Annotated in this window: 45 protein-coding genes, 5 tRNA genes, 6 rRNA genes, 1 other RNA gene and 1 other annotated feature (1 of these 58 running past the window's edge); of the genes, 6 read left to right on the top strand and 51 right to left on the bottom strand. The window is 40.1% G+C overall.

Features of this window, described 5'->3' with window-relative positions; genetic code table 11:
- From glmU to metG, 13 genes are all read right to left on the bottom strand, one after another.
- On the bottom strand, positions 1–1,062 hold the 5' portion of the coding sequence (glmU, locus tag FSZ17_RS00290; protein WP_057776777.1) for a bifunctional UDP-N-acetylglucosamine diphosphorylase/glucosamine-1-phosphate N-acetyltransferase GlmU. 312 nt of this gene lie to the left of the window's left edge; 1,062 of the gene's 1,374 nt are visible here — the first part of the coding sequence; its start codon is at positions 1,060–1,062; its stop codon lies beyond the left edge, outside the window.
- 243 nt (positions 1,063–1,305) lie between these two features.
- A complete protein-coding gene (gene spoVG / locus FSZ17_RS00285) occupies positions 1,306–1,596 on the bottom strand; it encodes a septation regulator SpoVG (RefSeq protein ID WP_057776776.1) in 291 nt (96 codons plus the stop codon).
- Between the two features lie 337 nt (positions 1,597–1,933).
- Complete coding sequence (gene ridA / locus FSZ17_RS00280; protein ID WP_057776775.1) at positions 1,934–2,308, bottom strand: 2-iminobutanoate/2-iminopropanoate deaminase; 375 nt, start codon at positions 2,306–2,308, stop codon at positions 1,934–1,936.
- A 23-nt stretch (positions 2,309–2,331) separates the two neighbouring features.
- Positions 2,332–3,150, bottom strand: coding sequence for a pur operon repressor (gene purR, locus FSZ17_RS00275; RefSeq protein WP_057776774.1), 819 nt, complete (start codon positions 3,148–3,150; stop codon positions 2,332–2,334).
- Between the two features lie 58 nt (positions 3,151–3,208).
- Positions 3,209–4,078: a 4-(cytidine 5'-diphospho)-2-C-methyl-D-erythritol kinase gene (gene ispE / locus FSZ17_RS00270; RefSeq protein ID WP_057776773.1), complete on the bottom strand. Its 870-nt coding sequence runs from the start codon at positions 4,076–4,078 to the stop codon at positions 3,209–3,211.
- Positions 4,079–4,384: 306 nt separating this feature from the next.
- A complete protein-coding gene (locus FSZ17_RS00265) occupies positions 4,385–4,540 on the bottom strand; it encodes a small, acid-soluble spore protein, alpha/beta type (RefSeq protein ID WP_057776772.1) in 156 nt (51 codons plus the stop codon).
- Between the two features lie 410 nt (positions 4,541–4,950).
- Entirely contained in the window at positions 4,951–5,214 is a 264-nt protein-coding gene (veg, locus tag FSZ17_RS00255) for a biofilm formation stimulator Veg (protein ID WP_057776771.1), read from the bottom strand.
- Positions 5,215–5,441: 227 nt separating this feature from the next.
- A complete protein-coding gene (gene yabG, locus FSZ17_RS00250; RefSeq protein WP_407643436.1) occupies positions 5,442–6,311 on the bottom strand; it encodes a sporulation peptidase YabG in 870 nt (289 codons plus the stop codon).
- Positions 6,312–6,501: 190 nt separating this feature from the next.
- Complete coding sequence (gene rsmA, locus FSZ17_RS00245; protein ID WP_057776769.1) at positions 6,502–7,380, bottom strand: 16S rRNA (adenine(1518)-N(6)/adenine(1519)-N(6))-dimethyltransferase RsmA; 879 nt, start codon at positions 7,378–7,380, stop codon at positions 6,502–6,504.
- A gap of 1 nt (position 7,381) precedes the next feature.
- On the bottom strand, positions 7,382–7,933 hold the full coding sequence (gene rnmV, locus FSZ17_RS00240; RefSeq protein ID WP_057776768.1) for a ribonuclease M5: 552 nt from the start codon (positions 7,931–7,933) through the stop codon (positions 7,382–7,384).
- Positions 7,934–8,147: 214 nt separating this feature from the next.
- Positions 8,148–9,332 carry a G5 and 3D domain-containing protein gene (locus FSZ17_RS00235; RefSeq protein WP_057776767.1) on the bottom strand — a complete coding sequence of 395 codons (1,185 nt, stop codon included), beginning with the start codon at positions 9,330–9,332 and terminating at the stop codon, positions 8,148–8,150.
- 264 nt (positions 9,333–9,596) lie between these two features.
- Positions 9,597–10,364 carry a TatD family hydrolase gene (locus FSZ17_RS00230; RefSeq protein WP_057776766.1) on the bottom strand — a complete coding sequence of 256 codons (768 nt, stop codon included), beginning with the start codon at positions 10,362–10,364 and terminating at the stop codon, positions 9,597–9,599.
- A gap of 466 nt (positions 10,365–10,830) precedes the next feature.
- A complete protein-coding gene (gene metG / locus FSZ17_RS00225; RefSeq protein WP_057776765.1) occupies positions 10,831–12,792 on the bottom strand; it encodes a methionine--tRNA ligase in 1,962 nt (653 codons plus the stop codon).
- 693 nt (positions 12,793–13,485) lie between these two features.
- On the opposite strand from metG, the gene FSZ17_RS00220 reads away from it, so the two are divergent.
- Positions 13,486–13,770, top strand: a complete 285-nt coding sequence (locus FSZ17_RS00220; RefSeq protein WP_057776763.1) for a transition state genes transcriptional regulator AbrB — start codon at positions 13,486–13,488, stop codon at positions 13,768–13,770.
- A gap of 52 nt (positions 13,771–13,822) precedes the next feature.
- Here FSZ17_RS00220 and rsmI read toward each other — a convergent pair whose 3' ends face one another.
- The 9 genes from rsmI to FSZ17_RS00175 form a co-directional block, all read right to left on the bottom strand.
- Positions 13,823–14,707: a 16S rRNA (cytidine(1402)-2'-O)-methyltransferase gene (gene rsmI, locus FSZ17_RS00215; protein WP_057776762.1), complete on the bottom strand. Its 885-nt coding sequence runs from the start codon at positions 14,705–14,707 to the stop codon at positions 13,823–13,825.
- A 13-nt stretch (positions 14,708–14,720) separates the two neighbouring features.
- Positions 14,721–14,993, bottom strand: coding sequence for a GIY-YIG nuclease family protein (locus FSZ17_RS00210; RefSeq protein WP_057776761.1), 273 nt, complete (start codon positions 14,991–14,993; stop codon positions 14,721–14,723).
- Complete coding sequence (locus FSZ17_RS00205) at positions 14,983–15,723, bottom strand: tRNA1(Val) (adenine(37)-N6)-methyltransferase (RefSeq protein WP_057776760.1); 741 nt, start codon at positions 15,721–15,723, stop codon at positions 14,983–14,985. Before FSZ17_RS00205 ends, FSZ17_RS00210 begins: the two co-directional genes overlap by 11 nt.
- 203 nt (positions 15,724–15,926) lie before the next feature.
- Positions 15,927–16,301 (bottom strand): DNA replication initiation control protein YabA, encoded by a 375-nt coding sequence (gene yabA / locus FSZ17_RS00200; RefSeq protein WP_057776759.1) that lies wholly within the window; start codon positions 16,299–16,301, stop codon positions 15,927–15,929.
- A gap of 13 nt (positions 16,302–16,314) precedes the next feature.
- Positions 16,315–17,142 (bottom strand): PSP1 domain-containing protein, encoded by an 828-nt coding sequence (locus tag FSZ17_RS00195; RefSeq protein WP_057776758.1) that lies wholly within the window; start codon positions 17,140–17,142, stop codon positions 16,315–16,317.
- Positions 17,135–18,142, bottom strand: a complete 1,008-nt coding sequence (holB, locus tag FSZ17_RS00190) for a DNA polymerase III subunit delta' (protein WP_057776757.1) — start codon at positions 18,140–18,142, stop codon at positions 17,135–17,137. The genes FSZ17_RS00195 and holB overlap by 8 nt, the downstream gene beginning before the upstream one ends.
- A gap of 57 nt (positions 18,143–18,199) precedes the next feature.
- A complete protein-coding gene (locus tag FSZ17_RS00185; RefSeq protein ID WP_057776809.1) occupies positions 18,200–18,529 on the bottom strand; it encodes a cyclic di-AMP receptor DarA in 330 nt (109 codons plus the stop codon).
- 241 nt (positions 18,530–18,770) lie between these two features.
- Positions 18,771–19,409, bottom strand: a complete 639-nt coding sequence (tmk, locus tag FSZ17_RS00180; RefSeq protein ID WP_057776756.1) for a dTMP kinase — start codon at positions 19,407–19,409, stop codon at positions 18,771–18,773.
- A gap of 38 nt (positions 19,410–19,447) precedes the next feature.
- A complete protein-coding gene (locus tag FSZ17_RS00175; protein WP_057776755.1) occupies positions 19,448–20,887 on the bottom strand; it encodes an aminotransferase class I/II-fold pyridoxal phosphate-dependent enzyme in 1,440 nt (479 codons plus the stop codon).
- 277 nt (positions 20,888–21,164) lie between these two features.
- On the opposite strand from FSZ17_RS00175, the gene FSZ17_RS00170 reads away from it, so the two are divergent.
- The gene (locus tag FSZ17_RS00170; protein WP_057776754.1) at positions 21,165–21,368 is read left to right on the top strand and encodes a sigma factor G inhibitor Gin; all 204 of its coding nucleotides are present in this window, start codon (positions 21,165–21,167) and stop codon (positions 21,366–21,368) included.
- 414 nt (positions 21,369–21,782) lie between these two features.
- Here FSZ17_RS00170 and rrf (FSZ17_RS00165) read toward each other — a convergent pair.
- The 12 genes from rrf (FSZ17_RS00165) to tadA form a co-directional block, all read right to left on the bottom strand.
- Positions 21,783–21,899: ribosomal RNA gene (rrf, locus tag FSZ17_RS00165) — 5S ribosomal RNA — on the bottom strand.
- A gap of 67 nt (positions 21,900–21,966) precedes the next feature.
- Positions 21,967–24,901: ribosomal RNA gene (locus FSZ17_RS00160) — 23S ribosomal RNA — on the bottom strand.
- Between the two features lie 167 nt (positions 24,902–25,068).
- A tRNA-Ala gene (locus FSZ17_RS00155) sits at positions 25,069–25,144 on the bottom strand.
- Between the two features lie 11 nt (positions 25,145–25,155).
- Positions 25,156–25,232: transfer RNA gene (locus FSZ17_RS00150), tRNA-Ile, on the bottom strand.
- 147 nt (positions 25,233–25,379) lie between these two features.
- Positions 25,380–26,930: ribosomal RNA gene (locus tag FSZ17_RS00145) — 16S ribosomal RNA — on the bottom strand.
- Together the 16S, 23S and 5S rRNA genes with 2 tRNA genes alongside form the textbook arrangement of a ribosomal RNA operon.
- 286 nt (positions 26,931–27,216) lie before the next feature.
- A complete protein-coding gene (locus tag FSZ17_RS00140; protein ID WP_057776994.1) occupies positions 27,217–27,480 on the bottom strand; it encodes a pro-sigmaK processing inhibitor BofA family protein in 264 nt (87 codons plus the stop codon).
- A 90-nt stretch (positions 27,481–27,570) separates the two neighbouring features.
- Positions 27,571–27,789 (bottom strand): YaaL family protein, encoded by a 219-nt coding sequence (locus FSZ17_RS00135; RefSeq protein ID WP_057776993.1) that lies wholly within the window; start codon positions 27,787–27,789, stop codon positions 27,571–27,573.
- Between the two features lie 84 nt (positions 27,790–27,873).
- On the bottom strand, positions 27,874–28,470 hold the full coding sequence (gene recR / locus FSZ17_RS00130; RefSeq protein ID WP_057776992.1) for a recombination mediator RecR: 597 nt from the start codon (positions 28,468–28,470) through the stop codon (positions 27,874–27,876).
- 507 nt (positions 28,471–28,977) lie between these two features.
- Positions 28,978–29,301 (bottom strand): YbaB/EbfC family nucleoid-associated protein, encoded by a 324-nt coding sequence (locus FSZ17_RS00125; protein WP_185150654.1) that lies wholly within the window; start codon positions 29,299–29,301, stop codon positions 28,978–28,980.
- A gap of 23 nt (positions 29,302–29,324) precedes the next feature.
- A complete protein-coding gene (gene dnaX / locus FSZ17_RS00120; protein ID WP_057776949.1) occupies positions 29,325–31,019 on the bottom strand; it encodes a DNA polymerase III subunit gamma/tau in 1,695 nt (564 codons plus the stop codon).
- Positions 31,020–31,147: 128 nt separating this feature from the next.
- An RNA gene (gene ffs / locus FSZ17_RS00115) (signal recognition particle sRNA large type) lies at positions 31,148–31,412 on the bottom strand.
- Between the two features lie 78 nt (positions 31,413–31,490).
- Positions 31,491–32,033: a tRNA adenosine(34) deaminase TadA gene (gene tadA, locus FSZ17_RS00110; RefSeq protein WP_407643419.1), complete on the bottom strand. Its 543-nt coding sequence runs from the start codon at positions 32,031–32,033 to the stop codon at positions 31,491–31,493.
- A gap of 348 nt (positions 32,034–32,381) precedes the next feature.
- Here tadA and FSZ17_RS00105 point away from each other — a divergent pair, with 348 nt between their 5' ends.
- From FSZ17_RS00105 to FSZ17_RS00095, 3 genes are all read left to right on the top strand, one after another.
- The gene (locus tag FSZ17_RS00105) at positions 32,382–33,668 is read left to right on the top strand and encodes a LysM peptidoglycan-binding domain-containing protein (RefSeq protein WP_057776947.1); all 1,287 of its coding nucleotides are present in this window, start codon (positions 32,382–32,384) and stop codon (positions 33,666–33,668) included.
- A gap of 212 nt (positions 33,669–33,880) precedes the next feature.
- The gene (locus FSZ17_RS00100; protein ID WP_057776946.1) at positions 33,881–34,522 is read left to right on the top strand and encodes a deoxynucleoside kinase; all 642 of its coding nucleotides are present in this window, start codon (positions 33,881–33,883) and stop codon (positions 34,520–34,522) included.
- The gene (locus FSZ17_RS00095) at positions 34,519–35,187 is read left to right on the top strand and encodes a deoxynucleoside kinase (RefSeq protein WP_057776945.1); all 669 of its coding nucleotides are present in this window, start codon (positions 34,519–34,521) and stop codon (positions 35,185–35,187) included. The genes FSZ17_RS00100 and FSZ17_RS00095 overlap by 4 nt, the downstream gene beginning before the upstream one ends.
- Positions 35,188–35,293: 106 nt before the next feature.
- Here the strand turns inward: FSZ17_RS00095 and FSZ17_RS00090 are convergent.
- From FSZ17_RS00090 to guaB, 4 genes are all read right to left on the bottom strand, one after another.
- A tRNA-Ser gene (locus FSZ17_RS00090) sits at positions 35,294–35,386 on the bottom strand.
- A 111-nt stretch (positions 35,387–35,497) separates the two neighbouring features.
- Positions 35,498–36,778 carry a serine--tRNA ligase gene (serS, locus tag FSZ17_RS00085; protein WP_057776944.1) on the bottom strand — a complete coding sequence of 427 codons (1,281 nt, stop codon included), beginning with the start codon at positions 36,776–36,778 and terminating at the stop codon, positions 35,498–35,500.
- Positions 36,779–36,835: 57 nt separating this feature from the next.
- Positions 36,836–37,064 (bottom strand) — a binding site (T-box leader).
- A 114-nt stretch (positions 37,065–37,178) separates the two neighbouring features.
- Positions 37,179–38,489 (bottom strand): D-alanyl-D-alanine carboxypeptidase family protein, encoded by a 1,311-nt coding sequence (locus tag FSZ17_RS00080; RefSeq protein ID WP_185150691.1) that lies wholly within the window; start codon positions 38,487–38,489, stop codon positions 37,179–37,181.
- Between the two features lie 239 nt (positions 38,490–38,728).
- On the bottom strand, positions 38,729–40,192 hold the full coding sequence (gene guaB / locus FSZ17_RS00075) for an IMP dehydrogenase (protein WP_057776942.1): 1,464 nt from the start codon (positions 40,190–40,192) through the stop codon (positions 38,729–38,731).
- A 112-nt stretch (positions 40,193–40,304) separates the two neighbouring features.
- On the opposite strand from guaB, the gene FSZ17_RS00070 reads away from it, so the two are divergent.
- On the top strand, positions 40,305–41,261 hold the full coding sequence (locus FSZ17_RS00070) for a YaaC family protein (RefSeq protein ID WP_185150653.1): 957 nt from the start codon (positions 40,305–40,307) through the stop codon (positions 41,259–41,261).
- 327 nt (positions 41,262–41,588) lie between these two features.
- On the opposite strand, the gene rrf (FSZ17_RS00065) is transcribed toward FSZ17_RS00070, so the two are convergent.
- The 13 genes from rrf (FSZ17_RS00065) to dnaA form a co-directional block, all read right to left on the bottom strand.
- A 5S ribosomal RNA gene (rrf, locus tag FSZ17_RS00065) occupies positions 41,589–41,705 on the bottom strand.
- 67 nt (positions 41,706–41,772) lie between these two features.
- Positions 41,773–44,707: ribosomal RNA gene (locus tag FSZ17_RS00060) — 23S ribosomal RNA — on the bottom strand.
- A gap of 167 nt (positions 44,708–44,874) precedes the next feature.
- Positions 44,875–44,950: transfer RNA gene (locus FSZ17_RS00055), tRNA-Ala, on the bottom strand.
- 11 nt (positions 44,951–44,961) lie between these two features.
- Positions 44,962–45,038 (bottom strand) — tRNA-Ile (locus FSZ17_RS00050).
- Between the two features lie 147 nt (positions 45,039–45,185).
- Positions 45,186–46,736, bottom strand: a 16S ribosomal RNA gene (locus FSZ17_RS00045).
- Between the two features lie 335 nt (positions 46,737–47,071).
- On the bottom strand, positions 47,072–48,163 hold the full coding sequence (locus FSZ17_RS00040) for an HD-GYP domain-containing protein (RefSeq protein WP_057772365.1): 1,092 nt from the start codon (positions 48,161–48,163) through the stop codon (positions 47,072–47,074).
- Between the two features lie 91 nt (positions 48,164–48,254).
- Positions 48,255–50,780 (bottom strand): DNA gyrase subunit A, encoded by a 2,526-nt coding sequence (gene gyrA / locus FSZ17_RS00035; protein WP_057772367.1) that lies wholly within the window; start codon positions 50,778–50,780, stop codon positions 48,255–48,257.
- A 373-nt stretch (positions 50,781–51,153) separates the two neighbouring features.
- Positions 51,154–53,076 (bottom strand): DNA topoisomerase (ATP-hydrolyzing) subunit B, encoded by a 1,923-nt coding sequence (gyrB, locus tag FSZ17_RS00030; protein WP_057772369.1) that lies wholly within the window; start codon positions 53,074–53,076, stop codon positions 51,154–51,156.
- Positions 53,077–53,179: 103 nt separating this feature from the next.
- The gene (gene remB, locus FSZ17_RS00025; RefSeq protein WP_057772372.1) at positions 53,180–53,428 is read right to left on the bottom strand and encodes an extracellular matrix regulator RemB; all 249 of its coding nucleotides are present in this window, start codon (positions 53,426–53,428) and stop codon (positions 53,180–53,182) included.
- Positions 53,429–53,437: 9 nt separating this feature from the next.
- Positions 53,438–54,556 carry a DNA replication/repair protein RecF gene (recF, locus tag FSZ17_RS00020; RefSeq protein ID WP_057772374.1) on the bottom strand — a complete coding sequence of 373 codons (1,119 nt, stop codon included), beginning with the start codon at positions 54,554–54,556 and terminating at the stop codon, positions 53,438–53,440.
- A gap of 38 nt (positions 54,557–54,594) precedes the next feature.
- Positions 54,595–54,804 (bottom strand): S4 domain-containing protein YaaA, encoded by a 210-nt coding sequence (gene yaaA, locus FSZ17_RS00015; protein WP_057772376.1) that lies wholly within the window; start codon positions 54,802–54,804, stop codon positions 54,595–54,597.
- A 207-nt stretch (positions 54,805–55,011) separates the two neighbouring features.
- Positions 55,012–56,148, bottom strand: a complete 1,137-nt coding sequence (gene dnaN / locus FSZ17_RS00010) for a DNA polymerase III subunit beta (RefSeq protein WP_057772378.1) — start codon at positions 56,146–56,148, stop codon at positions 55,012–55,014.
- A 176-nt stretch (positions 56,149–56,324) separates the two neighbouring features.
- Complete coding sequence (gene dnaA, locus FSZ17_RS00005; RefSeq protein ID WP_057772380.1) at positions 56,325–57,671, bottom strand: chromosomal replication initiator protein DnaA; 1,347 nt, start codon at positions 57,669–57,671, stop codon at positions 56,325–56,327.

The following is a 57,671-nucleotide window of genomic DNA, read 5'->3' as shown; positions in this document are numbered from 1 at the left end:
AACAGATTTTTTCACTTCAACAAAGTTTCCAATTTTCACATTTCCGTGAATTTCTGATTTAGGACGAATATGCGCAAATGGTCCAATCTGAACATCTGATCCAATCTGACTATCAAAGGCAGCCGATTGGCGGATGACCGTTTGATCCCCTATAATACAATTAGAGATTTCACTTTGAGGGCCAATGATGCAATTGGAGCCAATCGTTGTTTTTCCGGAAATCATTGTTCCTGGATATAGGATTGTGTCCATTCCAATCTCAACTTCTGCACCGATATACGTATTGGATGGGTCAATAATCGTAACCCCGTTCCGCATATGCTGCTCATTGATTCTCTTTCTCATAATTCTTTCTGCTTCTGAAAGAGCGATACGGTCATTGATACCAAGTGTCTCGTCAAATTCAGCCGTCTGATATGCTGAAATTGTTGCCCCTTCATTCTTTAAAATTTCAATTACGTCAGGCAGATAGTATTCGCCCTGAACATTATCATTGCTAACTTTGTTTAATGCTTCGAATAATGCTTTATTATCGAAACAATAAGTTCCCGAATTAATTTCTTGAATCTTTCGTTCGTCTTCTGTAGCGTCCTTATGTTCCACTATTTTCCCTACATGTCCGCTTTCATTTCGAACGATGCGTCCATAGCCAGCAGGGTTGTCTGCAAATACAGTAAGAATTGTTGCCTTAGCAGCCGTTTCCTCGTGATGTTTAAAAAGCGCTTCCATTGTTTCATGCTTAATAAGTGGCGTATCTCCACAAACAACAATTGTCACGCCTTCTTTTCCATCAAGCATTTCTTTTGCCTGCATAACAGCATGAGCAGTACCTAACTGTTCTTTCTGTAGGGCATACTCAATTTTATCACCAAGCTGATCTCGAACAAGCTCTGCCCCATGACCAATGATCGTAACAATTTTCTCTATATTAAGCTGTGAAACTTGATCAACTACATGTTGAACCATCGGCTTCCCGCACACAGGATGAAGGACTTTATAAAGTTTAGACTTCATTCTTGTCCCTTGGCCCGCGGCTAAAATCACTGCATAACGATTATTCATTGACAGGCCTCCAATATTACCTTTTTATCCATTTTAAAATATATCTTATTAACGCGCTTATTTCAAGGAATGATGACAAAGTACATATATTTAACATACAGAAATTTTTTGAAATTTGGAGATTTATTGTAGGAGAAAGGGGTTTGAATATGATGAATGAAAAAAAAGAATCTAATAGATTCCTTTCGTATTATTAGCTAAAAAAGAGCCTTACTTAGGAAGTAGGCCCTTGATGTTTATTATTTAGGAAGCTCCGGCTTCTTCAAATTCAACTTCTAATTCGCCTAGTCGGTGGTATTCTGATAATACAGCCTCCTGGATCTTGCTCCTTGTCCCTGAGTTAATAGGGTGAGCGATATCTCTAAATTCTCCATCCGGAGTGCGTTTACTAGGCATTGCTACAAATAGACCATTATTACCATCAATGACTCGAATATCGTGAACAACGAATTCGTGATCCAATGTAATGGATGCAATAGCCCTCATACGACCATCTGTATTAACACGGCGTAATCTTACGTCAGTTACTTCCATTCTGTTCACCACCTTTGCTAGAAGATACAATCCTAAGATAATAATTCAACATTACTTCCATTTTTCCTTCTAAAAATGGAAAAAATTTTTAGAATTTTTTTGGTAATAGAATAAGTTCTGTAAACCCTCATTCATTATTACTAGACTTAATTAGAAATATACAAAAAAATAAAAAATATCATTTCCTGAATTCTCGCAATAGACTGTACAAAAGCTCGGTTTTGATAATTCTATTTTTTGTTGATTGAAGCGGAAATCAACATGGGAGTTTAGTATTGCCTGGCAATAAAAAAACAAGCCCGATTTTCCTCGAGCTTGTTGATCATGACCAATATTTTTATTTTACAAGAGCAACTACTTCAATTTCCACTAAGGCATCCTTCGGCAAACGCGCTACCTCTACACATGAACGTGCAGGCTTATGTGTATGAAAATACTCGCCATACACCTCATTAATGATCGCGAAATCCTCCATGCTTTGAATAAATACAGTTGCCTTTACAACGGTGTCTAAAGATGCACCAGCTTCCTCCAAGACAGCTTGAAGATTTTTAAATACTTGATGTGTCTGGGCCATTACATCCCCTTCTACCATTACACCTTCAGCAGTCAAAGGTATTTGACCTGAGCTATAAAAAAGATTATTAACTATGATCCCTTGTGAATAAGGACCTATTGCAGCTGGTGCTTTTGTCGTTTGTACCGTTTTCAACTTATTTCCCCCTAAGAAGTATATTATTTATTAAAATAATTCCCTTCACTTACCTTAATTTTCTTCTCTTTTTCATCCACATCTGAAAGTCTTACAAGAGAGAGGTACTCATCGACGAGACGTTCCTCTGTCTTTTCAGCTTCTACTAAAACAGCAATTCCTGCAACATGGGCTTTAAACTCCTCAAGCAAGCTGACCATTCCATTAACCGTTCCTCCCGCTTTCATGAAATCATCAACGATTAGCACCTTTGACCCTTCAGCAAGACTTCTTTTTGATAGAAGCATCGTTTGAATTCTTTTCGTTGAGCCGGAAACATAGTTAATGCTGACGGTCGAGCCCTCTGTCACTTTACTATCTCTTCTGACGATCACAACGGGAACATTTAAATAACTTGCAACAGCATAAGCTAAGGAAATCCCTTTTGTTGCTACGGTCATTACTACATCAATTTGCGTTTCTGCAAAAGCTGAAGCAAATAAACGGCCGACGCGTTTCACGATAGAAGGATCCCCTAATATATCGGTCATAAATAAATACCCACCGGGAAGTAATCGATCAGGACTGGCCATTTGTTCACATAGCTCTGTTATAAACGGTTTTGCTTCTTCATCTGTCACTTTAATTTGAAATTTTACCCCGCCTGCAGCACCTGGCACCGTTTGTAATGTACCGATCCCTCGCTGTTCAAAGGTTTCCTTAATAATTGCCAAATCCTCACTAATAGATGATTTAGCTGATTTATATCTCTCTGAGAAAAAGGTTAAAGAAACTAATTGTCTTGGATGCTCTAGTAAATAATTCGTCATGTCAATTAAGCGTTCACTTCGACGAAATTTCATCATAGGACCCCCAGTAAATCCGAATATTTTATCGTTAATATATCATTATTATCCGGATTTAATCAAGCCTATGTCTTTCACCAAGCATTCTAACCGCAAAAACTTGATCACAAAAGCCTCTCAAGCCATTATAAATCCGCTGCATTCTAGAGTCGTGACGGACAAGTCCAAAAACAGTTGGCCCACTGCCGCTCATTAGAACAGCGTCTGCTCCAAATCTTTTGATTTGCTCTTTAATTTGAGCAACTTCAGGATGCAAATGAAAGGTAACCTCTTCAAGAACATTTCCGACATTCCTACAAACCTGATCATAATTACCATCTTCTATGGCGTTGATCATATCCCTCGTCTGGGGATGATTGATACCATTTAATTGAAGTCTTCGATAGACATCTGCTGTTGAAACACCAATAAATGGCTTGGCTAAAATGACCCAGCAGGTCGGTGCAGCAGGAAGCTCCTTAATAATCTCCCCTCTTCCTGTCGCAAGTGCCGTCCCTCCGTATACACAGAATGAGACGTCAGAACCAATCTCTGCACCAATAATCGCTAGTTCATCTATCGTTAATCCAAGATTCCATAGTTTATTTAGCCCTCTTAATACAGCAGCCGCATCACTGCTTCCACCTGCAAGGCCAGCAGCAACTGGAATGGTCTTCTCAATTGTTATGGCTACTCCTTTCTTTACGTGAAACCGCTCTTTTAAAAGAAGCGCAGCCTGATAAGCCAGATTCCGCTGATCATCCGGTACAAAACGGTTATGTGAAATAATTTTTATTTCTTCTTGTTCTAATAATGTTAATTCTAGGCGATCTGCTAAATCAATGGTTGTCATAATCATTTCAACTTCATGATAACCATCCTCACGTTTATGTAAAACATCCAAGGATAAATTGATCTTTGCCGGCGCCTTCACCAAAAGCTTCAACATTTCCACCTACTTTGCCAAATTCGGGCGTCTCCATTTTTTGTCCTATTTTACCACAAATCAGCAAAAGTAAGACCTTTTGATCTGACTTTCTTTCATAAAAGTTATCGATTTGTCATAATTTAATCAAAAAAACTTAACACCCATTCTATTTTTCGGCAAATCGCTAAGTTTTTCTATGTCTCGGCTATGTTAGCATATATACACAAAAATGCCGGAGCTTAAGCCCCGGCATGCCGCAATGAGTCCATTTCGTTATTAATCACAAATCCTTCATTCATTTAAAACGGATAAGTCTCTTGAGGTTTATCGGTAATTCTTCATGCTTTGCTGTGCAATTTCAACTGCGCGTTTCACCATATTACCAGCGTCCCTAGCTTTAATGCCGCCCCATCCTTCTTTTTGGACAACATCATAAAAACCAAGCTCCTTTGCTAGTTCCTCTTTAAAGCCTTCTGACATTATCCTTCTTCTACCTATGATTAACATCTCCTTTCACACTGCGGTAATAATAGTATGAAACACTTAATGTATAATCATTAGGGCTTTTTAAAGAATAGGTTTGTTTATAGCTTTTGTTTGAAATTTCCTGAAAGCAGAAACTTCGGTATTCACTTTTTATGTAAGACCATGTTAAGCTTCTCTGTTGATTTCCGCTGCAGGCACTCGCTTTCCGCGGGCGGTCCTGAAGCCTCCTCGTCGCTATCGCTCCTGCGGGGTCTCCCTTTGACTCGCTTCTCCCGCAGGAGTCTCGTGCCCTCCGCTCCAATCAACAACAAAATAGCAGTATCAACACTGAGCTTTAACACAGCCATATAAAAAGAAAACAGCGGCAAACATTTGTTTGCCGCTAACAAGCAAAAAAAAATATATTAATTTAAAGCAACTCGTCCTGTTGTATCTTCATAGAATGTAATTTGAACCGTTTCAGTTAGAACATCAGCATAACTGTAAGATACGCGTTCAAACGCATTTTCATCCTGATCTAACTCAATAACAAATACAGAAGGGTACGTTTCTGCTAAAACACCTGAACGCTCAATCGTCTTCCTTCGTCCACCATTCGCCTTGAGTAAAAGTCTTTTACCAAGGTTTGAATCAAGAGCCTTTTTGATATCCAATAATGTTTTTGCCATTCGTTCCACCTCACTATGTTAAGTATATCACACTGACACAGTGGAGTCAAATAAAAATATAAATTATAACAGTCTTTAAAAAAGATTGTCAACATATTTTCGTCCACAATTTCTTCTAATTTTCTACATTTTTAGGTTATCCATAATCATAGTAAAATATGTACGTGGAATCGAAAGGTTTATGACACAAAAAAATAAAACCGTTTGAAAGTACGAACGGTTTTTCATTAAGACTCACTATTATGCTCACTATTATAAGGCATTCCAGTTCTTAGAACTCCTTTTGTTTCAATTCCTCCTATCCCTTTTTCCCCGGTTAATGTATTTCTTAATACATCCCATACATTAATTCGCTCCATAAATGGTGTGAAACTAATTTTTGATACGATATAAACTGGATCTAACGCATGGATATTCACTCTATATGGTGAACTTGCAAAATTTGCGCCTGCCTGAATAATCGATTCAAAATGGGATTGGCATGCTCCTGCAAAAATAACGAGTTGATCTAAATGAGGAACCTTCCTTCTCGCCTCATTAACTGTTTGTACAAATTGTCTCGAATGCCGATAAGCATTTAAATCTGACTTCTTACCCTTGGCCTTTGAATAAGAATCATGTCCGGTTATTACTAAAATATCTGGACGATAGTAATCAAGGAGATGGCCAATCTTAAGTGGCATTTCCTTTTCCTTGCAATGTATGCCTGTTACAGGAACACCTATTTTTTCATATAACGCTAAGCATTTTTCCAAATAGGTTGGGTCTCCGTCTAAATGAAGGACCCTTCCAGGTATTTGAAAATAGTTAAACGCTTTGCTATAACCATCTGTTGCCCCATACTCCTGTTTCTGCTTTAATAGCTCTACATCCTGCCGAAACAATTCTAAAGATTGTTCCTCCAACGAATGAAATTGATTTGCTAACTTTTCTCTAGTTGATGGACTGATAGCAATTAAATCTTCGAGTGGAGCATCAGCGATCAGCCGAATGTCCTCTCCATACAAAATGGCATATTTCCTCCCATCTTGTTCCCGAATGTCAATGACACGAAACATAATATCACATTGGTAGGAAGCTCTCCCGACAATATCCATAATGCTTATGCTCAACAGTTGTCACTCCAATTTGCCCAAACATGAAATTTATGATTTTTCACCCTAAAAAAATGATTCTTCATAAATTATGCATTAGAGAATAAACATGTGATTGAAAAGCCGCTATTGTGATTAAGTGAAAAAGGAGAAATCATGATAAATAGAAATAAAGACCCGTGATGTCGGGTCTTTATTTAAAGATTGGATATAGGGATTCACTTAAACGGGCAAATTCCTCTATGGATAAGGTTTCCCCTCTTCTACCTGGTTCAATTTCTGCTTGCTCTAAGGCAGCCAGGATCACTTCCTTCTTTTGCTTTCCTTCAGGCAGATGACTAGTCAAGTTATTAAGTAAAGTTTTGCGCCTTTGTGCAAAGCTTGCTCTTATTACTTGGAAAAAGAATGGCTCATCTTTTACTGAGACTGCTGGTTCCTTTCGCTTCGTTAATCGGATAACAGCCGAATCAACATTCGGTTGAGGAATAAAAACCGTTTTAGGAACAACCATAACCGTTTCAGCCTCAGTATAATATTGAATGGCAATGGATAAGGATCCGTAATCTTTCGTCCCTGGCTTGGCAGAGATGCGATCAGCGACTTCCTTTTGAAGCATACAAACGATCCCTCTAATAGGCAGCTTTTCCTCTAGCAGCTTCATAATTATCGGCGTTGTAACGTAGTATGGCAGATTAGCCACCACCATAATATCGTCAATTCCTTGTAATTCCTTTTCAACCATCCCCAGCACATCAGCCTTTAATACATCTTCATGAATAACAGTGGTGTTTGGGTATGGCGCTAAAGTTTCTTGTAAAATTGGCAATAATCGCTGATCAATTTCAAATGCTACTACTTTTTTGCTTCGTCTCGCCAGCTGCTCTGTTAATGCGCCGATCCCTGGACCAATTTCAATCGCGGCTGATTCTTCGGTAAGTTCCGCATGATCGACAATCCTTTTGAGGATATTTGTATCAATTAAAAAGTTTTGTCCTAAGCTTTTTTTAAAGGAGAACCCATACTTTTCTAGAATGGCACGAGTTCTTACTGGGGTAGCAATATCTTTTTGCATATTATTCCTCCTGACGTATCACTTGGATGGCAGCAGCAAATTCTTCTTTACTAATTTGAAACATCATTAAGCTTTTATGAAGCTGTTTTCCATTTGTAAAGCCAATTTTAAGCAGTTTTCCAAGCTTCTCTCTTCGCTCTCTTGCACCAGACCCGCCGATTAGACCAGCCGCAATTAAATCCTCTTGTGTAATGGTCTCAACAATCTCTTCATGCATCATATGAGCATTGCTAAGGGCCTTGCGAATCACTTCTGGGGATGCATGCTCGACTCCGACGCCTTTGCCGTATTTATGAATAGCATCAACCTTTTCAATGAATGCATGCTTGCAGCCAGGTACCTTTTCTTTAATCGTATTGCGTATTTTCTGACCTGGATAATCTGGATCCGTTAGAACAATAACACCTCGCGTCATTTGAGCGCGCTTTATTTTTTCTATCGTTTCTTCGTAAATGGCTGAACCGTTTGTCTCAATTGTATCTGCATCTAATGCATTTTTAATTGCAGTCGTATCATCCTTGCCTTCAACTACAATAATTTCTCTAATTTTCATATATCCCCCTTAGAGCTTGGAAGTTAGAAAAGTTATTCTTTTTAATTCAGTTAAAAATATAAATAAAATATTTGATAAAAACCTGAAACATTTCTGTAATGTAACTCGTCTATATAGATGAGTCATAAATAATGATTTTAATTATATATGAAAAACGAAAAGAAATAAAAAAAATAATGCAGAGGATAATAAATGTCCCCTGCACTTTAAGAAATTAATTTAGGATTTTTATTTTGACAGTCTTTCGTCCCCAGCGATAGGCATCTGCTTTCGATGAAAAAAATACATCAATTTTATTTCCTTTAATAGATCCGCCTGTGTCAGCAGCAATAGCATACCCGTAGCCCTCTACATAGACTTTTGTGCCTAATGGAATGACACTCGGGTCTACCGCTATCACTTTAACATCAGGATTTGAACGCAGATTAATTCCCGTTGCTGTTCTCCCTGAACAGCCGTTACAGTTTGCCGTATAGGCAGTTGAATCCACATATATCTCCTGGCCGCTCTCGCTGCCTCGGGAAGCAACTTGCTGTACAGCTAATGGTTTTGTTCCTACTGCAACAACCTTATCCTGTTTTTCTTTTGACTTTTTCTCGCTAATTAATTTCCTTGAAATTTCTTTGCCATTCTCTAAAACGACTTCATATTCCTTCGTTAGAAGGCCTTCCTTACCTTGATTAATGACTTTTTGAGATCCTTTGGCAAGGCTTGAGTCCTTTTTCGTAACAACAGCAAATTGAATTGGTTCTTCCACTACATCGGTGACTTTTTCTACTCGAATGATTTGGATGTTGTCATTTTCTTTGACAATCTCTTCCGCTTTAGGCTCAGTACGATCTAATTCATTTAGTGTAATGCCCTGCTGTGTTAAAAAGTCACCGACCGTAGTCGAAGTTGACCATACTTTCTTCTCTTTCCCACCATCTGATAATGTGAGCGGAAATGCTTTATTTACAGTGATTTCAAGATTGTTTTTTATTTTTTTTTCGAGATTTGGTTGAACTTTATCATGTTCAGTTATAGCAATCTCTTGTTCTTGTAAAAGCTCCTGTACTGTATTCGATAGTGTCCAAATCGTTTTCTTCTCGTTGTCTTTCACAATATGAACCTGTTTAGCCGGCTTCCAAACTACTTCTAAGTTGTTTTTCACCTTAGTGTCTACCGAAGGAAACACATAGTCCTCTGAGTGCAAAGATATATCTAAATCATCAAAAAGTTCTTCAACTGTTCCTGCATGCGTTTTAATGACTTCTTCCTGACCGTCTAACGTAATTGCTACCGTTTTCTTTGTTGTTTCAAAAATTAAGAAGCCAATAGAAGCTGCAAAAACTATGAAACTAGCAGAGATTACGGCCAATTTCTTTTTACTCAAAGACTTGGATAACAGGTTTTTCATGTTTTGAAATACGATGAAAAACGCCTCCTTTTCTCTCGGAGTGATTATATAGACTATCTTGCAGGTTTGTCAACTCTCTTTCACTTTTCCCTTTCTAAAAACCATCTCCTTCCTAAACATATTTACTATTATGCAAAACCTTCAAAAAAAATGAAAGAGAGACTTATCGACATGGTTATCCTATGAGAGGACAAGGAAATGTAGAACTTTTTAGAATTAGAAAATAAAAGGACATGCACACCCTTAAATCGACAAAAAACATTATCAGTTTATGCCGAATAATTTTTTTGCATTGGACGTCGTTGCTTCTGCAACTTCTTCTAAAGTGACACCCTTTATTTCAGCTATTTGCTCCGCGACGAGCTTAACATAGCTTGGCTCATTTCGTTTTCCACGATAAGGATGTGGGGCTAAATAAGGGCAATCTGTCTCAATTAACAGCTTTTCCAACGGAATGACCTCTGCTACTTCCTTCGGTTTTCTCGCATTTTTAAAGGTTACTGGCCCTCCTAAGGAAATATAAAAATTCATCTCCACACATTCCTTAGCAATTTCTGGACTGCCGCTAAAGCAATGCATGATGCCTCCTACTTCCTCTGCTCCCTCTTCTTTCAAAATCTCTACGATATCGGCTGTTGCGTCCCGATTATGAATAATAATAGGCAGCTTTACTTTTTTAGCAAGCTGGATTTGCTTTCGAAATACTTGCTTTTGAATATCCTTTGGAGACTTGTCCCAATAATAATCAAGCCCCATCTCACCAAGAGCAACGACCTTTGGATGCTGTGAAAGCTCCTCAATCCACTTGAGATCAGCATCTGTCATATCAATAGCATCAACAGGGTGCCAGCCAACACTCGCATATATAAAATCATATTGTTCCACTAATTCCATCGCTTTTTCAATGGTTGGACGATCAAATCCAACAACGACAATACGTGAAACTCCTTCTCCTAAAGCTCTGTCAATAACCTCTCTTACATCATCATTATATTGCTCGGCATTTAAATGTGCGTGTGTGTCGAAAAACATAAAAAAATCTCCTTTTAACAAAAATTATTTTTTGATTACATATTTTTCATTAAAATAACAATTAAGTCAAAATTCAAGATATTTTGTCAATATAACATTAGAATGAATACCTAATTATTTGAATATATTAAAAGGATGCTTAAATTCCCTATATAACATTGATATTATGGTTTTATTTCTTTGTCATTATTATTTTAAAAAAGAAAAACATAGAAATGTCTGACGTCAAATGTTACACGTGAAACATTTCTATGTTATCAACTTTTATCGCAGATTAACGGGCAGTAAGACCCCCACTTCAAGGTTGCGAGAGAATCAAAGAAACTAAGTGGGGGATCAACTGCCCGTAATGGCCCGATTGGTTCAACTAACCATCAGTGGGGGATGAAAGAAAACCCCCACTGATGGAAGTTTCACTTTATCCCTGATTAACAGACTTTAAAGTTCCCATTGATAGAAGTTTACTTTATTTCACTCTTGCTCCCAATGGAAGAGCTTCTGCAATGGTTGCTAATGAAAGCTCGCCGTCTTTACTACCTGCTAGGATCATGCCCTCAGAAAGCTCACCGCGCAATTTAACTGGCTTTAAATTTGTGACACATACAACTTTACGTCCAACAAGGTCCTCTGGCTTGTAAAATTGTGCTATCCCGGATACAACTTGTCGTTTTTCATAACCAAGATCTAGCTGCAGTTTAAGGAGCTTATCAGCCTTTTTTACAGGTTCTGCCTGAATAACCTCTGCTACTCGTAAATCAACCTTCATGAAATCATCAATCGTAATTTCCTCACTGTCAGGCTTTACTTCCACTTCCACTTTCACTTCTTCTACTTGTGGAGCAGATCCTTGCATCTTTGTTTTGATAAACTCTACTTCTTCATTTAAATCAAGACGAGGGAAAATTGGTTCACCTTTTGCTATTTTTGTATCTTTAGGAATCAAACCAAATTCTTCTAAGCTTTCCCAAGAAGTTAGGCCTTCTTCATCTACATTCAATTGTGTAAATATTTCTTTTGGTGTACGTGTTAAGAAAGGCTGTAGAAGGACGGCGATTCTTCTAAGCGATTCCGCTAAATGTGCCATAACACTTTCAAGTTCAGCTGTCTTAGCCTCATCCTTCGCTAAAGACCAAGGCTGTGTTTCATCAATATATTTATTTGTTTTGCTTACTAATTGCCAAATAGCAGTGAGTGCAACTGAAAATTCCATTTTCTCCATTGCTTCTTCATATTTCGTTACTGCTTCCTTGTTTGCAAGAAGTAATGATTGATCGAATTCACCAACAGAGCCATTATAGACTGGAATAATACCTGCAAAATACTTGTCTACCATTGCTAATGTCCGATTTAGTAAGTTTCCTAAATCATTTGCTAAATCAAAATTAATTCTCTCTACAAAACCTTCTGGTGTGAATACGCCGTCTGAACCAAATGGAACCTCACGTAATAGGTAATATCTAAGTGCATCTAGGCCGTATCGATCAATTAATGTCACAGGATCAACAACATTTCCTTTTGATTTGGACATTTTTCCATCCTTCATCAATAGCCAACCGTGAGCAAATACTTTTTTAGGAAGCGGTAAATCTAAAGCCATAAGCATAATTGGCCAATAAATAGTGTGGAATCGAACGATTTCTTTTCCTACTAAATGTACATTAGCTGGCCAATAGTTTAAGTATTTCGAGTCATCGTCAGTCCCGTATCCAAGAGCCGTAATATAGTTTGCTAAAGCATCAATCCAAACATAGATTACATGCTTTGGATTCTCTGGAATCTTAATTCCCCAATCAAATGTCGTCCTAGAAACAGCTAGATCTTCCAAACCTGGCTTGATAAAATTATTAATCATTTCATTTTTTCGTGATTCTGGCTGAATAAATGAAGGATTCTCTTCGTAATATTGCAGCAATCGATCAGCGTATTTACTCACTTTGAAGAAATAAGATTCTTCTTTCACTTTGTTCACAGATCTTCCGCAGTCCGGGCAATTTCCTTCTACTAACTGACGCTCAGTAAAATAGGATTCACACGGTGTACAATACCATCCTTCATATTCACCGAGGTAGATATCACCTTGCTCCAATAATTGAGAGAAGATTTTTTGGGCAACCTGCTTATGTCTATCCTGAGTCGTACGTATAAAATCATCGTAAGAAATATCAAGCTTTTTCCATAGCTCTTGAATTCCAGCAACAATTTCATCTACATATTCTTGAGGAGTAACGCCCTTCTCTTCCGCTTTCTCCTGAATCTTTTGGCCATGCTCATCCGTGCCAGTTAGATACATCACATCGAAACCACGCAAACGCTTATAACGGGCCATTGCATCTCCCGCTACTGTCGTATAGGCATGGCCTATATGTAAATTTCCACTAGGATAATAAATCGGTGTTGTCAAATAAAAGGTTTTTAATTTTTCCTCCATGAGAATTCCCTCCCTAACTTCCTTGTACGTCAATCAGTCATATAACGAATACCTTCATTATATATAAAAAGTCCCGGCCGATCGAGGGACGAGAACATACTGTAATACGCGGCAATATTGAACTTTCTATATTAATAAGGACAAAAATAATAAGATGATACTTTCATTCATCATATCCTCTTATACCATCAAAATATACCTAAAAATTAGTATTTGTGCAACAAATAAGAAAAGCGCAAACGCCTTCGGAACAATTAAAGTACAGAATGTTCCTGCGATGATTATTCTAAGGAGCTTTCCTTATGGAGCTAGACATTTCTCTAATTCAAAAAAAGTAATATTTTTTATTACTACAATCTGGACAAATACTCAATTCCTTCTTCGAATATTATTATATGGTTTTGATGGAAAAAAGGGAATTTTGTCGAAAAATATTGATGAAAGCTACTTAAACTTATTCTTCCTTAAAAAGTAATTTTCCATTAATTAGATTTTTTAAAAATTAAAATCTTATTAAACCGCTATATATCAACTTTCATAGCGAAAGTAAAAAATTTCTATTTAAATTAAAAATAAAGTAATTGACGTATTTGGGAAACGCTGGTATTATGTAATTAATAAAGTTTTTGTCGAATATTGACGAATTAAAAAAGATAGAAAAATATTTTTTGAGGTTTGGGAGGAAAAAATAATATGAAATCTACTGGTATTGTTCGTAAGGTTGATGAGCTTGGTCGTGTGGTTATTCCTATTGAATTAAGACGTACACTAGACATTGCAGAAAAAGATGCGCTTGAAATTTATGTGGATGATGATCGTATTATCCTTAAAAAGTACAAGCCTAATATGACTTGTCTTGTAACTGGTGAAGTTTCTGACGATAACATCCAATTAGCAAACGGAAAATTAATTGTTAGCCGTGAAGGTGCAGAATCTTTATTACAAGAAATTCAATCTCGATTTGAACTTGTAAAATAATAATGCAAAAGCTTCTCAGTTTACTGAGAAGCTTTTTTTATCACTATGTTTTTTATTCCTGCTCTTGTACATGAAAAGCGTGGTATACTTCTCTTTTATTCATGCTTCTGTCGCTTGCTGTTTGCTTAATTGCATCCTTACTTGTCATTCCATTCACATCCATATAGTGCTCTACATGTGCTTTGATCGTTAAATCCATCCACCAAGATTCTTCCTCATCCTGTAAATTTTCAGATGACCCTTCAATAATGAGGCAAAATTCACCTCTTATTTCTTCATTTGTTGCCCAATTTAATGCTTCTTGTACCGTCCCGTGAATGAATTCTTCGTATTTTTTTGTTAATTCACGACATAGGACGATTTTTCTATTACCCAATTGTTCATCTATAAGAGTAAGTGTTTCTTTTAAACGATGTGGAGCTTCGTATATGATGATCGTTGCAGACATTTTAGCCAGTTCTTGAAGCTCTTTCTTTTTTGTCTTCTTATGACGGTCTAAAAAACCAAAAAAATAAAAGGGCTGCGGATTAAGACCTGATGCAATTAATGCTGTTAAAGCTGCATTTGCACCTGGCAGTGGCACAACCGTTAATTTTTCCTCTACAGCAGCAGTAACAAGCTCATACCCAGGATCAGAAATAGTCGGCATTCCCGCATCGCTTACAAGAGCAATTTTTGCCCCGTTAGCTAATTTTTCAAGGATTTTCTGTCCACTTACGACTTTATTGTGTTCATGATAGCTAATAATAGGGGTTTCAATTTCAAAATAATGACAAAGCTTTTTCGTATTTCTCGTATCCTCTGCAGCTATATAATCTGCCTCTTTCATCATTCTTATAGCTCGAAAGCTCATATCCTCAAGATTCCCAATGGGAGTAGGGACTAAATACAAAATTCCTTTTCCTTCTTCATTTTCAAAACTTTTTTGCTGCCACATATGTATCACCCGTCTAACTTTCAAAGTCATTTTTTATATTAATTCTTAAATATTCTTCTTTCTTCCTTCGGGGCCATTGCTTAAATTCATATTCTGCCTTTAAGGCATCACTTTTATTATCATACACTTTTGAAAAAACCAGCTCTACTGGTCCTCTGCCCCTTGTATATTTAGCACCCTTGCCCTCATTATGAAGCTTCACGCGCCTCTCTAGATTATTCGTATAACCCGCATACAAACTGTCATCTTTACAATGAAGAACATAAAAGTAATGATTATTTTCCATATAAAATATCCTTTATTTCAGAGGTATATTCATTGTCATCATTATAGACGATTAGAGGTGGCATTATTTTTAAATCTGGACTGCCATTTTTAGTCGCTTCAATAAGCAGTGTATTGGCCTCTTTGCCCTGTTTTGGATAAACAAATTGAACTTTTTTCGGTTCTAGGTTATATTTACGCATTAATGTTACGATATCTAGAAATCTTCCCGGCCGATGAACAAATGCTACCTTTCCGCCTTGTCTGACAAGCTGGCTTGAGGCTTTAATCGCATCCTCTAGTGTACAAAGGATTTCATGGCGGGCGATAGCTAAATGTTCGTTCTCATTTATCTCCTCAGAAGATGGCGTAGGAAAATAAGGTGGATTACATGTAACAACATCGAATTTCCCATACCCAAGCTCTTTCGGCATATCTTTAATATCACCATGTATCATATGTAATCGATGTTCCAATTGATTGTATTCAATACTTCTCTGAGCCATATCGAAAAGCCGCTCTTGAATTTCAACACCTGTTATCGTTCCTTTTGTTCTTACACTTAGAAATAACGGTATCACTCCGTTACCACTGCAAAGATCAATCAGATTACCCTTTTGAATCGGCACATACACAAACCTTGCCAGTAAAACAGCATCCAGTGAAAAGGAGAACACAGTAGGGCTCTGAATAATGCGCAAATTTTCTGCGAGTAAATAATCTAATCGTTCATCTCCTTTTAAAAAGTCCATCTTCTATCCTCCATATATAAAGTTTCATTAGCTAAGAAAAACTTGGCGTTCGCCAAGTCCTTTTTGGCGAATGGCTTAGTTTTTCTTATACGATCTTATTAGCAGATATTTAATCGAAAACACACTTTACTTTAGTACGTTAATAAACTTAAACGTTCCTATTAGCTAAAAAATAGCCTTCCTTTATCGGGAAGGCCATCATATTATTTCTTATTAAGAAAAGATAAGCAAAAAAGGCAGTCTCCTTCTTTTCGGGGGCTTCCAAAATGGAGGTTACATATATGAAAGCCCTCTTGGTATAGACGGGCAAGATTATCATAGCCTTCTCCAATATCGACCGCTTTATCATCAGTTGAACCCACTGGATCACTTGGTGCTTGATCTTTCTTTCTAGCCGTTTCTTCTTTATCAATTGTTAATTCTAAACGGCGTCTTAAATGTTCATTTTCCAGCTTTAAAGAGTTATTCTCTTCTAGTATTTCTGCCAAATGCTGCTTTAACTCACCAAGCTGCGTATATAACTGACCAATTTGAATTTCCATATTACTTACTGAGTCAAAGATTTCTTTTTTATCCACGTATTCCACCTCATTAATCTGTGGATTGAACTGTTACAGCACCTTGTTTCGATAATTCATCTATTGTATATTCCAGGACGCGTTCAGCTGCTGTGACATCCACTTGCAGCACCCGCTCTAAAATATTTAATCCTACTACTTTCCCTGGTCCTTCAGGTGTTTGAATCCATTCTCCAAGGTCCGGAAGCTGAGCTTTTGCTTCTTCATATTCATCATTTTCATATTTTAAACAGCACATTAAACGACCACATAAACCCGAAATTTTTGTTGGGTTTAAGGAAAGATTCTGATCTTTTGCCATCTTAATAGATACTGGATCAAAATCGCCTAAAAAAGTAGAGCAGCAAAGCATTCTACCGCAAGGACCAATACCTCCTAGCATTTTCGCTTCATCTCTTACACCAATTTGCCGAAGTTCAATTCTAGTACGGAATATGGCTGCAAGATCTTTTACGAGCTCTCGAAAATCTACTCTTCCATCGGCAGTGAAGTAAAAGATCACTTTATTTCGATCAAATGTATATTCGACATCAACTAGTTTCATATCTAATTGATGAGTAATAACCTTTTCATTGCAAACCTCATAGGCTTCCTTTGCTGCTTGTTTGTTTTCCTCAACAATCATTCGATCCTTAGGATCTGCAATTCGGAGAACCTTTTTTAAGGGGAGGACGACATCATGTTCTTCCACTTTCTTTGGTGCAACCACAGCCTTGCCATACTCTACACCACGAACCGTTTCAACAATGACAAAGTCACCTTTTTCGATTGCTAGTCCACCAGGATCAAAATAATATATTTTGCCCGCCTTCTTAAAGCGGACTCCTACTACATCATACAAACAAAGACCCCTCCTGCAATTTCAACACAAGCTGTTCCATTAACAGCTGCGGATTCATATTTGCATGCAATTTTCTCTTTGCTTCCAAAACAGCCGTCATCTGCTCAGATATCATTCGACTTGTAGATTGTAAAGCAAACTGCTCTAAACGATCCTTTTCGTTTAGATAGACGACCTGCTCTTCTTTACCAAGCTGTATATATAATAAATCCTTAAAAATAAGAAGTAAAAGGTCTAACCCAAGATCAATTTGTTCTTTCTCTTTAAAGTGTTTAAACCAATCATCCTGCAGAGAAACCATTGCTTCCAATGGCGATTTTTTAAGTACTTCATACAATTTTAACACTATTTTTTGCGCTTGTACAAACCAATCATTCTGACTATATTCAATTGCCTCATCAATGTTATTGGTAAGTTGGGCAATTAATGGTGCTATCTGTGGTTCGACATTGTGGGATATTAGCTTTTCGATCATCTTTTCAGCCGATAAGGACTGAAATGAGATCGTTTGGCAACGAGAAAGAATTGTAGGGAGTATTTGCTGTGCCTGTTCTGTCATCAAAATAGCAATTGTCTCGGGATGTGGTTCTTCAAGGAATTTTAGCAAACTGTTCGCTGCATTCACAGTCATTCGATCCGCATGGACAATCATATATAGCTTTTTTTTCGATTCAACTCCCGTTTTGGAGAACTCCTCCTGAAGTGATTGAATTTGGGCTTTTTTGATTGACAGCCCATCTGGTTCGACAAGATGAACATCTGGATGATTTCCGTTATTAATTCTCTTGCAATTTACACATGTTTCACAAGGGATGTAACCTTGTTTAGGTGATTGGCAAAAAACACTTTTTGCTAAAAGAAAGCTTGCATCGCGTTTCCCTGTCCCCTTCATCCCTTCGAACAAATAAGCGTGAGCTAGCCTATTCTTCATCATACTATTTTTAAACATTTTTAAAACGATAGGCTGTATGTCTTCTAGTTCTTCCCACGTTTTTGCCACAATCATCACCACTTACGTAACTTTATTATGATATGAATTCACATTGAAGTCATTTTTTTAAAATTGAAGGAAATTTTCAATTGGCAATACAAACACTGTTGCACCACCAACCTCAACCTCAACTGGATAAGGAACATAGGAGTCCGCATTTCCACCCATTGGAGAGATAGGGGCAACTAGCTGGTCTCTTGACTTGCAATTATCCTTTATTATTTGCAATGCTCTATCCACACGAATATCTTCTGTTCCAATCATGAAGGTTGTGTTTCCTGATTTCAGAAAGCCACCTGTACTTGCTAGCTTGGTTGCACGGAAGTTATTGTCCACCAATGCATTCATTAATTTATTGCTGTCTTGGTCTTGAATAACCGCTAAAATAAGTTTCATTCTCTCAGCCCCTTTCATTTTTTCCACTTTCTTTCCTATATCCATTATATCAATTATTTTATGAACAAACATATATAAATCGTTGTTGTTAGCTGAAATTCGTTTTCATGGATTGGGTGCAAAAAGGGGTTGTCCCCTAAGGGTCTGGCATCCACTAATATCTAGAATCCCGCTCAATTATCGATACTAGATTTTTTTCGTGGTGGTGCCTGACACCTATGCTTGGGACAGCCCCTCATGTTTAATCTTCCTGATCAATCATTTTTTTCAGTAAGCTTTTCGCATCTTTATATACCGTTTCAATAGGCTTTGAAGCATCTATTTTAAATATACGTTCAGGATGCTCCTTCATTAATTGATAATAGCCTTCACGTACTTTATGATGGAATTCTAAGTCTTCTAAATCAAGACGATTTACTTCCCGCTCCTTATGCCGATTTATCCTTTCAAGGCCAATCTTAGGATCAATATCAAAATAAAAAGTAAGCTTTGGCATCATACCTTCTATAGCAAATTGATTAATCGAGAACACATCATCGATACCTAATCCCCTTGCATACCCTTGATAAGCTAGAGAGCTATCAATAAAGCGATCACATAAAACGATATATCCTTGCTCAATAGCAGGAAGGACTTTTTCAACAAGATGCTGCCTTCTTGCCGCTGCATATAAAAGAGCTTCTGTCCTAGGATCCATTTTCGTGTTCTTCTTATCAAGAATAACATTTCTTATTTGCTCAGCAATATCGATTCCGCCAGGTTCTCTCGTTAACAAGACTTGATAGCCTTCTGCCTGTAAAGCTTCTCCTAGCATGCCAATGATCGTCGTTTTCCCTGCTCCTTCCGGACCTTCCACCGTAATAAAGATTCCTTTTTCCATCGTAAACCTCCAAGATGCTTCAATAATAATATATTTATTTAATTGGGAAATATGTCTATCTTTCCGGACTTTATGCCCTCTGCCCCTTGAACTCTAGCTCCAGTTTCAAAGAGTAATCTAATATTGTCTATATGTTCCTTGCTAATTTTTTCCCCAGGAAATAATAAAGGAATACCTGGAGGATAGGGGATAACAAACTGTGCACATACCTTTCCTATTGCCTCCTCCATTGGAACAGATACGCTAGTAAGATCGGCTCTCTGCTTCGCATTCAACACCAGCTTCGAGATACTTGACTTGATAAAAGCAGCTTTTGCCTTTTTCGGCTGCTTATGAATTGTAACCGATTGAAGGGCTGCTTCAAAGCGATCGACCATATCCTCAATGGAGTATTCCATATCTGATTTCAATAAAGGAAAAATAAGCAAAACATTATAAGGATCAGCCATCTCCGTAAAAACGCCAACGCTTTCAAGTCTACTCTGCAGCTCATACCCACTTAAAGAAGAGGTGGATTGAAGGGTTATTTTCAAAGGATCGCCTTCTCCATTTTGAAATGACAACACTTTAATACCCTTTAATTTTTGTAATCTCTTTTTAAAATCATAAATATTAAATAACAGAGCCTCTGCATCAACATTCGAAAATCCAGCTAAATAGCTTCTAGCTATATCCAATGAAGCCATAATTGGATAGGATGGGCTGCTTGATTGCAAAATTTCAAGATTGCTGCGAATTTCCTTTTCTGAAAGAAGATTGCTATTAAAATGAAGATATGACCCCATCGTCATCGCAGGAAGCGTTTTATGTGCCGATTGGACAACGATATCAGCTTTTAATGAAACAGCGGACTGTGGGAAAATAGCACTTCCTATAAAATGAGCACCATGTGCCTCATCAATTAAAACTGGTATTCCTTTGGAATGAGAAAATTGAATAATCTCCTCTAGATCATTAATCATCCCATAGTAATTTGGATATGTTAGAATGATTGCCTTTGAATAAGGGAATGCTTTAATCGCCTTTTTAACAGTATTTACTGATACTCCTCCTGCGACACCCCATTCCTCATCATACGTAGGCTCTAAAAAAACAGGATTCGCCTTTACAAGGTTGATACCATTTAATATCGATTTATGACAATTTCTCTGAACAAGAACTGTATCATCTTCCCTGATAGCTGCCATGATCATGGCTAAATTTCCGACAGTCGACCCGTTGACTAAGAAAAAACTCTTTTTTGTTCCATATAATTGGGAAAGAAGCTGTTCTGCTTCCAAGATCGCTCCCTCAGGAGAATGTAGGTCATCTAACCCGTTCAGCTCTGTTGCATCAAGCTTTAACAATTTATTATAAAAATACTTTGCTTCCTTTGGAAAAAGGCTGCCATATTTATGTCCTGGAACATGGAAGGACACAGGTTTATTTTCTATATGTCTTATTAGAGCTTCAAATAACGGTGTTCGAGTCTGATCCAATTTATATCACCAAAATCCATTTGTTTTACTGTCTTATCTATTTTACCAAATAGGAGATTAAAGCGATACTTCCACCTTAGACATTTGAAGTCGGAATCTTAGTAATTATAAAGTTCAAAACGCCCGTTAATCTGGATAAAGAATTCAATAAGACATACAACCAAACAAGAACTATCTCATACAATAGTAATTAAGTAATCCTTATACAGGTTAATTTTCAAAAAATTGTATACAATAATATAATTTCGGGCAGAATTAGTGTATGGAGGTGGAGTGATTGAGTTCGCTATTAGCAAAGAAACATATAGGGGAAGAGTGTGTCATTTGCGAGCAAACAAAAATAAAAGGGATACATCTATACACTTCTTTTATCTGTACAGATTGTGAAAATGATTTAATTTCTACAGACACGAGCAATCCAAAATATAAATTTTATTTAAAGCAGCTAAAAAAGATAACAAACCCAGAAATATTTTCTTAAACGCCCTCCAATTTGGGGCTTTTTATTTTGGCATCGAACCTAGCTTTTTTAGTTTCCAATTGTTCTTCGAACATAAATAAAAAAGAACAGCCTCATTTGGCTGTTCTTCATTTTGCTTGGCGACGTCCTACTCTCACAAGGGGACAGCCCCTAACTACCATTGGCGCTGAGAAGCTTAACTTCCGTGTTCAGCCTCAGCTTTGAATAAGCGGCGGATCTCTGCGTCAGCTGCACTCGTTCTGTCCTCATGTGCATCGCACATTCCGGGCGTCACTCCCTTGCTTCCTTGATCTCCTTGCTTCTTCAAACCCTCGGGGTTTGCTTTCTAAATTTCTTCTCATTTTTATACAAATTTTTAAATGTTCTTCGAACATAAATAAAAAAGAACAGCCTCATTTAGCTGTTCTTCGTTTTGCTTGGCGACGTCCTACTCTCACAAGGGGACAGCCCCTAACTACCATTGGCGCTGAGAAGCTTAACTTCCGTGTTCGGGATGGGAACGGGTGTGACCTTCTCGCTATCGCCACCAAACTGTATAAAATTGAGGTTTTGTTCCCTCAAAACTAGATAATGTTGAAGAAGAATTCGAGTAATCAATTTGGTTAAGTCCTCGACCGATTAGTATTTGTCAGCTCCACGTGTCACCACGCTTCCACCTCAAACCTATCAACCTGATCATCTTTCAGGGGTCTTACTAGCTTGACGCTATGGGAAATCTCATCTCGAGGGGGGCTTCATGCTTAGATGCTTTCAGCACTTATCCCTTCCGCACATAGCTACCCAGCGATGCTCTTGGCAGAACAACTGGTACACCAGCGGTGCGTCCATCCCGGTCCTCTCGTACTAAGGACAGCTCCTCTCAAATTTCCTGCGCCCACGACGGATAGGGACCGAACTGTCTCACGACGTTCTGAACCCAGCTCGCGTACCGCTTTAATGGGCGAACAGCCCAACCCTTGGGACCGACTACAGCCCCAGGATGCGATGAGCCGACATCGAGGTGCCAAACCTCCCCGTCGATGTGGACTCTTGGGGGAGATAAGCCTGTTATCCCCGGGGTAGCTTTTATCCGTTGAGCGATGGCCCTTCCATGCGGAACCACCGGATCACTAAGCCCGACTTTCGTCCCTGCTCGACTTGTAGGTCTCGCAGTCAAGCTCCCTTATGCCTTTACACTCTTCGAATGATTTCCAACCATTCTGAGGGAACCTTTGGGCGCCTCCGTTACTTTTTAGGAGGCGACCGCCCCAGTCAAACTGCCCACCTGACACTGTCTCCCACCCCGATCAGGGGTGCGGGTTAGAATTTCAATACAGCCAGGGTAGTATCCCACCGATGCCTCCACCGAAGCTAGCGCTCCGGCTTCCAAGGCTCCTACCTATCCTGTACAAGCTGTACCGAAATTCAATATCAGGCTACAGTAAAGCTCCACGGGGTCTTTCCGTCCTGTCGCGGGTAACCTGCATCTTCACAGGTACTATAATTTCACCGAGTCTCTCGTTGAGACAGTGCCCAGATCGTTACGCCTTTCGTGCGGGTCGGAACTTACCCGACAAGGAATTTCGCTACCTTAGGACCGTTATAGTTACGGCCGCCGTTTACTGGGGCTTCAATTCAGAGCTTCGCTTGCGCTAACCCCTCCTCTTAACCTTCCAGCACCGGGCAGGCGTCAGCCCCTATACTTCGCCTTACGGCTTCGCAGAGACCTGTGTTTTTGCTAAACAGTCGCCTGGGCCTATTCACTGCGGCTCATCCGGGCTATTCACCCAAATGAGCACCCCTTCTCCCGAAGTTACGGGGTGATTTTGCCGAGTTCCTTAACGAGAGTTCTCTCGCTCACCTTAGGATTCTCTCCTCGCCTACCTGTGTCGGTTTGCGGTACGGGCACCTTTTCCCTCGCTAGAGGCTTTTCTTGGCAGTGTGGATTCAGGAACTTCGGTACTTTATTTCCCTCGCCGTCACAGCTCAGCCTTTATGCAAGCGGGATTTGCCTCGCTTGCAGCCTAACTGCTTGGACGCGCTATTCCAGCAGCGCGCTTACCCTATCCTCCTGCGTCCCCCCATTGCTCAAACGGTAAAGAGGTGGTACAGGAATATCAACCTGTTGTCCATCGCCTACGCTTTTCAGCCTCGGCTTAGGTCCCGACTAACCCTGAGCGGACGAGCCTTCCTCAGGAAACCTTAGGCATTCGGTGGATGGGATTCTCACCCATCTTTCGCTACTCATACCGGCATTCTCACTTCTAAGCGCTCCACCAGTCCTTACGGTCTAGCTTCAACGCCCTTAGAACGCTCTCCTACCACTGACATCGTAGATGTCAATCCACAGCTTCGGTGATACGTTTAGCCCCGGTACATTTTCGGCGCAGAGTCACTCGACCAGTGAGCTATTACGCACTCTTTAAATGGTGGCTGCTTCTAAGCCAACATCCTGGTTGTCTAAGCAACTCCACATCCTTTTCCACTTAACGTATACTTTGGGACCTTAGCTGGTGGTCTGGGCTGTTTCCCTCTTGACTACGGATCTTATCACTCGCAGTCTGACTCCCATGGATAAGTCTTTGGCATTCGGAGTTTGTCTGAATTCGGTAACCCGATGAGGGCCCCTAGTCCAAACAGTGCTCTACCTCCAAGACTCTTACTACATGAGGCTAGCCCTAAAGCTATTTCGGAGAGAACCAGCTATCTCCAAGTTCGATTGGAATTTCTCCGCTACCCACACCTCATCCCCGCACTTTTCAACGTGCGTGGGTTCGGTCCTCCATCCAGTGTTACCTGGACTTCAACCTGGACATGGGTAGGTCACCTGGTTTCGGGTCTACGACCACATACTCATTCGCCCTATTCAGACTCGCTTTCGCTGCGGCTCCGTCTCTTCAACTTAACCTCGCATGTAATCGTAACTCGCCGGTTCATTCTACAAAAGGCACGCCATCACCCGTTAATGGGCTCTGACTACTTGTAGGCACACGGTTTCAGGATCTCTTTCACTCCCCTTCCGGGGTGCTTTTCACCTTTCCCTCACGGTACTGGTTCACTATCGGTCACTAGGGAGTATTTAGCCTTGGGAGATGGTCCTCCCTGCTTCCGACGGGATTTCACGTGTCCCGCCGTACTCAGGATCCACTCTGGAGGGAACGAAGTTTCAACTACAGGGCTTTTACCTTCTATGGCCGGCCTTTCCAGACCTGTTCATTTACCTCGTTCCTTTGTAACTCCGTGTAGAGTGTCCTACAACCCCAAGAGGCAAGCCTCTTGGTTTGGGCTAATCCCGTTTCGCTCGCCGCTACTCAGGGAATCGCGTTTGCTTTCTCTTCCTCCGGGTACTTAGATGTTTCAGTTCCCCGGGTCTGCCTTCAATACCCTATGTATTCAGGTAAAGATCCTATCCCATTACGGATAGGGGGTTCCCCCATTCGGAAATCTCCGGATCAAAGCTTACTTACAGCTCCCCGAAGCATATCGGTGTTAGTCCCGTCCTTCATCGGCTCCTAGTGCCTAGGCATTCACCGTGCGCCCTTTCTAACTTAACCTACTTCGGTCAACGATTAACGTTGTCCTCATGGTTTGTACTCTTACTTTATTTCTAAATTAAGAGAGAAAACTAAAATGGCGATTACTCGGTTATTCTTCTTCATTTCATTATCTAGTTTTCAAGGAACAATTTGAGCGAAAAAAATAACGAATAGTAGATTCGTTATGGTGGAGCCTAGCGGGATCGAACCGCTGACCTCCTGCGTGCAAGGCAGGCGCTCTCCCAGCTGAGCTAAGGCCCCGTTATTTGAAATGGTGGGCCTAAATGGACTCGAACCATCGACCTCACGCTTATCAGGCGTGCGCTCTAACCAGCTGAGCTATAGGCCCATATAACGGATTTGATAAACAAAAAGCGTTGCTTCTCGTTTCTCAAATGATTATTTTATTTTCATAGAGAAAGCATTATTCTCTCAAAACTGAACGAACAAGAAACGTCTTATTTAAGAAGTATGAAATACTTCTATATATCCTTAGAAAGGAGGTGATCCAGCCGCACCTTCCGATACGGCTACCTTGTTACGACTTCACCCCAATCATCTGTCCCACCTTAGGCGGCTGGCTCCTTACGGTTACCCCACCGACTTCGGGTGTTACAAACTCTCGTGGTGTGACGGGCGGTGTGTACAAGGCCCGGGAACGTATTCACCGCGGCATGCTGATCCGCGATTACTAGCGATTCCGGCTTCATGCAGGCGAGTTGCAGCCTGCAATCCGAACTGAGAATGGTTTTATGGGATTCGCTTAACCTCGCGGTCTCGCAGCCCTTTGTACCATCCATTGTAGCACGTGTGTAGCCCAGGTCATAAGGGGCATGATGATTTGACGTCATCCCCACCTTCCTCCGGTTTGTCACCGGCAGTCACCTTAGAGTGCCCAACTGAATGCTGGCAACTAAGATCAAGGGTTGCGCTCGTTGCGGGACTTAACCCAACATCTCACGACACGAGCTGACGACAACCATGCACCACCTGTCACTCTGTCCCCCGAAGGGGAACGCCCTATCTCTAGGGTTGGCAGAGGATGTCAAGACCTGGTAAGGTTCTTCGCGTTGCTTCGAATTAAACCACATGCTCCACCGCTTGTGCGGGCCCCCGTCAATTCCTTTGAGTTTCAGCCTTGCGGCCGTACTCCCCAGGCGGAGTGCTTAATGCGTTAGCTGCAGCACTAAGGGGCGGAAACCCCCTAACACTTAGCACTCATCGTTTACGGCGTGGACTACCAGGGTATCTAATCCTGTTCGCTCCCCACGCTTTCGCGCCTCAGTGTCAGTTACAGACCAGAAAGTCGCCTTCGCCACTGGTGTTCCTCCACATCTCTACGCATTTCACCGCTACACGTGGAATTCCACTTTCCTCTTCTGCACTCAAGTTCCCCAGTTTCCAATGACCCTCCACGGTTGAGCCGTGGGCTTTCACATCAGACTTAAGGAACCACCTGCGCGCGCTTTACGCCCAATAATTCCGGACAACGCTTGCCACCTACGTATTACCGCGGCTGCTGGCACGTAGTTAGCCGTGGCTTTCTGGTTAGGTACCGTCAAGGTACCGCCCTATTCGAACGGTACTTGTTCTTCCCTAACAACAGAGTTTTACGATCCGAAAACCTTCATCACTCACGCGGCGTTGCTCCGTCAGACTTTCGTCCATTGCGGAAGATTCCCTACTGCTGCCTCCCGTAGGAGTCTGGGCCGTGTCTCAGTCCCAGTGTGGCCGATCACCCTCTCAGGTCGGCTACGCATCGTTGCCTTGGTGAGCCGTTACCTCACCAACTAGCTAATGCGCCGCGGGCCCATCTGTAAGTGATAGCCGAAGCCATCTTTCAGCTTTCCTACATGTGTAGAAAAGAATTATCCGGTATTAGCTCCGGTTTCCCGAAGTTATCCCAGTCTTACAGGCAGGTTGCCCACGTGTTACTCACCCGTCCGCCGCTAACTTGCGAGAGCAAGCTCTCACAAGTCCGCTCGACTTGCATGTATTAGGCACGCCGCCAGCGTTCGTCCTGAGCCAGGATCAAACTCTCCAATAAAGAGTAAGATTAGCTCTTAAAAATGTCTTATAAAAAGACTTTGAATTTACGTTGACGTTTTTGTTCGTTCAGTTTTCAAAGAACAATGTTTTTCATATTTATCGCTCATAGGCGACTTTATTAATATATCATTTTCACAACACCTTGTCAACAACTTTTTTTATTTCAAATGAAGGTTGTTAAAAAGTTAATGTGACGACTTTTAATATATTACCACCATATAAATAGAGTGTCAATAACTTTTTAAATAAAAAATAGCTGCTGTAATAAGCAGCTATTTTGAAACTTATATAATCCAAGTTTGTATGGCCACTAATGAAAACAAACCAGGTATTCCTAAAAAGCCCGATATTGAAGCAGTAGCCAAATTAATGGGCACATGTATACCAAATTGGTTTCCAAAGGCATTTAAAAAGAATAAAAAAAGTGCGCCAATAAGTAATTTAATCACACCTTGTCCAATAAATCTTACTGGTTTCACTGGTGCACCAAGAAATAAAAGCAATAAAATACAACCTCCTAAAATGGAGATCACCACAATAGGCTCCAATAAGAAAAATCCTCCTCTCAGTAAACTTGTACTATCAATTTATGAAATTGAAGCACAAAAAATACCATGAGAGAAGGACTGCTGCTTAAATTATTTTCTTATAGAAATGTTTCTATTTTTAACTTCTTTAAATAGAAAAAAATATTTTGCTTCACTAATTTTTGCTTGGCTCATAATTTCAGCAGATGGATCAAAGCTTTTTTCAATGAGTAATTTTTGATTCATCCAGATGTCCCTTAGCTCATTAGCTTTTCCAAAGAGCTTATCGTCAAATTCTTTACGAAGCCAACCCTTTCTACGAAATAACATTTTCATTTCCCCCAGTAAGAAATGCACAAGCACCTGCAGAACAATCAAAGGACAATTGTTCCCTTTTTAACTAATCGTTGAATATCAAACTTCTCTTCTTCCCTCAAGAGCTTTTGACAGCGTTACCTCATCAGCATATTCAAGATCTCCTCCAACTGGAAGCCCATGTGCAATTCGAGTAGCACGTATTCCAGATGGCTTTAAAAGTCTAGAAATATACATAGCTGTTGCTTCTCCCTCAATATTAGGATTTGTTGCAAGGATGACCTCCTGCACTGTATCATCCTGAAGCCTTTTTAATAGTGAAGGAATATTAATATCCTCTGGCCCAATCCCATCCATCGGTGATATGGCCCCTTGAAGAACATGATAGAGGCCATGATATTCTTTCATTTTTTCCATTGCAATTACATCTTTAGGATCTTGAACAACACAGATTACAGAGCGATCTCTTCTTTGATCCTCGCAAATATAACAAGGATCTTGATCTGTGATATGGCCACAAACAGAGCAATAAGTTAAATTTCTTTTTGCATTGACTAAGGCCTTTGCGAAGTCAAGTACCGTATCTTCTTTCATACTTAATATAAAAAAAGCCAGACGAGCGGCCGTTTTAGGGCCGATACCTGGCAATTTCATAAAGCTGTCAATCAGCTTAGATATCGGTTCAGGATAGTGCATTATTTATTCCTCCTTTTAATAAAAGCGGAAGCGCCTTGATCAGGGGCGACAAGCATAAGACAAGCCAGCGGGAAGGTTGTTCTTTTACCTTCTTGTTGGATTGACTTATGACCTCGAGCCCCTAGGCGCTGGAGCTAGACAATAAGAAAAGCGGAAGCGCCTTGATCAGGGGCGACAAGCATAAGACAAGCCAGCGGGAAGGTTGTTCTTTTACCTTCTTGTTGGATTGACTTATGACCTCGAGCCCCTAGGCGCTGGAGCTAGACAATAAGAAAAGCGGAAGCGCCTCGATCAGGTGCGACAAGCAAAAGGCAAGCCAGCGAGAAGGTTGTTCTTTTATCTTCTTGATGGTTTGGCTAATGACCTCGAGGTCGACAAAAACGCGACGTCCTCCCAAAAGCTCCCTTTTGGTCGTGCGATGTGTCGCTGACGAAGCTTTCCTTGTCCTGTCGCATTGTCTACACTAGTACGTCCTGTACGTCAAAGCAAGACAGATGGAGTGTTGTCTTAGAACATTCCAGGCAGGTTCATTCCTTTTGTAAATTGCCCCATTGTATTGTTTGTTAATTCATCTGCTTTTTTCATTGCATCATTGGTTGCTGTCAGCACTAGATCTTGAAGCATTTCAATATCGTCTGGATCTACAACCTCTTCCTTTATGTTTACTTCTAGTACTTCTTTATGGCCAGAAACAATCACTGTAACCATTCCACCGCCAGCAGTACCTTCGATTCTTTCTTCACCTAGCTTTTCTTGTGCTTCAGCCATTTTCTTTTGCATTTTTTGCATTTGTTTCATCATATTTTGCATATTTCCCATTCCACGCATCATTTTATAAACCTCCACATTAGTAATTATTCTATGATTTCTACTAACTCTTCACCAAATATTTTCTTAGCCTCGGCAATTAATGGTTCTTCTTCATTTTGACGAACTTCATCCCCAGCTTCATCATCCCGCTGAGTGTGTAAAAAATCTTCCCTAATTTTTTGCCATTGTTCATCAGGGATTCCAACCATTTGTATCCGTTTTCCAAAAAGCTCAAACATCGTATTCGATAATGTATCTAAAAACCTTGCATTATCCATCGCCATTTGGCAGTGAATTTCATATTTGAATTTAATGATAAAAGCATTTTCGGAAGCTGCAACTGGCTCCGCTTCATTCAACAAAGCGGCTTGTGACCGCATTTGATTATGAACAAGCCTATTAAGCATTTCACTCCATTTGCTTTTAATAGCCATTAAATCATTCTTGGTTGCTTGCTTTAATATTTCATTAACTTTTCCTACAGGAGCTTGAAAGCCTTTCCGAGAACTTCTTTGAGGCTTCTTTTGAACTGCTGGCTGAGCTTCATCTTGAAGAGGTATACCTTGCCGCTTCAAGTCGCTTATTTCCTGCTCAAGGTGCTGAATTTTCTGCAGCAGAGGCTGAAGATCTCCTGAGAATTCTTGTGCTTTACTTTTTTGAAGCTGACATAGCTTTACAATGGCAACCTCAAGGAAAATTCTAGGGTGGTTCGTCCAGCGCATTTCTTGCTGCGCTTTATTCAAAACTTCGATTAATTCATATAGCTCTTCTGGATTCATTTCATTTGCGAGAGATTGGAATTCATCATCGAGCATCACTCTTTCCAACGATTCCTCTAACCGAGGAGCCGCTTTAATGAGCAGCATGTCACGATAGTACAGAATGAAATCCTCTACAAACCTTGAAGGATCTTTCCCCTGAGCGAGTAATTCCTCTAAAAATCCTAGACCTGAAGCTGCATCTCTTTCCATCACAGCATTTGCTAGTTTATTAAGGTACCCTTGTGAAACAGCTCCTGTAACAGTTAAAGCATCTTCAATCGTCACACTATCCTGGCTGAATGAAATCGCTTGATCGAGTAGACTCAGGGCATCACGCATTCCACCCTCTGCCGCTCGTGCAATAATTTGCAATGCTTGTTCATCACATTCGACGCCAGTCTCTTCCACAATGAGCTTCATTCTGCCCACAATCGCTTGAGCCGTAATACGTTTGAAATCAAAGCGCTGACATCTTGAAATAATCGTAAGAGGAATCTTATGAGGCTCTGTTGTCGCTAAAATAAAGATAACATGCTTTGGCGGTTCTTCAAGAGTTTTTAACAGAGCATTGAAAGCGCCAATGGAAAGCATATGCACTTCATCGACAATATAGACCTTGTATTTTACGGCGTTTGGAGCATACTTCACCTTATCGCGAATATCTCTTATTTCTTCTACACCGTTGTTAGAGGCCGCATCAATTTCAATGACATCAGGAATTGAGCCATCTGTAATCCCTCTGCATGACGGACACTCATTACATGGCTCACTAATCGGTGCTCTTTCACAGTTAACCGCTTTTGCCAAAATCTTCGCAGCACTTGTTTTACCAGTTCCCCTAGGGCCTGAAAATAAATAAGCATGCGATATTTTTTGTTGAAGCAGGGCGTTTTGCAATGTTTTCGTTACATGCTCTTGTCCAACAACATCAATAAAGCTTTGTGGCCGCCAAACACGATATAAAGCTTGATAACTCATTGACACGCCCCCCTTCCTATGTATTCTCTTTGACTATTATACCGTATATAAAATAACTTTTACAAAAGTTAATCAAATAAAAAACTCATCCCAATCTGAGATGAGTTTCATTTATCATAGTTAAACTGCCGTGCACCTTCCTTCGACTGACGCCCATAAGCGTTACTTAAGCAGTTAGCTCGGCCCAGGCAACCCTGCGGCACATGAGATTGTCCACTTAATGCTGCTTCCTTCCGGACCTGACATGGTTCATGGATTCCCATTGCGCAGGACCCGGACGTCAACACCACTTACTTAAGGCAGACCCTACAGGACACCAGCCTCAGGAAGGGATTCAGCCTCGCTAGAGCGGATTACGAGTACAGGGCACCGCTACCTCCCCGCCTAGCACGGCAAAGTTGAAACCATATTTAATTGCGCCATATGTGACGCATTTATAAGTATACTAACATTCCGATTAAAAATCAATTCCTATTCACTGTCAATTCCTGCATTTGTATCCAATTGCAGCTGTCTCCTCTTTTTCTCTTCCTTTTTCCGCTCGCGTAAACTTTTAAAGAAAGCAGATAGAAGGTCCCCACACTCTTTTTCAAGGACTCCTGACACAACATCACTCTGATGATTAAAGCGTTCATCTTGAAGAAGGTTCATAAACGTACCAGCACAGCCGCCCTTTGGATCCTTCGCACCATAAACGACTGTTTTAATCCGAGAAAGCATGATTGCTCCCGCACACATCGGGCATGGCTCAAGTGTGACGTATAGAACAGCATCCTCTAGTCTCCACGTCCCAAGCTTCTTACAAGCTTGATCAATCGCAAGCAATTCCGCATGAGCAATAGCATTTTGGTTTGATTCCCTTAAATTATGTGCTTTTGCAATGATCTCTCCATTATGGACAATAATAGCCCCAATCGGGACTTCCTTTATCTGTTCAGCCTTTTTTGCTTCTTTTATAGCTTCAAGCATAAATATTTCATCTATATGATCGTTCTGCAAAACCATTTTATTCATTCCTTTAATTTTTTCCTTAATTAATTATATCATTACTTCTATTTTTCCTTCATAAAATGGTTGTAGTGTTCATATTACATGGCTGATGATACGGACAGTATGTTCTATGTTTTGTCGAAGATTAACGGGCAGTAAGACCCCCACTTCAAGTTTGCGAGAGAATCAAAGAAACCTAAGTGGGGGAATCAACTCCCCGCAAAAGCCCGACGACGGACAGGATTTCCTAGTCAGGCGAAACACAGGACGTGGCGTTTTGAGCGTGATTGGTTCAACTAACCATCAGTGGGGGATGAAAGAACCCCCCACTAATGGAAGTTTCACTTTATATTGTATGAAGGAGGGAGTAATTTGCAAATTCATGTTGTACAAGAAAATCAAACATTAACAAGTATTGCACGAACTTACGGAACAACTGCCAAAGACATTGCAGAAGCAAATGAAATTCCTAATCCGAACAATTTAGTGGTCGGACAGACAATGGTTATTCCTATTATTGGACAATTTTACTGGGTGCAGAGTGGTGATAGCTTATATTCCATTTCAAGGAAATTCAGTATTTCCTTTCAGGAGCTAGCAGCGGTTAATGGAATTTCTGTTAATACCCCGCTTCAAATTGGATTTCGACTCTATATTCCACCTCGGCCCAAGCCAAAAGCAGAATTTAATGCTTATGTAGAACCTAGAGGAACATCCGTTGCACCAAATCTAGAAGCAAGCGCACGGGAAGCAGCACCTTATTTAACTTACTTAGCCCCATTCAGCTTTCAAGCACTTCGTGACGGATCACTAAAAGAACCATTATTAAATAATTTCCCAGCCATAGCCAGAGCTAATCAAAATGTTTTGATGATGGTCATTACAAATCAAGAGAACGATCAATTTAATGACGAGCTTGGCCGTATTCTTCTAAATAATATTCCCATACAAGATAAATTTTTAAATAACATTGTCACAACGGCAAAAAAATATGGATTTAAAGATATTCATTTCGATTTCGAATTTTTGCGCCCAGAGGATCGTGAAGCTTATAACCGGTTTTTAAGGAAAGCAAAGGCAAGATTTCAACAAGAGGGTTGGCTGCTTTCTACAGCTCTTGCACCTAAAACAAGTGCAACTCAAAAAGGCAAATGGTATGAGGCACATGACTATAAAGCACATGGAGAAATTGCGGATTTCGTCGTTATCATGACATATGAATGGGGATATAGCGGAGGTCCAGCCATGGCAGTTTCCCCTATTGGTCCAGTTAGAAGAGTTTTAGAATATGCCATAACCGAGATCCCGTCATCAAAAATTTTAATGGGGCAGAATCTATATGGATATGACTGGACATTGCCCTTTGTTCCAGGGTCGGTTGCAAAAGCAGTCAGCCCACAGCAAGCCATTCAACTTGCTGCAGCACATAATGTCCCTATCCAGTATGATTCAAGATCCCAAGCGCCATTCTTTAACTATACTGATAACGAAGGAAAAAAACATGAAGTCTGGTTTGAAGATGCTAGGTCCATTCAAGCTAAATTCAATTTAATTAAAGAATTAAAACTAAGAGGAATGAGTTATTGGAAGCTCGGACTCTCCTTCCCACAAAACTGGTTATTAATTACCGAAAATTTTGAGGTAGTAAAAAGAGCCTGATTAGAAAAGTGATACTTTCATATTCAATTAAAACAGCTGCTAACGTCTGCAGCTGTTTTTTTGTCTTTACCCATATAAAATTCCATATCCCTTCCACTCTCATAGTATGTTAAAATAATTTTTGTGCCCATTAAGAACGGCGATTTACAAGATTAATCTTATTTAATAGGAGATTTAGAATAGAAAAGCAAGATGGAGTAGGAGGGCAATTGATGAAAGTAGCACCTTTTATTACGGTTGAGGGGCCAATTGGCGTAGGAAAAACATCGCTGGCAAAAGCAATTTCCGACCATTATCAATTTACTTTGCTTAAAGAAATAGTAGATGAAAATCCATTTCTAGGTAAGTTCTATGAAAACATAGAGGAATGGAGCTTTCAAACAGAAATGTTTTTCCTCTGCAACCGTTACAAGCAGTTAGTTGATATACATAACCATTATTTGAAAAATAATGAACCTGTCACGGCTGACTATCATATTTTTAAAAATTTAATTTTTGCAGGGCGTTCCTTAAATAAAACCGAATACGATAAGTATTTAAAAATATATGAGATTTTAACGGCTGATATGCCGAAACCCAATATGGTTATTTATTTACATGCCAGCCTTGAGACACTGCTAAAGCGCATTAAGCTTAGAGGACGGGAAATTGAAAAAAATATTAGCCCTCTCTACTTGGAGCAGCTTTCGTTGGATTATGAAAGCGCCATTAGCGAATTCGAAGCCCAACATCCAGAAGTGCCAGTTCTTCGATTCAATGGTGATAACTTAGATTTTGTAAAAAACAAGGATGATCTAAACTATATATTTGACACTTTAAACCAATCATTTAAAAAAGGGAGCATACAATCATGAGTTTACGTAACAAATATGGGATTCCTTCGAATGCTGTCATTACTGTAGCTGGTACAGTAGGAGTCGGAAAATCTACCATGACGAATGCCCTTGCTAAGGCACTTCATTTCCGCACATCTTTTGAAAAAGTCGATTCTAATCCATACTTGGATAAATTTTATGCAGACTTCGATCGCTGGAGCTTTCATTTACAAATTTACTTTCTAGCTGAACGCTTTAAGGAGCAGAAACGTATTTTTGAATATGGAGGCGGTTTCATTCAAGATCGCTCGATTTACGAAGATACTGGAATTTTTGCCAAGATGCATTATGAAAAAGGCACAATGTCAAAGGTAGACTATGAAACATACACAAGTCTTTTTGAAGCGATGGTCATGACACCTTATTTCCCACACCCGGACCTTCTCATCTATATTGAAGGCTCCCTTGATGATATTTTATCGCGTATCCAAGAAAGAGGACGCCCAATGGAACAACAGACACCCATTTCCTATTGGGAGGAAATGCATAAGCGCTATGAAAATTGGATTAATACGTTTAATGCATGCCCTGTTCTTCGTTTAAATATTAATGATTATGACATTATCGAGGATGAAAATTCAATTGAGCCAATCCTTGAACGCATTTCTATATTTCTCAAACAAACGCAATTGTTAAAAAAATAGTCGCCCATTCGGCGACTATTTTTACATTATCCTATACAATAAAAAAATCGTTACAGCTGTAACGATTTCATCTCCAATTTATGCGCATGTTAGATGTCAATTATAATGGAGGAGGAAAGGGGATTCGAACCCCTGCGCGGTTTGACCCGCCTGTCGGTTTTCAAGACCGATCCCTTCAGCCGGACTTGGGTATTCCTCCGTATCGACAAGAAATAATATATCACTTATTTCAGATGAAGTCAACATGTATATAAGATTTTTTTCTGAGCGGTTTTGACACCGCTCAGAAAAGACTATCTTCCTTTGTAACCTATTCAGGTTTAATGACATCTCGGTTTCCCATATAAGGGCGTAATACCTCAGGAATGATAACACTACCATCTTCCTGTTGATAATTTTCTAATATAGCTGCTACCGTACGGCCAATCGCGAGTCCAGATCCATTTAATGTATGAACATGCTCTGGCTTTCCTTTCGGCTCACGACGGAAGCGAATATTTGCACGTCTTGCTTGGAAGCTTTCAAAATTACTGCAAGAAGAAATTTCTCTATATGTGCCATAGCTTGGAATCCATACCTCAATATCATACTTTTTCGCAGCTGTGAAACCAAGATCCCCTGTACACATGCTCATTACTCGATATGGAAGTCCTAATAGCTGTAATACCTTCTCAGCATTCTTTGTTAATTTTTCTAATTCATCATAAGAATCTTCAGGTTTAACAAATTTCACCAACTCAACTTTATTAAATTGGTGCTGGCGAATAAGTCCGCGAGTATCGCGGCCAGCAGAACCTGCTTCTGACCGGAAGCACGCACTAAAGGCAGCATAGTTAATCGGGAGATTCTCTCCAGTGAGAATTTCATCTCGATGCATATTCGTTACTGGTACTTCCGCAGTTGGAATTAAGAAGTAATCCTCGTTTCCTATAAGGAAAGCATCTTCTTCAAATTTAGGAAGCTGCCCTGTTCCTGTCATACTAGCACGATTGACAAGATACGGCGGTAGGACTTCTTTATAGCCATGTTCATCTGTATGAAGATCGAGCATGAAGTTGAATAATGCACGTTCTAAGCGAGCGCCTAAGCCTTTATAGAAAACAAAACGGCTTCCTGTCACTTTTCCAGCTCTTTCAAAATCAAGAATTTTCAGCTGGTCAGCAACATCCCAATGTGGTTTAGGTTCGAATTCAAACTCGCGAATTTCGCCCCATTTCCAAGCTTCAATATTATCATCTTCAGTTTCCCCAACCGGAACACTTTCATGTGGAATATTCGGAATGCTGAGTAATAATTGATCCAATACTTCTTCTACACTTCGGAGTTCATCATCAAGTGTCTTGATTTGATCTCCGACTTCTCTCATCTCAACAATTAGATGATCCGCATCCTGTTTATCACGCTTTAATGCCGCCACTTGCTGAGATACTTCATTCCGTTTACTCTTCAGCTGCTCCGCCTGAACAATTAACTCTCGACGTTTCGTATCTAGATCTTCAAATTTCCCTAGATCGGTTAAATCCTCTCCCCTATGCTTAAGCTTCTCTTTCACTTCTTGAAAATTAGCCCTTAAATACTTAATGTCCAACATTTGATATTCCCTCCTTGTTTTAATAGGCGTAAAAACACAAAAAACTCCCGTCCCTATAAAAGGGACGAGAGTTACCCGCGTTGCCACCCTAGTTGAAGACAATGAATTGTCCTCCACCTTCATTCATAACGGTTTTAACCGAAAGTATTTACTGACCTAGAGGTTGTTCAAGGCTTTCCATACTTTGCTCGAGGATGGATTCACAAGCTTCATCCGCCAATTCTCACCAGCCATTGGCTCTCTTAAGAACGAATTTCCTGCTACTAGTTCCTCTCATTGCTTTTTATTATAGAAAATTTTTGTAATTCATAATGTACTACAATTTTAAACCATTTGCAACTGAATTATACAAATTTAATGATAAAAAAAGAATTCCTGTCAAGACAGGAATCGCTTTTTTTTAAGAAAACCACCCTTGAACGGTTGAGGAAATTCCTCCCCAAACATTTCCGAAGAAGCTTCCAATTCCACGCATCATAAGCACAAACCAGTTCGCTTTTTCAACATCGTCAGCAGCAACAACATCTACTGTAATATTACTTTTTCCATCTTCAGATAAAAATTCCAAATCCTTATCATTCGGAGATTCAATTGTTAACGTACCAACTTTTTCACCTTTTTTAATTGGTGCAGTCAATTCGCCTTTTTCATTTAATTTCTTTTTATCAAGTACTAGCTTCGGTTTATAATTTTCTTTTTCTCCGCTTTTTAAGACCATCGTGATTGGATCTTTTGTATGAATCTTTACCTTATCTTCTTTACCTTTCGTTACTGGTAAAGTCTTTTTGCCCTTTACTTCATAATTCGCTGGTACAATCTCTTCTTTACTAAAATTGCTAAAGGCATAATTGAGCATTTTCTTTGTCTCATCAAAACGCGATTTGTAAGACCCTTTTCCACTATCATCCTTAGCATTCATAACCACCGTAATATAACGGGTGCCATTTCTCTCTGCAGTACCTGTAAAGCAATACCCCGCAAAATCTGTCGTTCCTGTTTTTAGCCCATCTACACCTTCAAAACCATAGACTAGGCCTGGAAGCATCCAGTTCCAGTTCTCCATATTAATAGCATCTTCAGTACCTTCTCTGAAGGTCATCTTTGGAATACTAGTTGTTTCTAATACTTCTGGAAATCTATTAATTAGAGCTGATGCCAGCTTAGCTGTTGCACGTGCTGACATAACATTTTCTTCTTCTTCAGTTCCAGTATGGAAATTTCCTTTTAAATCTTTATTATTTAAGCCGGTTGAATTAACAAATTTATAATCCTCTAAACCAAGCTCTTCCGCTTTTTCATTCATCATTTTCACAAAGTTTTTTTCTGACCCAGCAATCGTTTCAGCAATAGCAATGGTCGCAGCATTGGCTGAATAAATCGTCATTGCCTGATACAATTCACGAATATTATATTTACCATCTCTACGCAATGGAACATTTGATAAATTCGTATCATGAGAAATCTTCCAGACATATTCGCTAACGGAATATTCCTGATCCCACTTCACTTTTCCCTCTTCAATAGCTTCAAGAAGAAGATATTCCGTCATCATTTTCGTCATACTTGCGATCCCTAATACTTGATCAGCATTTTTTGAATATAATACCTTTCCGGTCTCTGCTTCTACTAAAATAGCAGCATCTCCATTGATATTTAAAATATCTTCTGCATGGGCTTTATTTAAGCTAGGAAAAAGCCCTATTACCATCATTAATGCAAGAATACTAGCAACATACTTACGAAATTTTTTCAATAGAAAGCCCTCCAACTATTTAGTACACGTTTGATATTTTAACATAACTAGAACCTAAAACATAGACAGAGGTATTACCTATTCTTGTCTTTTTATTACCAAAATAAAAAAGCAGAGAATATTTTTACTGCACCTTAATTACTAGTTGAGTCTAAAATTAAGGTGCAGTTCAATATTTTCTCTGCTTTTTTTAATTATTATAATGAATAATTTGGAGCTTCTTTTGTAATTTGAACATCATGCGGATGACTTTCTCTAAGGCCCGCACCCGTCATTTTTACAAACTGAGCATTTTCTCTTAATTCGGTTAAGTCTTTTGTTCCACAATAGCCCATTCCTGAACGTAATCCGCCTACAAGCTGATAGATTGTATCTGTTAATGGTCCTTTATATGGCAGACGGCCTTCAATACCTTCTGGAACAAATTTTTTATTATCTTCTTGGAAATAACGGTCTTTTGAACCTTTTTCCATAGCTGCAACAGAACCCATTCCACGGTAAACCTTGAAACGGCGTCCTTGGAAAATTTCTGTCTCTCCAGGGCTTTCGGATACACCTGCTAATAAGCTTCCGAGCATTACAACATGTCCTCCAGCAGCAAGTGCTTTAACGATATCACCTGAATACTTGATTCCGCCATCAGCAATAATCGCTTTTCCATGCTTCCTTGCCTCTGTAGCACAATCATAAACAGCTGTTATTTGTGGAACACCTACACCAGCAACCACTCGAGTTGTACAAATGGATCCAGGCCCGATTCCTACTTTCACAATATCTGCTCCAGCCTCGATCAAATCCTTTGTAGCTTCTGCAGTAGCTACATTTCCTGCAATGATTGCAAGGTCTGGGTATGCGTTGCGAATCTCTCGGACTGTATCCAATACACCCTTAGAATGCCCATGAGCTGTATCAACGACAATAACATCCACTTGAGATTTAACAAGCAATTCTACTCGCTTCATTGTGTCTTTTGTGACTCCAACAGCTGCCCCAACTAATAATCTTCCTTGTTGGTCCTTTGCAGAATTAGGGAATTCAATAACTTTTTCAATATCCTTAATGGTAATTAAACCTTTAAGAATCCCTTTACTATCAACAAGTGGGAGCTTTTCAATTTTATGTTTTTGAAGAATACTTTCTGCATCTGCTAAAGTAGTTCCAACAGGTGCAGTTACAAGATTTTCTTTAGTCATAACATCGGAAATGATAATTGAGTAATCAGAAATAAATCGAAGGTCTCGGTTCGTTAATATCCCAACAAGTTTCTGTTCTTCATGATTATTGACGATCGGAACACCGGAAATACGATATTTTCCCATTAAATGTTCAGCATCAAAAACTTGTTGTTCTGGGGTAAGGAAAAATGGGTCTGTAATGACGCCACTCTCTGAGCGCTTCACTTTATCAACCTGTTCAGCTTGCTGCTCGATTGACATATTTTTATGAATAACTCCTAGTCCGCCTTGACGGGCCATTGCAATAGCCATATCAGCTTCAGTTACAGTATCCATACCTGCACTAATTAGTGGAATATTAAGCTTAATCTTCTCAGTTAATTTAACGCTTAAATCGACATCTCGTGGAAGAACCTCTGATTTGGCAGGAACAAGCAACACATCATCAAATGTTAAACCCTCTTTTACAAACTTACTTTCCCACATCTTTTTGACCCCCTAGTCTAGAAAATATTATTAGTAGGTTATCAATTGGGCAAAATACTGTCAAGGACTCTTTAATATGTTAGACTTTTCTAAAAATTCGGAGGTGTTATTAATGCTTGATTTTAAAAATTGGGATTCATTTTTATATTTTTTTTCAGCAAGCTCTTCACAATCTTTTCTTAAAAAATGCTATAAGCTTCGGAGCACTGACTTAGCTGAACAAAAAAGTTATGAAAATTGTTACCCCTTTATTTATTATCTAGAACATGGACAAATTTATTATAATCAAGCAAAAAATGCACCTTTGATTATTCAGCCTATACTTCTCTTTTACGGGCTAGTTCATTTAATTAAAGCTTGCATATTAACTATTGATCCAAACTACCCAGAATCAACAACTGTCCTAGCTCATGGAGTTTCAACAAGAAAAAGAAAGAAACAACAATATCATTTTTTTCTAGACGAAGTGAAGATTCAAAAGAGTGGACTCTTACCATATATGGGGGAGAAAATGTTTCACATGAAACATTTGGAAGGGGAAAAAATAACCATGCAAGAGCTGCTTTCACAAATACCTGAACTTTCTCTGATGTTTTCTCAAACAAAAGGAAAAAATACTTTTTTACAAATTAAACGAAATGATGATTTGTTATCTCTGCCAAAAATCATTTTAGATCATTACCATATGACTGAATCTCGTTTTACTGATTTTTTGAAAACTGATATGGCAGATCTAATAATACTGCAAGAATCGAATGATCAATTTATCAATTTTTCTCTCAATACTTTAGATAATGTAGAGTTTCTCCCTTTTAAATATAATCTAGAAAACCTTGAAATTAACTTTCCAACAACAAAAAGTGTTTTGAACAACTATCCTGAATTACTGATCCATTATTTATTACTTTACAATTTAAGCATGATTTCCAGATATGAAACAGAATGGTGGAGTGAGCTTATTAAAATGATGCCTAATCAAGATTATCCATTCATACAATCTTTCTTAAATATTACCTCTAAGAAGGGACCTTTTTTAATTTATCAATTTTTAAAAGGTAAATTGTCATGATACATAATAAAACAAATAAGAGTACCCATTGGATACTCTTCCATTTTGCTTGGCAATGGCCTATTCTCACAAGGGGACAACTCTAACTACCACCGGCGCCGAAGCTTAACTTCCGTGTTCTGCCTCGGCTTTGAATAAGCGGCGAATCTCTGCGTCAGCTGCGTTCGTTCCGTCCTCATGTGCATCGCACATTCCGGGCGTCACTCCCTTGCTTCTTCAAACCCTCGGGGTTTGCTTTCTAAATTTCTTCTCATTTTTATACAAATTTTTAAATGTTCTTCGAACATAAATAAAAAAGAACAGCCTCATTTAGCTGTTCTTCGTTTTGCTTGGCGACGTCCTACTCTCACAAGGGGACAGCCCCTAACTACCATTGGCGCTGAGAAGCTTAACTTCCGTGTTCGGGATGGGAACGGGTGTGACCTTCTCGCTATCGCCACCAAACTGTATAAAATTGAGGTTTTGTTCCCTCAAAACTAGATAATGTTGAAGAAGAATTCGAGTAATCAATTTGGTTAAGTCCTCGACCGATTAGTATTTGTCAGCTCCACGTGTCACCACGCTTCCACCTCAAACCTATCAACCTGATCATCTTTCAGGGGTCTTACTAGCTTGACGCTATGGGAAATCTCATCTCGAGGGGGGCTTCATGCTTAGATGCTTTCAGCACTTATCCCTTCCGCACATAGCTACCCAGCGATGCTCTTGGCAGAACAACTGGTACACCAGCGGTGCGTCCATCCCGGTCCTCTCGTACTAAGGACAGCTCCTCTCAAATTTCCTGCGCCCACGACGGATAGGGACCGAACTGTCTCACGACGTTCTGAACCCAGCTCGCGTACCGCTTTAATGGGCGAACAGCCCAACCCTTGGGACCGACTACAGCCCCAGGATGCGATGAGCCGACATCGAGGTGCCAAACCTCCCCGTCGATGTGGACTCTTGGGGGAGATAAGCCTGTTATCCCCGGGGTAGCTTTTATCCGTTGAGCGATGGCCCTTCCATGCGGAACCACCGGATCACTAAGCCCGACTTTCGTCCCTGCTCGACTTGTAGGTCTCGCAGTCAAGCTCCCTTATGCCTTTACACTCTTCGAATGATTTCCAACCATTCTGAGGGAACCTTTGGGCGCCTCCGTTACTTTTTAGGAGGCGACCGCCCCAGTCAAACTGCCCACCTGACACTGTCTCCCACCCCGATCAGGGGTGCGGGTTAGAATTTCAATACAGCCAGGGTAGTATCCCACCGATGCCTCCACCGAAGCTAGCGCTCCGGCTTCCAAGGCTCCTACCTATCCTGTACAAGCTGTACCGAAATTCAATATCAGGCTACAGTAAAGCTCCACGGGGTCTTTCCGTCCTGTCGCGGGTAACCTGCATCTTCACAGGTACTATAATTTCACCGAGTCTCTCGTTGAGACAGTGCCCAGATCGTTACGCCTTTCGTGCGGGTCGGAACTTACCCGACAAGGAATTTCGCTACCTTAGGACCGTTATAGTTACGGCCGCCGTTTACTGGGGCTTCAATTCAGAGCTTCGCTTGCGCTAACCCCTCCTCTTAACCTTCCAGCACCGGGCAGGCGTCAGCCCCTATACTTCGCCTTACGGCTTCGCAGAGACCTGTGTTTTTGCTAAACAGTCGCCTGGGCCTATTCACTGCGGCTCATCCGGGCTATTCACCCAAATGAGCACCCCTTCTCCCGAAGTTACGGGGTGATTTTGCCGAGTTCCTTAACGAGAGTTCTCTCGCTCACCTTAGGATTCTCTCCTCGCCTACCTGTGTCGGTTTGCGGTACGGGCACCTTTTCCCTCGCTAGAGGCTTTTCTTGGCAGTGTGGATTCAGGAACTTCGGTACTTTATTTCCCTCGCCGTCACAGCTCAGCCTTTATGCAAGCGGGATTTGCCTCGCTTGCAGCCTAACTGCTTGGACGCGCTATTCCAGCAGCGCGCTTACCCTATCCTCCTGCGTCCCCCCATTGCTCAAACGGTAAAGAGGTGGTACAGGAATATCAACCTGTTGTCCATCGCCTACGCTTTTCAGCCTCGGCTTAGGTCCCGACTAACCCTGAGCGGACGAGCCTTCCTCAGGAAACCTTAGGCATTCGGTGGATGGGATTCTCACCCATCTTTCGCTACTCATACCGGCATTCTCACTTCTAAGCGCTCCACCAGTCCTTACGGTCTAGCTTCAACGCCCTTAGAACGCTCTCCTACCACTGACATCGTAGATGTCAATCCACAGCTTCGGTGATACGTTTAGCCCCGGTACATTTTCGGCGCAGAGTCACTCGACCAGTGAGCTATTACGCACTCTTTAAATGGTGGCTGCTTCTAAGCCAACATCCTGGTTGTCTAAGCAACTCCACATCCTTTTCCACTTAACGTATACTTTGGGACCTTAGCTGGTGGTCTGGGCTGTTTCCCTCTTGACTACGGATCTTATCACTCGCAGTCTGACTCCCATGGATAAGTCTTTGGCATTCGGAGTTTGTCTGAATTCGGTAACCCGATGAGGGCCCCTAGTCCAAACAGTGCTCTACCTCCAAGACTCTTACTACATGAGGCTAGCCCTAAAGCTATTTCGGAGAGAACCAGCTATCTCCAAGTTCGATTGGAATTTCTCCGCTACCCACACCTCATCCCCGCACTTTTCAACGTGCGTGGGTTCGGTCCTCCATCCAGTGTTACCTGGACTTCAACCTGGACATGGGTAGGTCACCTGGTTTCGGGTCTACGACCACATACTCATTCGCCCTATTCAGACTCGCTTTCGCTGCGGCTCCGTCTCTTCAACTTAACCTCGCATGTAATCGTAACTCGCCGGTTCATTCTACAAAAGGCACGCCATCACCCGTTAATGGGCTCTGACTACTTGTAGGCACACGGTTTCAGGATCTCTTTCACTCCCCTTCCGGGGTGCTTTTCACCTTTCCCTCACGGTACTGGTTCACTATCGGTCACTAGGGAGTATTTAGCCTTGGGAGATGGTCCTCCCTGCTTCCGACGGGATTTCACGTGTCCCGCCGTACTCAGGATCCACTCTGGAGGGAACGAAGTTTCAACTACAGGGCTTTTACCTTCTATGGCCGGCCTTTCCAGACCTGTTCATTTACCTCGTTCCTTTGTAACTCCGTGTAGAGTGTCCTACAACCCCAAGAGGCAAGCCTCTTGGTTTGGGCTAATCCCGTTTCGCTCGCCGCTACTCAGGGAATCGCGTTTGCTTTCTCTTCCTCCGGGTACTTAGATGTTTCAGTTCCCCGGGTCTGCCTTCAATACCCTATGTATTCAGGTAAAGATCCTATCCCATTACGGATAGGGGGTTCCCCCATTCGGAAATCTCCGGATCAAAGCTTACTTACAGCTCCCCGAAGCATATCGGTGTTAGTCCCGTCCTTCATCGGCTCCTAGTGCCTAGGCATTCACCGTGCGCCCTTTCTAACTTAACCTACTTCGGTCAACGATTAACGTTGTCCTCATGGTTTGTACTCTTACTTTATTTCTAAATTAAGAGAGAAAACTAAAATGGCGATTACTCGGTTATTCTTCTTCATTTCATTATCTAGTTTTCAAGGAACAATTTGAGCGAAAAAAATAACGAATAGTAGATTCGTTATGGTGGAGCCTAGCGGGATCGAACCGCTGACCTCCTGCGTGCAAGGCAGGCGCTCTCCCAGCTGAGCTAAGGCCCCGTTATTTGAAATGGTGGGCCTAAATGGACTCGAACCATCGACCTCACGCTTATCAGGCGTGCGCTCTAACCAGCTGAGCTATAGGCCCATATAACGGATTTGATAAACAAAAAGCGTTGCTTCTCGTTTCTCAAATGATTATTTTATTTTCATAGAGAAAGCATTATTCTCTCAAAACTGAACGAACAAGAAACGTCTTATTTAAGAAGTATGAAATACTTCTATATATCCTTAGAAAGGAGGTGATCCAGCCGCACCTTCCGATACGGCTACCTTGTTACGACTTCACCCCAATCATCTGTCCCACCTTAGGCGGCTGGCTCCTTACGGTTACCCCACCGACTTCGGGTGTTACAAACTCTCGTGGTGTGACGGGCGGTGTGTACAAGGCCCGGGAACGTATTCACCGCGGCATGCTGATCCGCGATTACTAGCGATTCCGGCTTCATGCAGGCGAGTTGCAGCCTGCAATCCGAACTGAGAATGGTTTTATGGGATTCGCTTAACCTCGCGGTCTCGCAGCCCTTTGTACCATCCATTGTAGCACGTGTGTAGCCCAGGTCATAAGGGGCATGATGATTTGACGTCATCCCCACCTTCCTCCGGTTTGTCACCGGCAGTCACCTTAGAGTGCCCAACTGAATGCTGGCAACTAAGATCAAGGGTTGCGCTCGTTGCGGGACTTAACCCAACATCTCACGACACGAGCTGACGACAACCATGCACCACCTGTCACTCTGTCCCCCGAAGGGGAACGCCCTATCTCTAGGGTTGGCAGAGGATGTCAAGACCTGGTAAGGTTCTTCGCGTTGCTTCGAATTAAACCACATGCTCCACCGCTTGTGCGGGCCCCCGTCAATTCCTTTGAGTTTCAGCCTTGCGGCCGTACTCCCCAGGCGGAGTGCTTAATGCGTTAGCTGCAGCACTAAGGGGCGGAAACCCCCTAACACTTAGCACTCATCGTTTACGGCGTGGACTACCAGGGTATCTAATCCTGTTCGCTCCCCACGCTTTCGCGCCTCAGTGTCAGTTACAGACCAGAAAGTCGCCTTCGCCACTGGTGTTCCTCCACATCTCTACGCATTTCACCGCTACACGTGGAATTCCACTTTCCTCTTCTGCACTCAAGTTCCCCAGTTTCCAATGACCCTCCACGGTTGAGCCGTGGGCTTTCACATCAGACTTAAGGAACCACCTGCGCGCGCTTTACGCCCAATAATTCCGGACAACGCTTGCCACCTACGTATTACCGCGGCTGCTGGCACGTAGTTAGCCGTGGCTTTCTGGTTAGGTACCGTCAAGGTACCGCCCTATTCGAACGGTACTTGTTCTTCCCTAACAACAGAGTTTTACGATCCGAAAACCTTCATCACTCACGCGGCGTTGCTCCGTCAGACTTTCGTCCATTGCGGAAGATTCCCTACTGCTGCCTCCCGTAGGAGTCTGGGCCGTGTCTCAGTCCCAGTGTGGCCGATCACCCTCTCAGGTCGGCTACGCATCGTTGCCTTGGTGAGCCGTTACCTCACCAACTAGCTAATGCGCCGCGGGCCCATCTGTAAGTGATAGCCGAAGCCATCTTTCAGCTTTCCTACATGTGTAGAAAAGAATTATCCGGTATTAGCTCCGGTTTCCCGAAGTTATCCCAGTCTTACAGGCAGGTTGCCCACGTGTTACTCACCCGTCCGCCGCTAACTTGCGAGAGCAAGCTCTCACAAGTCCGCTCGACTTGCATGTATTAGGCACGCCGCCAGCGTTCGTCCTGAGCCAGGATCAAACTCTCCAATAAAGAGTAAGATTAGCTCTTAAAAATGTCTTATAAAAAGACTTTGAATTAACGTTGACGTTTTTGTTCGTTCAGTTTTCAAAGAACAATGTTTCTATCAATATCATCGCTCAGAAGCGACTTTATCAATATATCATTTTTACATATACAATGTCAACACTTTTTTAAAAGAATTCTTTATTAAAGAATATCATTTTCTCTTGCTGACTTGAATAAGTATATCAGGATAGTATTATTTTTTCAAGTGTTTTTTTAAAAAGGATTCGTATCGCCTCATAAAAAATAAAAGACCGTATATTAACGGTCTCAGAGTGTAGCGAAATTATAATTTAATACTTTTATTTCAATACTTCATCAATATATAGTTGGCGATTTTTTTCTAAATGAAGGATTTCCTCTGTATTTTTAATTTTCACAAGAGGCCTAGTTGGTGATTTCTCTTCAATAAAAAGAATTTCTGCAATTTGCCCATTAGAAAGCTTTACACTGCTCCCTATTGAGAAAGTCATGAAGCCAGATCCTATTGCATTCATTGCTGCAATATCATATTTTCCAAACATATCTTGTAGCATCATTTCTAGTACTTTGAATGGAGATTGCTTTCCTCGGTAAAGCCTATTGCTGCTCATGGCGTGAAATGTATCAGCTACGGCAATAATTTTTGCGAAGGTATTTATTTTACTGCTTTGTTCTCCAAAGGGATACCCGCTTCCGTCTAATCTTTCATGATGCTGAAATATAGCTAACTTTATACTTTCCCTTAAACTGGATATATTTTGAACCATTTTATAGCTATAAGCTGGATGTTTTTTAATCTCATCAAATTCCTGTAAAGTTAATGTAGAATTTTTGTACAGAATCGATGGTTTTACTTTTGCCATTCCTGCATCTGAAAGGCATCCTCCGAGAGCTAGCTGGACTATATCTCCTTTACTAAACTTTAATTTTCTTCCAATAAAAGCACTTATCAGCCCGACAGCGACTGAATGCTGAAATAAATATTCTTCATTTGTAGATAAATGGTGTAAATAGAATAGGTCAGATGGATAGGATTCTGATTTCTCAATTAGGGGAATCAGAATATTTCTGATTTTGGAAATATCAATAGGCAAACCGGATTGCCAATTTTTAAATTCTTTTTTATATTTTTGAACTCCAATAAGAAACATATCTTTTAATTCCACTTCTTGCTCGGGTGCTGTTTCTATTGTTTTATTTTTTCCTTCGTCCAATGGTTCTATTGGTATAAAAGGTTTACCATTGACCATTAAGCTTTCAACTGCTACAGAATCAATAAGAAATGCCTTTAATAATTCTATTGATTCATTCGTTAGTACCGTTTTTTTGTCAATAATCGGACGAATTGTTAAGCTGAATACATCCTCAGATAAAATACATCCTTCTTGCAATTCTTTTACTCGTACTTGCACAGTTTTCCACCCCAAATGTCATGAGTCCTTAAACCCATTCTACCCCATTTCGTAAAAAAAGAGGAACACAAATTTTGTGTCCCTCTAATTATTATTCTTGTTCTTCCTCGTTTTCAGCATCTACAGGAAGTGATTCAGCGTTTTCTATTGGTTTTGTTAACTCTTCTTCAGGTTTATCTTCTTCTTTTTCAACCTTCGCCACAGTGGCTACAAACTCGTTTATATTTTCATCTAAACGAATAAGTCTTACACCTTGTGTGTTACGTCCCATTGTGGAAATATCGTTGACAGCCATACGAATAAGGACCCCGCCTGTTGTAATGAGCATCAGGTCTTCGTCTCCAGTTACAGCTCTCATTGATACAATATTTCCATTTTTCTCGGTAATATTACATGTTTTAATCCCTTTTCCGCCTCGTCCTTGAATGCGGTATTCTTCGGATGGAGTCCGTTTCCCATAACCATTTTTCGTAACGATTAATATTTGGGAATTCTCTTCTAATACTTCCATTCCTACTACTTCATCGCCCTCGCTCAAATTAATTCCCTTCACACCAGTCGCTGTACGTCCCATAGAACGAACATCCACTTCTGGGAATCTAATGAGAAGACCATTGCTTGTTCCGATAATAATCTCTTTATTTCCATCTGTTAGACGGACAGAAATCAATTCATCATCTTCTTTTAGATTTAAAGCAATTAATCCATTGTTTCTAATATTAGCAAATGAAGTAAGAGGAGATCGCTTAGAAATACCTTGCTTCGTTGTAAAGAATAAGAACCAATCGTCTACAAATTCCGCAATTGGAATAATGGCGTTAACCCATTCATCCTTCTCAATTCCGCCTAGCAGGTTAATAATCGGAATCCCTTTTGCCGTTCGGCTAAATTCTGGGATTTCGTACCCCTTAGAACGGTAAACTTTTCCTTTATTCGTGAAGAATAGAATTGTATCATGAGTAGATGTTGTCATTAAGTGCTCAACAAAGTCATCCTCATTTGTTCCCATACCTTGAATCCCGCGGCCTCCGCGTTTTTGAGCTCGGTAAGTGGATACTGGTAGACGCTTAATATAGCCTTTATGTGTTAAAGTAATGACAATATTTTCTTGAGGAATCAAGTCTTCATCTTCAATTTGTTCAATTCCTCCCGCAACAATTTCAGTGCGGCGCTCATCATTAAATCTTTCTTTAATTTCAAGTAATTCTTCACGGATAATTTCAAGTACTTTTTCCTCATCCGCTAAAATTGCTTTAAGTTCTGCAATTAATTTCACTAAGTTTGCATATTCTTCTTCAATTTTTTCTCGTTCTAATCCTGTTAAGCGTTGAAGACGCATATCTAGAATCGCTTGTGCTTGCTTTTCTGAAAGGTCAAACTTAGTTATGAGACCCTCTCTGGCAATATCCGCTGTCTGGGAACTGCGAATAAGAGCAATTACTTCGTCTAAATGATCAAGAGCAACCCGTAAGCCCTCTAAAATATGAGCCCGAGCTTCCGCTTTTCTTAGTTCAAATTCTGTCCTGCGGCGGATAACCACCTTCTGATGGTTAAGATAATGAGCCAAGCATTGCTTTAAGTTTAATACCTTTGGCTCACCATCTACTAACGCCAGCATATTAATCCCAAAGCTCGTTTGCATCGCTGTTTGTTTATAAAGATTGTTCAGTAGAACACTAGCATTAGCATCTTTTCGAACTTCAATGACAATTCTCATACCATCACGATCTGATTCATCGCGCAGATCGGATATGCCATCAATTTTCTTTTCGCGAACGAGTTCCGCAATTCTTTCAATCAATTTCGCTTTATTTACTTGGTAAGGAATTTCATTAACAATAATAGTTTCTCTACCATTTGCTTTTTGTACTATCTCTACTTTTGCTCTTATAGTGATAGAGCCTTTTCCAGTTTCATAAGCTTTACGAATACCGCTTCTTCCTAGAATCATACCTGCCGTTGGAAAATCTGGTCCAGGAATAATATCCATTAGCTCTGGGATGGTAATATCAGGATCCTTACTTACCGCTAAAACCCCATCAATCACTTCTCCTAATTGATGTGGCGGGATATTTGTTGCCATTCCGACCGCTATTCCAGATGTACCATTTACTAATAGATTAGGGAATCTTGCAGGCATAACTACTGGTTCTTTTTCTTCGCCATCATAGTTATCTTGAAAGTCAATGGTATCTTTATTAATATCTCTTAAGAGTTCCATTGAAATTTTCGACATACGTGCTTCTGTATAACGCATTGCAGCTGCAGAATCACCATCAACAGAACCAAAGTTCCCATGTCCATCTACAAGCATGTAACGGTAGTTAAAATCTTGGGCCATCCGCACCATTGTTTCATATACTGCTGAGTCACCATGAGGATGATATTTCCCAATTACATCACCAACGATACGTGCTGATTTTTTATAAGGCTTATCAGAATGCATCCCAAGATCATGCATCGCATATAAAATACGTCGATGCACCGGCTTTAAACCGTCACGTACATCAGGAAGAGCACGTGAAACAATGACACTCATAGCATAATCAAGGAAAGATGAACGCATTTCCTGACTAATATTTATTTCTTTTATTTGGGGCTTTGGAGTTTCAGCCATTTAAAGAACCTCCCTTAATAAGTGAAACTTCCTTCAGTTCATTTTTTATTCATGTACACGAATCTTAGAAAACCAGGATTTATCCTGGTTTTACTAAAAAGATAAAAAAGCATAACTTTTCTCGAGTTAGAGAAATGTCTAGCTCCAGCTCCTACCCCGACGTACAGGACGCACTAGTGTCGACAATGCGACAAGGACGTCGCGTTTTTGTCGACCTCGAGGTCATAAGCCAGTCCGCCAAGAAGGTTAAAGAACAACCTTCCTGTCGACCTGTCTTATGCTTGTCGGGGGTGAGCACTACGGAAAGCTCCATAGAGTAATCATCGCAGTAACAATCTGTACTTTGATTGTTCCGAAGGCACTTGCGCTTTTCTTATATATCTAAATTCTTTACATACAAGGCATTTTCTTCAATAAACTGACGGCGGGGCTCTACTTTATCCCCCATTAGAATTTCAAAAGTTTCATCCGCTTCAATTGCATCTTCTAGACTTACTTGCAGCAGGGTTCTTGTTTCTGGATCCATTGTTGTCTCCCAAAGCTGTCCTGCATTCATTTCTCCCAATCCTTTATAGCGTTGTATATTCGGCTTAGGTTGACTTGATAAATTTGCAAGAATTTCTTCAAGCTGTGAATTATTATAGGCATACTCAATTTTTTTACCCTGTTGTACTTTATATAGAGGTGGCTGTGCAATATATACATAACCAGCCTCGATGATTTGTCTCATATAACGGTAAAAGAATGTTAATAATAGAGTACGTATATGTGCTCCATCGACATCCGCATCCGTCATAATAACAATTTTATGGTATCTAGCTTTTGAAATATCGAAATCATCACCAATGCCTGTACCAGCAGCTGTGATCATGGCACGAACTTCATTATTTGAAAGAATTTTATCAAGCCGGGCCTTCTCAACATTCAAGATTTTTCCCCTTAATGGGAGTATCGCTTGGAAGTGGCGATCTCGACCTTGCTTAGCAGATCCACCGGCAGAGTCACCCTCAACAATAAATAATTCTGAAATAGAAGCATCCTTTGAAGAACAGTCTGATAATTTCCCTGGCAGACTTGAAACTTCAAGCGCACTTTTTCTTCTAGTTAGTTCTCTCGCTTTTTTGGCAGCATCTCTTGCCCTTGCAGCCATTAGTCCTTTTTCGACAATTTTGCGAGCTGTCGCCGGATTTTCTAGAAGGAATTTTTCTAATGCTTCTGAGAAAACTGTATCAGTAATAGCTCTTGCTTCCGAATTTCCTAGCTTTGTTTTGGTTTGCCCTTCGAATTGAGGATCAGGATGCTTGACCGAAATAATCGCCGTCAATCCTTCTCGAACATCCTCACCAGACAAATTAGCATCATTATCTTTAAATATACCGTTTTTACGGGCATAATCATTAATGACCCTTGTTAAGGCAGTTTTGAAGCCGACTTCATGGGTTCCGCCCTCATAGGTATTAATATTATTGGCAAAGGAATAAATATTGCTTGTATAGCCATCATTGTACTGAATAGATACTTCAACATTAATTCCTTCCCGCTCACCCTCAATATAAATCGGTTCTTCGTGAAGGACTTCTTTTGAACGATTCAAATGCTCAACGTATGACTTTATTCCGCCCTCATACATGTATTCAAGTTTTTTATTTTCTTCTCGTTTATCCTCAATTGTAATTTTGAGTCCACGATTTAAGAAGGCTAATTCTCGAATTCTATTTGCTAACGTTTCAAACTCATATACAGTTGTTTCTGTAAAAATTTCTGGATCTGGCTTGAAATGAATCGTGGATCCTGTGTGATCGGTCTCGCCGACAATCTTTAGGTCCTCACATACAGCCCCGCGTTCAAATTTAATATAGTGAATATGTCCATCACGATGAACATAAACTTCTAATTCTGTAGAGAGTGCATTTACAACTGATGCCCCTACACCATGCAAACCACCAGAAACTTTGTATCCGCCACCGCCGAATTTTCCTCCAGCATGGAGAACAGTCATGATAACTTCTACCGCTGGGCGACCCATTTTTTCCTGAATACCTACAGGAATTCCACGTCCGTTATCAACTACGGTAATACTATTATCTTTCTCGATGCTCACATTAATTTCCGTACAATACCCGGCTAATGCTTCGTCAATACTATTGTCTACAATTTCCCATACTAGATGGTGAAGACCTTTCCCACTTGTAGAGCCAATATACATTCCAGGACGTTTTCTTACTGCTTCAAGACCCTCTAGAACCTGTATCTGATTTGCATCATAGGACTGTTCCTGCACAGCTTTTTGCTCCATTGACACATCGATCACCTACACTTTCATATGCATTACTTCAATCTCAATAATTTATAAAAAAGCTTGGCATGCTTGTCTTCTTGTAACGCCAAACTGTTGTCTTTTAATATTCATGTATAACTGATTTATTGGAACGCTTTTTTAATGTACCTGAAGCCAATGGGGAAAAATAGATTTCCTTTGTGGTAATAACCACTGATTTATATGACCCTTTCGAGAGGTTTATGATAGTGTGCTTTTGACGTTCTAAAAACTCTTCTATCGTTTTAGAAGAGCTGACACTTTGTTTATCAATAATGGCAATAATATCTTTGGACTGAACTAAAATATCTTCTCCAACATGGATGTACAAAGGCTCACCTCATTGAATCTTTATCATGCTTCCGGCTTCCACCTTAAAAGTAGCAGCTTCCTTTAATGTTTGATGATCAATTCCATCAACACTTGTCGTTGTGACGAAGGTTTGTACCTTCCCTTGGATTGTATTTAGCAGATGAGATTGTCTGTAATCATCAAGCTCAGATAGAACATCATCTAGAAGAAGAAGTGGATATTCGCCAATTTCTGCATGAATGAGTTCTATTTCAGCTAGCTTAACAGATAAAGCGGTTGTTCTTTGCTGCCCTTGAGACCCAAAGGTTTGCACATCACGCCCGTTAACATAAAAGAGTAAATCGTCTCGATGTGGTCCGAACATCGTTACACCGCGTTCTATCTCTCTATTCTTTACTTTACCAAATTTATCCTCATATACATTTATCATTTTCGACAAATCTTGATCTTCTGATACATCAGCGGAAGGCTTGTACTCGATTTTCAATAATTCTAGTCCCCTTGATATTCCCTCATGAATCGGTTTTGCCCAATTTTCTAGCAGTTTAAGGAATTCAAAGCGCTTTGATATGATTTTTACCGCACACTGTATATATTGCTCTGTCAATATTTCAAGCATCGTATGGTCTGTCTGCTTTTTCATTTGCAGCTGCTTTAAATAGTGATTGCGCTGCTGAAGAATTTTTTGATATTGGCTTATATCATGCAAATAAACAGGAGATACTTGCCCAATTTCCATATCAATAAAACGTCGCCTCACTTGAGGGCTGCCTTTAACGAGATGAAGATCCTCTGGTGCAAACATGACAACATTCATATTTCCAACATATTGGCTTAATTTTTGCTGCTCAATATGATTGCATTTTGCCTTTTTCCCCTTTTTAGAGATCACTAATTGCATAGGCAATGATCCGCTTATCTTTCGGACCCTACCTTCTATTTTAGCATACTCTTCGTCCCAGCGAATAAGATCTTTATCATTTGAGGTTCTATGCGACTTTGCCATGGCTAAAACATAGATTGATTCCATGACATTTGTTTTCCCTTGTGCATTTTCTCCTAAAATCACATTCACCTTATTTTCGAAGGTTACCTCTAGCTCATTATAATTACGATAATTTTTTAATAGCAAATGCTCTATATGCATGGACGCTACATCCTTTTAAAAATAACTCTGTACTTTCTTTAAACAATAACAAACAAACCAAAGCCTGGAATATTTATTTGATCTCCTGTCCGGAGCTTTCTTCCTCTTCTTTGGTCTTGCTCACCATTTATAAATACTTCATATTCGCTTAAAAACCATTTAGCCATTCCGCCTGACTGAATAACATCTGCAGCCTTAAGTAATTGACCTAATGTAATATACTCAGTGTCTATATTAATTTCTGTCATATTGTCACTCTTTCTGATTGTTTGAAAATCAACAATTTCTAGAATGGGATCTAAAACTTTATTTTACTAAATAATTTGCAAATATACAAAGAAAAGCTTTAACACTACTCAATGTTAAAGCTAGATCTTAAAAAAAATGAAGGGGTTGTCCCATAAAGTGCCTAACACCTTTGCTTTTGGAACAACCCCTTCCTCTGCCCTAAATTTCTAATACGTTCTTACTGGCAATATGAGCTGGAGAATGGAATTATCATTGATGGGGCGAATAACAAATGGTCTCATCGCACCTGTGAAACTTATTTTAATTTCAGATCCTTCCAGTGTTTTTAGAGCGTCTATCATGAATTTAGCACTGAAGGATATCTTTAGCTCTTCTCCTTCAATTGATTGACTTTGCAGTTCTTCAACAACATGTCCGATTTCTGGTGTATTTGAGGATATTTCAATCACTTCATCTTCATTTGTTGTAAATTTAACTACATTGTTTCTTCCTTCCCTAGCCAATAAAGAAGCACGGTCAATTGCATGTAAAAAATCCTTTGTGTTCACGACAACATCTGTTTTGCTTTCCGTTGGAATAAGTCTTGATGTATCAGGATAATTTCCTTCTAGTAATCTAGAGAAAAATAAAAGGTGTTTTGCTTTAAATAAAACTTGATTTTCAGTAATTACGATTTCAACTAATTCATTCGTATCATCTAAAATTTTACTTAATTCGTTTAAGCTTTTTCCTGGGATAACCACATTATAGTGCTCAGCAATTTCTGTCTCAATGCGCGCTTTTCTTAAAGCTAAGCGATGGCTATCTGTTGCAATACAGGTTAATTCACCATTTTCCACACGCCAGTTTACACCTGTCAAGATGGGGCGTGTTTCTGAGGTGGACACTGAAAAAACAGTTTGACGAATCATAGCTTTTAAAAGATCTGTAGGAATTTTTATAATATTTTCTTCTGTTATTTGTGGTAACAGAGGATACTCTTCAGCATCTAGACCGTTCAATTTGAATTCAGATTTACCTGAACGGATGACTGTTTGCAATTGATTTTCAACATGAATTTCAACAGAGTCAGTTGGCAGCTTTTTCACAATTTCACTAAAAAACTTCGCTTGGAGTACAATCGAACCAGTTTGTTTAATTTCTGCAATTTCATCTCCAGCTTCTTCTTTTGGAATAAATGATTCTATCGAAATATCAGAATCGCTCCCTGTTAATGTTACTCCCTCAGATGTCGCTACAATTTTGATACCAGTTAATATCGGAATAGTTGTACGGCTCGTTACTGCCTTCATTACATCCTGAACGCTTTGAACTAAACGATCCCGTTGGATTATAAATCTCATTTTTTAATCCTCCGTTTTGAGCATTTTTTATATATTTTTTAGTATATATTTTTCTTTTAAAAATACTAGAAGTACTAGTAGGGCTTGTTAATATGTGGATAACTCTATTTTCGAAAGGAAATACAGCCTATCCACATGTGGACAGACTGTGTGTAAACTTTATGATGTTATGCACACTATACTTTTAGTACGTCATGAATTTCTTTAATCTGTTTTTGGAAATGAGTATCTGTTTGCATTAATTTTGATATTTTTTCATGTGCATGAATAACCGTGGTATGGTCTCTTCCCCCAAACTCTTCTCCAATCTTTGGCAAAGAAAAATCTGTAAGCTCTCTTGATAAATACATGGCGATTTGCCGTGGAAAAGCAACTGATTTTGTTCTTTTCTTCGCTTTAAAATCCTCTAATTTAACATGATAGTGTTCTCCGACAACGCGCTGGATATCTAGAATGGTGATCACCTTAGGTTTTGAGCTTGGGATAATGTCTTTAAGGGCTTCAGCTGCTAAATCGGCATTGATATCTTTATTAATTAAGGATGAATACGCAACAACGCGAATAAGGGCTCCTTCTAATTCACGGATATTGGAATCAATTTGATTAGCGATGTAAAGCATTACTTCATTTGGGATATCCAATCCTTCAGCCTTCGCTTTTTTGCGGAGAATAGCGATTCTTGTTTCGAGATCAGGTGGTGTTATATCAGTAATGAGGCCCCATTCAAATCTTGAACGAAGTCTATCTTCAAGTGTCGGAATTTCCTTTGGCGGACGATCACTTGAAATGATAATTTGCTTGCTTTCCTCATGTAAAGTATTAAAAGTATGGAAAAATTCCTCTTGCGTTGATTCTTTTCCGGCCAAGAACTGAATATCATCAATAAGAAGTACATCCACTTTTCGATATTTATTGCGAAAATCGACTGCCTTATTGTCACGAATTGAATTAATAAATTCATTTGTAAATTTTTCTGATGATAAATAAACTACTTTAGCTGATGGATTATGATCTAAAACATAGTGGCCAATAGCATGCATAAGGTGAGTTTTCCCGAGACCCACGCCTCCATAAATAAATAATGGATTATATGCTTTGGCTGGTGCCTCAGCTACAGCTAGTGATGCAGCATGAGCAAAGCGGTTTCCTGAACCAATGACAAACGTATCAAAAGTATATTTTGGATTAAGCATGTTTAAAGGCAATTCAGGATGCTCTTCCTCTTTGTCCAGCTTTTTTGGCGGATTTGAGAGATTTAATCCTTCTTCACTTTGATTTTGAGGAATAATAAATTTTACTCCTAATTCTTCTCCAGTAATGTCGTAGAGAATTCCAGAGATCAGTTGGGAATAACGTTCTTCTAGCCAGTCACGAGCAAACTCATTTGGCGCTGTGATCACTAAGCTGTCACTTTGAAGAGAGTGTGCTTTTGTCGACTTCAGCCATGTTTCATAACTTGGTTTGCTTATTTTCATTTCGATGCTGGCAAGAGCTGTATTCCAAAGATCCGCAATGTTCTCCAA

The organism is Cytobacillus dafuensis, assembly GCF_007995155.1.
GTDB classification, from domain to species: domain Bacteria; phylum Bacillota; class Bacilli; order Bacillales; family Cytobacillaceae; genus Cytobacillus; species Cytobacillus dafuensis.
Note: the sequence above shows the minus strand (reverse complement) of the source record. Positions and strands in the feature narration are given on the sequence as shown.

What these genes read in the sequence shown, in the direction of transcription:
- spoVG (WP_057776776.1), bottom strand. Translation starts at nt 1,596, where the DNA reads ATGGAAGTAACTGACGTAAGATTACGCCGTGTTAATACAGATGGTCGT.
- purR (WP_057776774.1), bottom strand. Translation starts at nt 3,150, where the DNA reads ATGAAATTTCGTCGAAGTGAACGCTTAATTGACATGACGAATTATTTA.
- FSZ17_RS00265 (WP_057776772.1), bottom strand. Translation starts at nt 4,540, where the DNA reads ATGTCAGAAGGCTTTAAAGAGGAACTAGCAAAGGAGCTTGGTTTTTAT.
- veg (WP_057776771.1), bottom strand. Translation starts at nt 5,214, where the DNA reads ATGGCAAAAACATTATTGGATATCAAAAAGGCTCTTGATTCAAACCTT.
- yabG (WP_407643436.1), bottom strand. Translation starts at nt 6,311, where the DNA reads ATGGATATTGTCGGGAGAGCTTCCTACCAATGTGATATTATGTTTCGT.
- rsmA (WP_057776769.1), bottom strand. Translation starts at nt 7,380, where the DNA reads ATGCAAAAAGATATTGCTACCCCAGTAAGAACTCGTGCCATTCTAGAA.
- rnmV (WP_057776768.1), bottom strand. Translation starts at nt 7,933, where the DNA reads ATGAAAATTAGAGAAATTATTGTAGTTGAAGGCAAGGATGATACGACT.
- FSZ17_RS00235 (WP_057776767.1), bottom strand. Translation starts at nt 9,332, where the DNA reads ATGAAAAACCTGTTATCCAAGTCTTTGAGTAAAAAGAAATTGGCCGTA.
- FSZ17_RS00230 (WP_057776766.1), bottom strand. Translation starts at nt 10,364, where the DNA reads ATGTTTTTCGACACACACGCACATTTAAATGCCGAGCAATATAATGAT.
- metG (WP_057776765.1), bottom strand. Translation starts at nt 12,792, where the DNA reads ATGGAGGAAAAATTAAAAACCTTTTATTTGACAACACCGATTTATTAT.
- FSZ17_RS00220 (WP_057776763.1), top strand. Translation starts at nt 13,486, where the DNA reads ATGAAATCTACTGGTATTGTTCGTAAGGTTGATGAGCTTGGTCGTGTG.
- rsmI (WP_057776762.1), bottom strand. Translation starts at nt 14,707, where the DNA reads ATGTGGCAGCAAAAAAGTTTTGAAAATGAAGAAGGAAAAGGAATTTTG.
- FSZ17_RS00210 (WP_057776761.1), bottom strand. Translation starts at nt 14,993, where the DNA reads ATGGAAAATAATCATTACTTTTATGTTCTTCATTGTAAAGATGACAGT.
- FSZ17_RS00205 (WP_057776760.1), bottom strand. Translation starts at nt 15,723, where the DNA reads ATGGACTTTTTAAAAGGAGATGAACGATTAGATTATTTACTCGCAGAA.
- FSZ17_RS00185 (WP_057776809.1), bottom strand. Translation starts at nt 18,529, where the DNA reads ATGAAACTTATTTTAGCGGTTATTCAAGACCAAGACAGCAATAAATTA.
- tmk (WP_057776756.1), bottom strand. Translation starts at nt 19,409, where the DNA reads ATGGAAAAAGGAATCTTTATTACGGTGGAAGGTCCGGAAGGAGCAGGG.
- FSZ17_RS00135 (WP_057776993.1), bottom strand. Translation starts at nt 27,789, where the DNA reads ATGTTATTTCGTAGAAAGGGTTGGCTTCGTAAAGAATTTGACGATAAG.
- recR (WP_057776992.1), bottom strand. Translation starts at nt 28,470, where the DNA reads ATGCACTATCCTGAACCGATATCTAAGCTGATTGACAGCTTTATGAAA.
- FSZ17_RS00125 (WP_185150654.1), bottom strand. Translation starts at nt 29,301, where the DNA reads ATGATGCGTGGAATGGGAAATATGCAAAATATGATGAAACAAATGCAA.
- dnaX (WP_057776949.1), bottom strand. Translation starts at nt 31,019, where the DNA reads ATGAGTTATCAAGCTTTATATCGTGTTTGGCGGCCACAAAGCTTTATT.
- tadA (WP_407643419.1), bottom strand. Translation starts at nt 32,033, where the DNA reads ATGAATAAAATGGTTTTGCAGAACGATCATATAGATGAAATATTTATG.
- FSZ17_RS00100 (WP_057776946.1), top strand. Translation starts at nt 33,881, where the DNA reads ATGAAAGTAGCACCTTTTATTACGGTTGAGGGGCCAATTGGCGTAGGA.
- FSZ17_RS00095 (WP_057776945.1), top strand. Translation starts at nt 34,519, where the DNA reads ATGAGTTTACGTAACAAATATGGGATTCCTTCGAATGCTGTCATTACT.
- serS (WP_057776944.1), bottom strand. Translation starts at nt 36,778, where the DNA reads ATGTTGGACATTAAGTATTTAAGGGCTAATTTTCAAGAAGTGAAAGAG.
- FSZ17_RS00080 (WP_185150691.1), bottom strand. Translation starts at nt 38,489, where the DNA reads ATGATGGTAATAGGGCTTTTTCCTAGCTTAAATAAAGCCCATGCAGAA.
- guaB (WP_057776942.1), bottom strand. Translation starts at nt 40,192, where the DNA reads ATGTGGGAAAGTAAGTTTGTAAAAGAGGGTTTAACATTTGATGATGTG.
- FSZ17_RS00070 (WP_185150653.1), top strand. Translation starts at nt 40,305, where the DNA reads ATGCTTGATTTTAAAAATTGGGATTCATTTTTATATTTTTTTTCAGCA.
- gyrA (WP_057772367.1), bottom strand. Translation starts at nt 50,780, where the DNA reads ATGGCTGAAACTCCAAAGCCCCAAATAAAAGAAATAAATATTAGTCAG.
- gyrB (WP_057772369.1), bottom strand. Translation starts at nt 53,076, where the DNA reads ATGGAGCAAAAAGCTGTGCAGGAACAGTCCTATGATGCAAATCAGATA.
- recF (WP_057772374.1), bottom strand. Translation starts at nt 54,556, where the DNA reads ATGCATATAGAGCATTTGCTATTAAAAAATTATCGTAATTATAATGAG.
- yaaA (WP_057772376.1), bottom strand. Translation starts at nt 54,804, where the DNA reads ATGACAGAAATTAATATAGACACTGAGTATATTACATTAGGTCAATTA.
- dnaN (WP_057772378.1), bottom strand. Translation starts at nt 56,148, where the DNA reads ATGAGATTTATAATCCAACGGGATCGTTTAGTTCAAAGCGTTCAGGAT.